The organism is Actinoplanes hulinensis, from assembly GCF_019429605.1.
In the GTDB taxonomy this organism is placed as follows: domain Bacteria; phylum Actinomycetota; class Actinomycetes; order Mycobacteriales; family Micromonosporaceae; genus Actinoplanes; species Actinoplanes campanulatus.
In genome coordinates, this window is the sequence record NZ_JAHXZI010000021.1 from 115,343 (window position 1) to 172,066 (window position 56,724).

The following is a 56,724-nucleotide window of genomic DNA, read 5'->3' on the forward strand; positions in this document are numbered from 1 at the left end:
GGCAGGTGGCCACCCGGGAACTGCCCGACCCGGAGCGTCTGGACGCCGCGACGTGGTGCTACTCGATCCGGCTGATCGTGGACGACCCGTCCGACCTGACCCATCTACAGCTCGGCTGGGCGGTGGCCGGGCTGCTGGCCGAGGCGGGGGCGTTCGCGGTGCTGGACGTGTACACGCACACCTGGCACCCGGGTGACGAGGTCGCCGGTCTGGACGCGCACCGGCCGTTCGTCGTCCAGCGGGATGTCGGGCTGGTCGCGGAGACCGACAGCCGTCCCGGATTCGGGCATCCGGTGCACACCCGAGGCATGATCAAATTCGGTCGCCCGGATCTGATCGCCGGAGTCCCGTCAGAGCGGATCGAGCAGACCGCCATGATCCTCAACCACCTGGCCCGGATGCTGGCCGAGGGCCACGCTTTCGAGATCGGCCAGCTCTTCCGAGTCGACGGCGAGCGAACCTTGCAGGTAACCCCTTACGAGGGCGACCCCGACGTAGGCCTGATCGGCGACGGCCTACTACTGATCGACATCTAACGACATCCACATCCCAACCACCCCCACTCCCACTCCCCCCGCGCCTTGCACCCCGCGCCCCGCACCCCGCACCCCGCGCCCCGCGTTTCGCACCGCGCCCCGCACCCCGCGTTTCGCACCCCGCGCCCCGCGTTTCGCACCGCGCCCCGCACCCCGCGTTTCGCACCCCGCACCCCGCACCTCGCGCCCCGCGTTTCGCGCCCCGCGCCCCGCGCCCCGCACCTCGCGTCCCGCGTCCCGCACCTCGCGTCCCGCGTCCCGCGCCTCGCGCCCCGCGTTTCGCGGCGATCTTGGACGTTTGTCCGCTGCTATCGGTGGGGGAACGTCCAAGATTGCTACGAGAGGCGCGATCCGCACTGGCACAGCTCACGCTGCCCCAACCACGACGACCTTGAACGCTCACCCACCGAAAGCGGTGGACAAACGTCCAAGATCAGACGGTGCACAGCGCCAAGATCGAGACAAGGTGTGCGGTCCGCCCTGCGACAGCTCCCACTTCCCAACCACGGCAACCTTGGACGCCCACCCACCGAAAGCGGTGAACGAAAGCCCAAGGTTGGGACGAGTGGTGGGGTGCACCCCCGCTACGGCTCATGCTTCACCAACTACGGCGACCTTGGACGCTCGCCCACCGATAACGGTAGGCGGACGCCCAAGATCCGGACGAGTGGTGGGGTACACCCCCGCAACGGCTCATACTTCACCAACTACGGCGACCTTGGACGCTCGCCCACCGATAACGGTAGGCGGACGCCCAAGATCCGGACGAGTGGTGGGGTACACCCCCGCAACGGCTCATACTTCACCAACTACGGCGACCTTGGACGCTCGCCCACCGATAACGGTAGGCGGACGCCCAAGATCTGGACGAGGCATGGAAACAGGCGCGAGGGCCAGTACGGGCGCAAGGGCGAGACGCAAGGACGAGACGCGGCGGCGGGTGACGGGTTGAGTGCGATGGGCGCGGCGAAGCGGGAGACATCGCGAGTCGAGTGGGGTTGCGCGGCGGGTGGGATGGAGGAAGGGATGGCGGTGCGCGTTACTCGTACCGGGGATGGGGTTTTATCCATCGGTGGAGCAGGACCGCGGCGAGCAGGCCCGCGCCGCCCACCGTGATCGCGGCGGCCGTCAGGGAGGCGACCGCGGTGACCGCACCTATCAGGAGGGGGCCGCCGCCCTGGCCGATGTCGGAGCAGAGACGCCAAGCGCCGAGGAACTCGGCGCGCCCGGCCGCGGGGGACGCGTCCGCGCCGAGCGTCATGACCAGGCCCGCGCTGAGACCGTTGCCGAGGCCCATGAGCAGCGCCGCCGCGGTGAGGCCGAATGCGCCCGTGGCCAGCGGCAGCAGGGCGTGTGCCGCACCGAGCAGGGCCATCGCGGGGACCGCGGCCCACCGCCGGCCGAAGCGGTCCATGAGTTTGCCGGCCGGATAGAACAGCAGCATGTCGATGCCGCCGGAGACGCCGTAGATCAGGCCGATGGTGGCCGGGTCGAGGCCGAGCGACACGCCCCACAGCGGGACGATGGTCTGGCGGGAGGCCCGCAGCGCGCCGACCAGCAGCACGCCGACGCCGAGGGTGCGCAGGGTGTGCTGGTTGGCGCGGATGACCGCCCACAGTCCGGGGCGTTCGGTCCCGGCCGGTACGGCGCGGTCGTGCGGGACCGGTGGCGACACGATGAGTACGACGTTGGCCAGGGCGACTCCGGTGATGGCGACCAGGTACGCCCCGTCGAGCCCGGCCAGGTGCATGGCGGCGGCACCGAGGAACGGGCCGGTGAACGTGCCGATCCGGCCGACGCCGCCGAGGGTGGACATGGCGCGGGCGCGCAGTTCGGGGCGGACCGCCTCGGTGAGGTAGGCGTGGCGGGACAGCGCCCACGCCGAACCGCACACTCCCAGGAGGGCGACCGCTGCTCCTAGGAGCAGCACGTTCGGGGCGAGCATGCAGCAGATCAGGGCGGGGATGGCGAACCCGGCGGCGGTGAGCATGGTGCGCCGCTCCCCCACCCGGGAGATCAGCACGCCGGCCGGCAGGGAACCGCTGATCTGGCCCAGGCCGAGCAGTCCGGCGACGATCGCGGCGACCGCGGGGGACGCGCCGAGGCCGGTGGCGGTCAGCACGATCACCGGCGCGACCGCCCCGATGCCGGTGGAGTAGACCGCCGACGGCAGGTAGACGGTCGGTCCGAGCTGGCGCAGCGTCTGGCCCTGGGCGGCGGCGGTCTCGGTCACCCGGGAACGGTAGCCCGCCCCCGGACACCGCCATGCGCGACACTTCCTAACATTTACAACCATGAAGCACTGGCGAAGCAATCTCGCCCTCGCGCTGTCGGCCCTCAGTCTGCTGATCGTTCTCGGTCAGTGCGCCTCGGACTTCGCCTCGGACTTCAACACCGGTCTCCAGTCCGAACCGGAACTCGCCACCGCCTCCCAGGTGGAGGCCGTCGCCCACGTCACGCTGCCGCCGGGGACGGTCCTGCTGTCCGCCGTCTACAGCAACGGGCTAAAGACGCGCCTGGTCGCGAAGTTCCGGATGCCGCGCGCCGCGCTCGACGGGTTCGTGGCGTCCGGGAAGTTCACCACCCAGCCGGTCGACGGCCTGCGACCGGTGACCGGCAAGGACAACCTCGGCGGTGGCAACCTGTGGAAACCGGAGGAGTCGATCAAGGTCGCCGGCATCGACGAGTCCGAGGCGCCCGGACCCGAGGGCACCTACCGCAGCGTCCTGTTCGGCCTCGACGACCCGGACAGCGTCCTGGTCCACCTGGCCGCGACCAAGAACTGAGGACCGCAACCAAGAACTGAGGGCCGCGACCAAGAACTGAGGGCCGCGACCAAAGGCTCAGGGCCGCAGCAAAGGACTCAGGGCCGCAGCAAAGGACTCAGGGTCGCATCAAAGGGCTCAGGGCCGCGACAAAGGGCTCAGGGCCGCGACAACAAGCGAAAACGCTCCATAAAGGGCGTCCTATCCGCGCACCCAGCCCTGCCGGGTCGCCTCCACCCCGGCCTGGAACCGGCTGCTCACACCGAGCCGCCGGGTCAGCACCATCATGGTCCGCTGCACGCTGCGGGTGGATATCGCCAGCTTGCGGCCGGCCGACTCGTCGGTGTGGCCCTCGGCGAGCAGCTCGATCAGGCCGCGTTCCTGGGTGGTGAGGCCGTCCTGGTCCCGGGCGGCCACCTCGCCGAACGGCCGGCCCGACGCCCAGATCTGTTCGAAGAGGGCGATCAGCCCGGCCACGACGCCCGGTGTGCTGATCTCCAGCGCCCCGGCTCGCGGGCCGGCGGGGTCGATCGGCACGAGGGCGGTCCGCTGGTCGACGATGACCAGACGCATCGGCAGCTGCGCGGCCAACTGCGCCACATCTGCCCGGCACTCTGAAGCATCGCTCGATACACCGTCTCGTCCCAGGTGGACAAACCCAGTTACCCGCACCAAGGCCATCTGGCTCTACAAGGGCGACGGCAACGGCAGCTTCGAATTCGGCGAGCAGAAGGAGATCTGGGCCGGCTGGGGCGTCTTCGACCTGATCGTCTGACCCACCCCCACGCGCCACAAGCCGCCACCCGCTCACATCGAGCGGGTGACGGCAGCGTCGTGCCGGAGGGCGCCGATAACCGGTTGAGCCCGATGCGACGATGGCGCCATGCAGAAGATCCCCACGCTGTTCCAGCGTGACCCGCAGGACCGTAAGCGCGTGCTGCCCGAGGCCAACCCCGTCTGCCAGTGGGTTCTCGACGGCGAGGGGATCGCCACCCGGAAGTACGACGGCACCTGTGTGCTGCTCGACGCCGACGGCACGTGGTGGGCGCGCCGCGAGGTCCGCCCGAGCCGGACCCGCCCGCCGGGTTACCGGCCGGTGATGACCGACGAGGTCACCGGCAGGACGGTGGGCTGGGAGCCGATCGCCCAGTCGGCCTACGCGAGATATCACGCCGAGGCCGCCGCGTCGTTCACCGGCGATCCGGGCACCTACGAGCTGATCGGCGAGAAGATCAACGGCAACCCCGAGGGGGTACGCGGACACGCGCTCGTGGCGCACGCGAAGGCCGACCGGCTGGACGTGCCCCGCGACCTGGACGGGCTGCGCACCTGGCTGCTGGCGCACCCGAAGTTCGAGGGCATCGTCTGGCATCACCCGGACGGCCGCCGAGCCAAGATCAAGTACCGCGATTTCGCATAGGCCCGAAAGATCAGGCGAGGATCTGTTCGCGCAGGATGTCGGCGTGCCCGCAGTGCTGCGCGAGCTCCCGCAGCACGTGCAGGTAGATCCAGCGCAGCGGCAGCGGCCCGCGCCGGTTGCCGGTCACCACGTCGTCCAGCAGATGCGCCGCGGTCGCCTTCCGGGAGGCCTCGCAGGTCTCCCGGTAGGCCGCCCGCACACTGTCGACGGTGTCCTCCTCGGTCAGGATGAACGACTCGTCCGGTGTCGCCGGGATCCCGATCTCGTCCCGGGACCGTCCGGTGATCGCCTCGTCGAACCACACCTTCTCGACGAACGTGGCGTGCTTGACCAGCCCGAGCAGCGTGGTCCGGGACGGCACCAGGCTGCGCCGGGCCTGCTCCTCGGTGAGACCGTCGAGGCAGTCGTGCAGCGCCGCCCGGTGTTCGTCGAGGAAGAACTCCCACTGCTCGCGCAGCGGCCTGCCGATCACGTCGTCCATCGAAGACATACGCTCACGCTATCCGGCGGATCGCCAGGTACGAGAGCCAGCCCAGGCCGATGATGAAGCCCAGCGTGATGAGCCGGTAGAGGACCACCGCGGCGATGGCGATCCCGGTGGTCATGCCGCCGGCGATCAGGCCGAGGATGAGAGCGCCGTCGATGATGCCGAGCCCGCCGGGAACGATCGGCAGGCTGCCGGCGGCCATCCCGGCGCAGAACGCCAGCAGCAGCTGTCCGGTGCTGATCGTGCCGCCACCGACCGCGACGCAGCACAGCCACAGGCAGAGCGCGTCGAGCAGCCAGTTGAGCAGGGCGAAGATGATCGCCGCGGCGCCATGGCCGGGGGTGAGCCTGGCGACCCGCAGCTGTTCGAGGAAGTCCTGGACGCGGTCCCGGCCGTGGTCGGCGGGCCGCTGGCGCAGCCGGTTCACCACGGTGAGCAGCGCGGCCAGGCGACCCGGGTGCCGGGCCAGCCGGCGCACCCCGAGGGTGGCCAGGACGACGGCAACGGCCAGGGCGGCCAGCGTGTGCCAGTCGGCGGTGTCGCCGGCGGTGGCCGTGCTGAACAGGGTGATCGCGGCGAGGGCGGCCGCGGAGAGGATGCCGGAGAGGGCGATGCACCAGGAGGCGATCGCCGGTGAGGCCCCGAAACGGCGCATCTGCCGGTAGTTGAGGGCCGTGGAGAAGGCCGGGCCGCCGGGCAGGCTCACGCTGAGCGAGTGGGCGGCGTAGGCGAGCGCGACGTGCCGCCGCAACGGCACCCGGACGCCGGCGGAGCGCAGCAGGCGGCGCTGCATCCGGGCGTAGGCCTGCATGGCGGCGGTCTCGGCGAGCAGCGCGGCGGCCAGCCAGCCGAGGTGCGGGGCGCGCAGGTGGGCGAGCGCGCCGAGCAGCGATTGCCAGCCGAGGACCAGTTCGGTGCCGAGGATCGCGACGACCACGGCGACGACTGTCCAGCCGGCGCCGCGCCGTTTGGTCGGCTCCTCGACGAGGGTGGTCATTCCTGCATCCGGCCTCTAGTAAACATCTGTTGACTTAAAAACCGTACCGGCGTACGGCATAGGGGTCAACAGCCGTTTTCGTCACAGGAGCAGGGTGGCTAAGCTGGCGTAACTGACCGGAAGGACCGCTGTGACCACAGGGGAGACCGCGACGCCGCCACGGCGCCGGGACGCCGCGAAGACCCGGCGGCTGCTACTCGACGCGGCGATCCAGCGGTTCACCCGGGACGGGTATGCGGCCACCACCGTCCGCGACATCGCCGACGACGCGGGTGTCAACGTGGCGCTGATCAGCCGCTACTTCCGGTCCAAGGAGGGCCTTTTCGAGGCCTGCCTCACCAGTAGCGTCGACGAGCTGCGGCGCAACACCGGGGAGACCCCCCTCAGCCGTACGCCGGAGGCGATCGCCCGGCAGATCGCCGGCCCGTGCGCGGACGGTCTGCCCTACCACCTCGCGCTGCTGCTGCGTTCGTCCGGCGACGAGGGAGCCGACCGGATCCGGCTCGGGCTGCTCCAGTCCTACAGCGAGCGGCTGGCCGCGGTGGCCGGCTGGTCACCCGGCTCCCCCGAAGGCGACGACCTGCTGTTGCGCGCCCAGGTGGTGCTGGCCGCCGCGGCCGGGATCGCGCTCCTGCGTACCAAGACCGGCCTGGGGCCGTTGGCCCAGGCCACCGAGGAGGACCTCGTCCCGCCGCTGCGCGACCTGGTCGAGGCCCTCCTGAAGAACGACTGACGAAGAAGCGACCGGCCGGCTCTCAGTGCTGTCTCGAGCGCCGTGAGACAGCACTTTGGGCCAGCCGTGAAGATCCGTCAGGCGCGGCGCCGGGACGACGGCACGAGCAGGGACGCCAGCACGGCCAGCGCCGCGACCGCCGCGCAGATCCAGAAGCCCTTGGTGAAGGCGGCGTCCGACGGGATGCCCCGTGGCCCGGTCTCGGAGGCGATCACCGCGGCGATCACGGCCGTGCCGATGCTGCTGCCGACCGACCGGGCGATCGCGTTGACGCTTGTCGCCTCGCCGGTGTTGGCCGCCGGGACGGCCGCGATGATGGCGTTCGACATCGACGCGAAGGACAGCCCGATGCCCATGCCGGTGAGGCAGCCGGACGCCAGGATCTGCCAGATCCCGCCGTGCCCGACAGCAGGCAGCGCGAAGGCGGCGACCACCGCGACGGCGCCGACCACCAGCGGGATCTTCGGGCCGTACTTCCGGTCCAGGAAGCCGGCGAGCGGGCCGAAGACCAGCATCATGAGGGTGGTCGGCAGCAGGTAGAAGCCCGCCTCGGAGACCGTCTTGCCGAAGCCGTAGCCGAGGGCGGTGGGCAGCTGGAGCAGGATCGGGATCAGCAGGAAGCTGCCGAACATCGCGAAGCCCAGGATCAGCGCCACCAGGTCGGCGGTCCACACACCCCGCTTGGTGAGCAGCCGCATGTTGATCAGCGGCTCCGCCATGCGCAGCTCGACCAGGACGAACACCACGAGCGCGACCAGGCCGAAGCCGAGCAGACCGAGCGTCTTGGCGGAGGTCCAGCCCCAGTCGTCGCCGTCGCTGATGGCCAGCAGGATCGAGACCAGCGAGACGGACAGGATGCCCGCGCCGACCAGGTCGAGCCGGCCCGGGGTGCGGCTGGTCGATTCGGGCACGCCGAAGATCGCGCCGACCAGCGCGATCATGACGATGACCAGGGGGAACCAGAACAGCCAGTGCCAGGACAGGTGGTCGACGATCGGGCCGGCCGCGACGATGCCGACGCCCGCGCCGATGCCGAAGATCGCGGAGAGGCCGCCGACGGTCACGCTGACCTTCTCCGGAGGCAGCACGTCCCGGACGATGCCGATGGAGAGCGGCATGATCGCGCCGGCCGCGCCCTGCAGGGTCCGGGCCACGATGAGCACGGTGAGGCTGGGCGCGAGCGCGGCGAGCAGGGTGCCGGCGGCGAGCAGCACCAGGACCGCGAGCAGGACCTTACGCTTGCCGACCATGTCACCCAGCCGGCCCAGGATCGGGGTCAGGACCGAGGCGGAGAGCAGGTACGCCGTCAGGATCCAGCTGATCTCCCCGGTGTCCACCTGGAACTCCCGGGCGATCACCGGCAGCGCCGGCGCGACCAGCGACTGGAGCACGGCGAAGGCGAGCCCGCCCAGCGACAGGAAGAGCACCACGAGCGTGGTGTTCGCGTGCCTTCCCGGAGCGGCGCCGGACTTGACCGGCTCGGCGATGGTTTGCGTCATCAGATCCCCGGAGAAAGAAGTAAACATTCGCTGACTTACCCAAGTTAGGGTCCACCCGAAGTCAGGTCAACGGACGTTTACATCACACGCGCCTCCCGGGCGCTCACGTAGGCGTGCGAGATCTAGGGCTTTGAAAGGAAGATCTCGTCGATCGCGCCGTGGAACTGGTCGTTGTCGCCGTGCGCGCTCTTGCCGCCGACGTTGAGGGACATGGCGTTGTCGACGCGCAGCGTCGTGGGGATGCGGACGGCGGCGTGCGGCGAGCCGTCGACGAACAGGATCAGATCGGTACGGGTCCGACGGCACTCGAGCCGATGCCAGGTCCCGTCGGCCACCCCGATCGGCGCTACGGCCACGTGGATGACGCGGGAGTCCTCGCCGCGCATGACGCAGCTCGGCTGCCCGGGGCGGCCGTCGATCTGGAGTTTGTACTGGCTGCCCTCGGCCGAGTAGCCCTTCTGGAGCACGTTCTGCCCGTCCGTGGTGTGCCGCGCGGCCAGCCGGACGGTGGCGCCGTAGCTGAACGGCGCGTCACCCGGGTTGAGGTCCGGGCGGCTGAGCGTGCGCAGAATGAGCCGCCGGCACGGCTCCCGCTCGCACGGCGGCGGGAACTGCACCGCCCGGCCGGCGTCGTGCGGAACGCTGCGGGGGCGGGCCCGGTTGCCGCCGAACGGGGTCAGATGGTGGCCGAACCGGGAGGCGTCGTCCCACGGCCGCGGACCGTCGAAGTCGTAGCGGGCCAGCATCAGCGGAGGCGGCGCCGGCGGTGACGCGGGGGTGACCCAGACGGCCGGCGCGGGGCCGGACGGGCGGAAGACGATCGCGGCGGCGAGTACGGCGACCGGCAGCAGCGCCAGCAGGGCGATCACCGCGGCTCGGCGGCGGGTCAGCGGTGAGGGCACATACCGTCAAACGCATCCGCAGGCCAGGGGTGGCGGTCACGGGTCATCCTGAGGTGGTGCGATTCATCCTCAACGTGCTGTGGTTCATCTTCGGCAGCGGCTTCCTCCTGGCCCTCGGCTACGGGCTGGCCGCGCTCGTCTGCTTCCTGCTGATCGTCACGATCCCGTTCGGGGTGGCCGCGCTGCGGCTCGCCGTCTACGCGATGTGGCCGTTCGGGCGGACCGTGGTCAGCGGCCCGGGCGCGGGCGTCGCCTCCGGGCTCGCCAACATCCTCTGGGTGGTGCTGGCCGGCTGGTGGCTGGCGCTCACCCACCTGATCGCCGGTGTCGCGCAGTGCGTCACGATCATCGGCATCCCGTTCGGGATCGCGAACTTCAAGCTGGTGCCGGTGGCGTTCTGGCCGCTGGGCCGGGAGATCGTGGATCTGGACTGACCCACGACCACCCGGCCATCGACGGCTCCGGTGACTACAGCGGCCCGGTGGGCAGCTCCCGGCGCACCAGCTTGCCGGTCGGGTTGCGCGGCAGGTCGTCGACGAAGACCACGTCCCGGGGCACCTTGTAGCGGGCCAGGTTGGCGCGGACGAACTCGCGGATCTCCTGCGGGTCCCGGGCGGAGTCCTCGGTCGGGACGATGAAGGCGCGCAGCCGGGTGCCGAAGTCCGGGTCGTCGACGCCGATGACCGCGGCGTCCATCACGTCGGCCCGTTCGGCGAGCAGGTTCTCCACCTCGAGCGGGTAGACGTTCTCCCCACCCGAGATGATCATGTCGTCCTCGCGGCCGTCGATGTAGAGCAGACCGTCGGCGTCGAAGTGCCCCTGGTCGCCGGTGGCCATGAAGCCGTCGATGATCTGCTTGTTCTGGCCGTCGGTGTAGCCCTCGAACGGGATGCCGGTACGGACGAAGACCCGGCCCTTCGTGTCGGCCGCGGTGATCCGCTTGTCCTCGCCGTCGTAGAGCGCCACCTGAACCGTCACCGGCGGCCGGCCCACCGTCCCGGGCGATTTACGCAGCTCGTGCGGCTGGGCCACGGACGCGACGGCCACCTCGGTGGAACCGTAGACGTTGTAGAGCACGTCGCCGAAGACGTCCTGGAAGCGGACGCACACGTCGGGCGGCAGGGCCGATCCGGCCAGGAAGACGGTCTTCAGCGAGGACGTGTCGTACTTGGCGATCACGTCCGGGCCGAGGGCGAGAATCCGGTTCAGCATGGTCGGGACGGCCACCAGCATGTGCGCCCGGTGCTCGGCGATCGCGGCGAGGATCTGCTCGGCCCCCAGGCGGCGCAGCAGCACGGCATGGTTGGCCAGCGACAGCCCCACCGTCCAGGCGCCGAACCCGGTGGCGTGGAACAGCGGGGACGCGATCACCGCGGTGCCCTGACGGGGGAAGTCGATCCGGTCCGCGATGACGGCGCTGGCCAGCGGCGACACCTTGGTACGCGGGGCGCCCTTGGGCAGTCCGGTGGTGCCGCTGGTGAGGATGATGAACCCGCCCGGCTTCTCCGGGATCGGCTGCGGGATCGTGATGGGCTCGGCGGCCGTGAACTCCTCCACGCTGAGCAGCCCCGGCGGCCGGTCGTAGCCGTCGTCCTCCCAGGTCAGGTAGCGGGGGATGTCGTCCGGCAGGGCATCGACGGCGTCGGCGAACTCGCTGTCGTACATCAGGAAGCGGACGTTCTCCCGCTTGATCACCTCAGCGAGCTGAGAGGCGGCGAGACCGGTGTTGAGCATCGCCAGCCGCAGGCCGGCACGGGCCGTGCCGGTGATCGCCAGCGCCAGCCCACGGTGGTCCCGGGCCAGCACCCCGATGATCGACTTCTCCGGCAGGCGCACCTTGCGCAGCGCGTGCGCGAGGGCGTTGGAGCGCTGGAAGAACTGGAGGTAGGTCCAGGTGCCGCGCTCGTCGGTGAGCGCCGGCAGGTCGGGGAACTCGGTCGCGGCCTTCTCGGTGAGGGCCGCCTGCGGCCCGATCTTCGCGTTGTTGCCGGCGGCCTTGATCAGCCGATCCGGGCGCAGAAGGTTGACGATGCCTATCTGGTGCATCCGCAGAACCGCGTGCAGCGTGCTCAACTATCAGCCCTTCCATATGGGGGTTCGGTTCTCGGCGTACGCGCGGATGCCCTCGACGGCGTCCGCGGACCCGATCACCTCGCCGGCGATGTCGGAGAGACGGTCGAAGGCCTCCGCGGCGCCCCAGTCGCGGTGTTCGTCGACGATGCGTTTCGAGAGCAGTACAGCCAGGGGCGCGTTGGCCGCGATGTCGTGGGCCAGTTCCAGGGCGGTGTCGAGCGCCTTGCCCGGTGACGTGACGCGGTTGATCAAGCCCAGGTCGTGCAGCCGGCGGGCGGGCATCGGCTCGCCGGTGAGGGCCAGTTCCAGGGCGGTGCTGCGGGGCAGGCTCCGGGCGAGCCGGAGCACCCCGCCGGCGGCGGCGACCAGGCCGCGCTTGACCTCGGGGATGCCGAACGCGGCGTCCTCCGCGGCGACGATCAGGTCGGCGGCGAGGGCGAGCTCGCACCCGCCGGCCAGGGCCGCCCCCTCGACCGCGGCGATCAGCGGTTTGGCGGGCGGTCGCGCGGTGATGCCGAGCAGTCCACGGCCCTCGGTGACCGGGTACTCGCCACGGGCGGCGGCCTTGAGATCCATGCCGGCGCTGAACACGGTGTCCGAGCCGGTCAGGACCGCGACCCGGGCCCGCGGGTCGGCCTCGAACGCGTCGACGGCCTTCTCCAGGGCACGGGCGGTGGTCAGGTCGATGGCGTTGCGGACGGCGGGCCGGTTCAGTTTCCAGACGGTCACCGGGCCGTGCCACTCGACGATCAGCGGCGGCGGAGGCGGTGGCGGCAGCTCATGCCGGCCACGGTCGGTCACGGTGAAGCCGGCGCCGTCCACCTCCAGCTTCCAGAATTCCGACATTTCTAAAATGTCGGAAGTGCGGAGGACGACGCGATCTCCCGACGGGGTGAGCGCAGTGATGATCATGGCGGCTGGCGAGCCGTCCCGCTCGTACGGGACGGTGTACGCCTCCACGACCGCCGGCCCACGGTAGGAACTCAGCGCGCGACGGGCCGGTGGCCGCGGCAACCGGGGGTCGGCGTCGATGTCGGCGAAGGCGGAGACCGGCGGCCGGGCGGACAGGACGGTCGCCGCGTGCTTGGTGAGGTACCAGCCCAGGGCGGTGGCCAGCCCGTAGCTGTCCGGTTCGGCACGCAGCAGCGGCACCAGGTTGGCGACCGCGTGACTGGTGTAGTTGTTGCCCGGCCCGCCCGCGAAGGTCAGCCCGCCGGTCACGGTGAGCGGCCGCCCCGGGTCGTCGATCGGCAGCCCCAGCTCGCCCGCGGCGATCTGCACCGCGGACGGGAAGCAGGCGTACAGGTCGATGTGCTTGACGTCGTCGACGGTGAGCCCGCTGTGCCCGAGAACGGCGTCGCCGATCGCCCTGATGGCGGGTGAGGTGGCCAGGTCGGCGCGCTCGGTGACGTACCACTCCTCGGTGGCGTGCGCCCCGGCGTGCACGAAGATCCAGTCGTCCTGGCTGATCCCGGCGGCCCGCGCCGCCGCCGCACTGCACACGACGATGCCGGTCCCCTGGTTGACCTGGAGGTTCGCGGTCAGCAGCTTGGGGTAGGGCGCGGAGATCATCCGGTTGGCGGCGGCCGGGGTGGCCAGTTCCCCGGCAGTGTGCGGGACGCCCTGCCAGGCCGCCGGGTTGGTGGCGGCGACCTCCGAACAGCTCGCCCAGAGCCGGGTGATCCGGTCCAGGTGCTCCTCCGGCGTGTTGCCGAGGCGCCCGCGGACGGCGGATTCGATCAGCGCGTAGAGGTAGACCGGCGCGACCAGGCCGGCGGCCGTCTCGGCGTCGTTGTTGGCCGGGGCGTCGCTGCCCAGTGTGCGGGTGGGCGCCGTGCCGTCCGGCTGGGCGGGCCAGTCCAGGGCGCGGCCGGAGCGTTCGGCGGCGGCCGCGGTGGCGGCCGATTCGGCGCCGCCGACCAGGGCTACCGAGGCGCGTCCGGCGGCGATCTCGGCGGCCGCGTCGTTGAGCAGCCGCAGCGAGCCGTCGCCGCCGAAGATGGTGGTCTGCACGGTCTGCGCGGGTGTCGCGCCGACCGCCGCGGCGATCAGCGCGGCCCCGTCCGGGTACTGCCAGGACACGCTGGCCACGTAGCCGACGTAGTCCGCCCGCGCGAGCAGATCGGCCTCGGCGACCTGCCGCAGCGCGCGCACGGCCAGCGACACCGGGTCCCCGCCGCCAGGCTCGGTGGACTTCTCGGAGAGCTGGCCGGCGCCGACGATCACCGGTGTCCACGCGTCGACATCCTGGCCGGTCCGCTCGTACCGGATCGGATCGGGCTTTTCGTGGGCTTGTCTCGCGGTCGTGACGGCACGCGGCCGTGACGCGCTCGCCGCCGGAGCCAATCGGCCCAGCTCGGTGAGGCTCTTGCGCATGGCGTCGGCCAGGTTCCGGGCGACCATCGGCCCGACCGGCCCGTCCGCCGGCCCGCCCTCGACACCGCCGTCGAAGCGGACCAGCGCACCGGCCTCGGACGGCGCCACCGACAGGTAGAAGCCGACCTCGATGCCCATCGGCGCGGTGCCCTCGAACCAGACGGCCCGGCCCTCGACGACCCCGGTGACCGTCCAGCGGACCTCGCTCGGCACGCCCATCAGCCTGATCCGCTGCCGGAAGCGCACCCCTTCGGTGAACTCGGCGGGCGGCGCGTCGATCCATCCGGTGTGCTGGAGCACCCAGCCGGGCATCCGGGCCGGGTCGGCGAGCACCGCGAACACCTGGTCGGGGCGGGCCGCCACCTCGACCGCGACGCTGGACGGGTAGGCGAAGACCCGGGGTGGTTCGATCGCCGGTGGAGTGTCCGGCTCGGGCCGGCGGCGGCTCAGGGCCGTGGTCGCGGCCGCCCGTGCGACAGCGAACATCCGGGCCAGGTTTCCAGCGGGCATCGACGCTCCCCTAACAGTCCGACCTGACGGTAAAGGGGTGACCTGGGTCACGGCAAGAGCAAGTGGATCACTGAGAACAAGCTGTATGGACGCAACTAACCGTCAAGCCGTACGGTAAATCCGTGAAACGGACGCAGGCGCAGCGCAGTGCCGACACCAGGGCGAAGGTCCTGGAGGCCACCGTGCAGTGCCTGGTCGAGCGCGGCTACGCGGAGACCACCACCGCCGAGGTCCTGGCCCGCGCCGACGTGCCCCGGGGCACGCTGCTGCACCACTTCCCGACCAAGGTCGACCTGCTCGTCGGCGCGGTGCACCACGTGACCGGCCGCCGGGTGGAGTCGCTGACCGCCGAGCTCGCCGCGATCCCACCGGAGGCGGACCGTCTCGACGCGCTGATCGACATCATCTGGCGGCACTTCTCCTCCCCGCTGTTCTGGGCGGCGCTCGAGTTGTGGAACGCCTGCCGCACCGACACCGAGTTGCGCGCCGCGCTGCTCCCGGTGGAGAAGGAGATCTTCGCGGTTCTGCACGACCGGGCCCGCGATCTGCTCAGCGAGAGCTCGCCCGGTGATCCCCGCGTGCCGACCGTGGTCGAGTTCAGTTACGAGGTCCTCACCGGACTCGCCCTGACCGGCATCGTCAGCGGCGATCTTGGCCGCCGTGAGCTGCTCATCCGCCGCTGGAAACGGGCGGCCGCCATCCTGCTCGGCCACCGTGACCCGTCCACCCTCGTGGAACGTGCCCGCTCAAAGGAGAGTTGATGTTCGACACCCCGGAACGCCTCGCCCTCGCCGACTCCATGAAGCAGTTCGCCGCCCGGGAGATCCTCCCGAATCTGGCCGACTGGGAGCGGGCCGGTGAGATCCCCCGCGACGTGCACGCCCGCCTCGCCAAGGCCGGCCTGTACGGCGTCGGCTTCGGAGAGGAGGTCGGCGGCGACGGCGGCGACACGGTCGACACGGTCGTCGCCACCGAGGCGTTCCTGGAGGCCGGCGGATCGTCCGGCGCGCACGCCTCGCTGTTCACGCACGGGATCGCGCTGCCGCACATCATCGCGTCCGGCGACAGCGGCCTGATCGACCGGTTCGTCCGCCCGACCCTGGCCGGGGAGAAGGTCAGCGCGCTCGGCATCACCGAGCCGGAGGCCGGGTCGGACGTCGGCTCGCTGCGCACCACGGCGGTCCGTGACGGCGACGCGTACGTGGTGAACGGCGCCAAGATGTTCATCACCTCCGGGGTCCGGGCCGACTTCGTGACCACCGCCGTGCGCACCGGCGGCCCCGGCGCGTCCGGCATCAGCATGCTGGTGATCGAGAAGGGCACACCCGGTTTCACGGTGTCCCGCAAGCTCGACAAGATGGGCTGGCTCTGCTCGGACACCGCCGAGCTGTCCTTCACCGACTGCCGGGTGCCGGCCGCCAACCTGGTCGGCCCGGAGAACTTCGGGTTCGCGCTGATCGGCCAGGCCTTCGTGTCCGAGCGCATCATCGCGGCGGTGCACGCCTACTCGGTGGCGCAGCGCTGCCTCGACCTGACGCTGGAGTACGCGCGGGCCCGCGAGACGTTCGGCCGTCCGCTGATCAGCCGCCAGGTGGTCCGGCACAAGCTGGTCCAGATGCGGCAGCGGATCGACGTGGCCCGCCAGTACACCCGGTGGCTGGCCGAACGGCACGCCGCCGGTGAGCCGATGATCGGCGAGGTCTGCCTGGCCAAGAACACCGCGGTGGAGGCCTGCAAGTACGTGGTGGACGAGGCCGTCCAGCTGCACGGCGGCATGGGCTACATGCGCGAGTCCGAGGTGGAGCGGCACTACCGGGACACCCGAATTCTGGGCATCGGCGCCGGGGCCAGCGAGATCATGACGGATCTGGCCGCGAAGATGTTCGGCTACCAGTGAGGTGATCCAGTTCGAGCACCGGCCGGGGATCCTCGACCTGTCGTGGGGGCATCCCCGGCCGGACCTGCTGCCGGTCCGAGCCTGGGCGGAATCGGGCGCGAACCTGGACTGGCGAGCCCTCACCTACGGGTCCTCGGCCGGGCCGGATCGGCTGCTGGAGTGGCTCGGCGATCCGGGCCGCGCCTTCGTGACCGGCGGGGCCTCGCACGCCCTGGCCCTGGTGACGCAGGTGCTCGCCCGGCCGGGCGACGTGGTGCTGGTCGACTCCCCCACCTATCACCTGGCGTTCCCGATCCTCGCCGACCGGGGACTGCGAATCGTCCAGGGCGGGCCGGTCCACCAGGTGCGACCGAAACTGATCTACCTGGTGCCGACGTTCGGCAATCCCACCGGGGCCAGCCTCCCAGAAGAGAGGCGCGCCGAGCTGATCGAGGCGGCCCGGGAGGTCGGGGCGACGATCGTGGAGGACGACACCTACCGGGAGCTGTCCTACGACGGACCGGCCCCGGAGTCACTGTGGTCGATGGCCGGCGGTGACCCGGTTGTCCGGCTCGGGTCGTTCGCCAAGACGGTCGCGCCCGGTCTGCGGCTCGGCTGGATCAACGCCGAGCCGGAGATCATCGCGCGGCTGACCGGGCTCGGCTACGTGCACAGCGGCGGCGGGGTCAACCACACGACGGCCGTCACGATGGGTGCTTTCTGCGCGGGCGGGGGCTTCGAGCGGCACGTGGCGGGATTGCGCGCGAGTTATCGTACGCAAAGGAATGCCCTGGTAGACGCCCTGCGTAAGCATCTCCCCCAGCTTGATGTGCCGTCACCCGCCGGGGGTTGGTTCGTCTGGCTGCGGCTGCCCGCCGGGGTGACCGCCGAGGCGCTGCTGCCGGTCGCCGAGGAGCGTGGCGTCTCGTTCGTGCCGGGGCCCCGGTTCTGGGCCGGCGGCAGCGGCGGCGCGGACCGGATCCGGCTCAGTTTCTCGCTCCTGCCGCCCGCCGATCTCGAGGTCGCGGCGGCGCGGCTGGGCGAGGCCGTTGCCGTGATCGCCCACAACCGATAGACCTGCGTGCATGACTGATACGGACTGGGTGCCGGCCGGCATCGACACGAGCCGGCCGAGCACCGCCCGGGTGTACGACTACTTCCTCGGCGGCACCCACCATCTGCCGGTGGACCGCGAGCTGGCCGGCCAGATCGAGGCGATGACGCCGGACATCGGCGAGACGATGCGGGCCAACCGGGTGTTCCTGCGGCGGGCGGTGCGGTTCCTGACCGGCGCCGGGGTGCGGCAGTTCCTGGACATCGGCTCGGGCATCCCGACGGCGGGCAACGTGCACGAGATCGCGCAGGCCGAGGCGCCCGGGTCGGCGGTGGTCTACGTGGATGTGGACCCGGTGGCGGTGGAGCACAGCCGGGCGATCCTGGCGGGCGTGGAACGTACCGGGGTGATCTGCGCCGACGCCCGGGACACCGGCCTGATCCTGACCGAAACCGCCAGGTCGGGCCTGATCGATTTCGGGCGGCCGGTGGCCGTGCTGCTGGCCGGGGTGCTGCACTTCGTGCCGGACGCCGACGACCCGGCCGGGCTGGTCGGCGCGCTGCGTGACGCGGTCGGGCCGGGCAGTTTCCTGGTGATCTCGCACGCCACCTCGGACGGGCAGCCGCCCGAGGTGCTCGAGGCGCAGCGGCTGTCGGCGCGGACCGGCACCGGGATCGTGCTGCGGCCGCACGCCGAGATCGCCGCCTTGTTCGAGGGTTTCCCGCTGGTCGAGCCGGGTCTGGTGCACCTGCCGCTGTGGCGTCCCGAGCCGGGCGAGCCGGTGGAGAACCCGGAACGGTACGGCGCCTACGCCGGGGTCGGGGCGGCCTGAACCAGCGCGTCGAGGAGCTTCTCGATGGTCCCCGGGAAGGCCGAGTCGTACATCGACGGGAGATGCTCGCGAACCAGGTGCACGTTCGGGTACCCGTCGGCGGGCAGTGAGGTGTAGACCCGGGACCACGCCTCCTGCTCGGCCGTCTCCTGCCCCGCGGTGAGCTCGGCCGCGTCGACCGCCGCCACGGCGAGCACGGTGTCGACGAAGTCGCGGTAGTGCCGGACCGCGTCGGCCGGGGCGAACCCGGCGCTCAGCATGATCCCGATGCCGGTGTCGACGACCCGCATCTCGTGCGGGCCGGCGGTGACCCGGATGGCCCGCAGGTGGGCGAGCCTCGGGTGCTGCCGCATCGAGCGGCGCAGCGAGTGGGCGAGGTCGCGCAGCGAGTCGACCCAGTGGTCGCGGGGGACGAAATCGGCGAAGGCGTCACCGATCAGCCGGTCCGCGACGGCGAGCAGCAGCGCGTCCAGGTCCCGGAAGTACCGGTACACCGCCGTCGGGTCGGCGCCCAACTCGGCGCCGAGGCGGCGGACGCTGAGACGATCGCCACTCGGCGACTCGATGAGCCGCAGCGCCGCATCGACGATCAGGTCCTCGGTCAGCACCACTCCGCTGCGGGTCTTGCGCCGACGGGCTCCGACACTGCGTACGCGCTCCACTCCTGGCACGTCACCACCTTAGGGTGTTCTTATGTCAACGCATTGACATAAGAGTGGGGACATCGGCATCCTCGGTTCACGAGATCTCCACCGGTTCACGAGCCGGGCGGTCTCGAGAGTTGGAAGGGACTCCCCATGGCGGCCACACCCCCCGCTTACGATCAGGACATCCGTACCGACGAGCAGCGCATCCGCCGGGCGCTGGACGGTGCGGTCCGCACCCCCTTCTGGCTGGAAGACCCCGGCCGGCCGGCTCCCGAGCCGGCGCTCAACGGCTCGACCGAGGCAGACCTGCTGGTCATCGGCGGCGGCTACTGCGGACTGTGGACCGCGCTGATCGCCAAGGAGGCCGACCCGTCCCGGGAGGTCGTGCTCGTCGAGGGCAACGAGATCGCGTGGGCGGCCAGCGGGCGCAACGGCGGCTTCGTCGAGGCCAGCCTCACCCACGGCACCGAGAACGGGCGCCGGCACTTCGCCGACGAACTGCCGATCCTGGACAGTCTGGCCGCGGAGAACTTCGCGGCCTTCGAGGAGACCCTGGTCCGGCACGGCATCGACGCCGAGTTCGTGAAAGAGGGCGTGCTGGCCGTCGCCACCGAGCCGCACCAGGTCGAGGAGCTGCGCGCGGCGACCACCGCGGCGACCACCTTCTACGACCGGGAGGGGCTGGCCGGGCTGGTGCGCTCCCCGCTCCACCGGGCCGGGCTCATGCAGCACGAGGGCGCCGCACTGGTGCACCCGGCCAAGCTGGCCTGGGGCCTCAAGGCGGCCTGCCTGCGGCTCGGCGTGCGGGTCTTCGAGAACACCCCGGTCACCGACATCAAGGACGAGGGCGCCACGATCCGGGCGGCGACCTGGGCCGGCAGTGTCCGGGCCGGCAAGGTGGCGCTGGCCACCAACGGCTTCCCGTCGCTGCTCAAGCGCAACCGCCTGCTGACCGTGCCGGTCTACGACTACGCGCTGATGACCGAGCCGCTCACCGGCGCCCAGGTGGAGGAGATCGGCTGGACCCGGCGGTTCGGCATCTCGGACGCCTCACGGCAGTTCCACTACTACCGGATGACCTCGGACAACCGGATCCTGTGGGGCGGCTACGACGTCGTCTACCACAGGGGCGGCACGATCCGGCCCGAGCACGACCAGAACCCGGAGACCTTCGCCCGGCTCGCCGACCACTTCCTGCGGACGTTCCCGCAGCTCGGCGACATCCGGTTCAGCCACGCCTGGGGCGGCATGATCGACATGTGCACCCAGCTGGCCGCGTTCCAGGGCCGGGCGATGGGCGGCAAGGTGGCCTACAGCAGCGGCTTCACCGGTCTCGGCGTGGCCGCCACCCGGTACGGCGCGACCGTGATGCTGGACCTGCTCGACGGTCGCGACACCGCTCGTACCCGGCTGAAGATGGCCCGCCGCAAGCCGCTGCCGGTGCCGCCGGAGCCGGTGCTCTACCCGGCCGTGCAGATCATCCGGAACGCGATCGCCCGCGCCGACCGCAGCGGCCGGGACGGCTTCATCCTGAAGGCGGCCAACGCCGTCGGCTTCTCGTTCGACTCCTGACGGCTGACGGGCCGGTCCGAAAGCGGGCCGGCCCTCACGCCCGGTAGCCGGGCTCCACCTCGCGCACGCAGTGCTCGGCCTCTCCGGCGGGGACCCCGAGCGCCAGCAGCCCCGCCATCACCTCGCCCGGTTTGGCGCCGCCGTCGACGACGCTCATCCCACCGGAGCCGCGAACCAGATGAATCCGGTAGCGCGCCCCGGTCCACTCCACACGTACCGCGGTGACCGGACCCTCAGCTGGATCGTCCATGCCGATCATCCTAGGCACCCATTTCTGATCTCTTGCACCGAGTCACCCGTTGTGAACAGTGGGTGAAGGTGGGCCGAACGGCTCGATTGCGGCGACGATCATCCGTCCACGCTGGCCCCGCAGGCCTACGCATCCATGCTGATGCATTGCCGGACGCCGAGATCAACACCCCAAGCCCTCCGGGGAGCCGATCTTTGTCGTCACACCTGCCGCATCACGCCCAGCCGCGCCGATCGGGCCGGGTCGTTCCCACCGCCGTCGCGACGGTCCTGCTGATCCTCGGTGCCGCCACCTTCGTGATCCTCACCAGAGGCCACGACGACCCCGAGCCGGGTCTCGAGATCCCCGGCCTGAACCCCGCGGCCCCCGCGGTGCCACCCTCGATACCGCCCGGCAAGCTGATCGAGAAGGCGAAGGAACCGAACGGCAGCGACTTCGTCCGGCCCGGCGACACGCTGAGCGTGACGATCCGCGCCACCGACCACGCCTTCCTGTCGGCCGGTTGCGGCTCCTGGTCCACTTCACAACCATTTCCTGTACGCCTACGCGCGGCCCTGGCGGCGCGGTCGCGATCATCTGCCACTCCGGGCCGTAGCGCCCGCGTCCGGGCGTGAGTGGTGGGTCACGGTCATCCCTCAGTCGTACAGCAGAGCGGTGAGCAGGCCGCGCAGCGTACGGTCGAAAAGGTCCGGACGCCGCGCCCCGGGATCAGCGAAAGCCGCGACGAGATGGGGATAGACCGTCAGGTCGAGCCCGGTGAAGGCGGGCGGCGGCGCGGCGCTCTCGGTGCGGGCGAAGAGCGTCACCACGCCGGTCATCATGGCCAGCGCCTCGAACTTGGCGGCCGACCCGCACGGCACCGGCGTCAGCGCCCCGAGACAGTGGTCGAACCAGGCCAGGGCCTCCGGCCCGATCCCGGTCGGGCGGTGCAGCAGATCGATCACCCAGGGATGCCCGCGGTAGAGGGCCAGCTGCCGCCCGGCCAGGACGATCAGCGAGTCCACCGGCTCCCCGGCGGGCTCCGGAAAAGGCCGTAGCCCGGCCACCACCCGGTCGGTCATCAGGTCGAGCAGGTCGTCGCGGGACGACAGGTAGCGGTAGAGCGACCCGGCGCCGGTGTTCAGCGCGGTGGCCACCGCGCGCATCGAGACGGCCGCCAGGCCCTCGGCATCGGCCAGGGCGATCGCGGCTTCGACGATCTCGTCCCGGCTGTGGGTGGGCTGGGGCCCGCGGGCGCCGCGGGCCGGGCGGATCCAGATGGGGGATGCGTCGCTCACCCGCACCACTGTAAACTGCGAACGACGTTCGCGGTTTCTCCTCCAGCTAAGGCAGGGTCAGATGGTTCAGATCCACTCCACCGGCAACGGGCCGGGCATCGTGGTCGTCCATGGCGGCGGGGTCACCGCCGGCATCTACCGGCGACTGGCCGGAAAGCTGGCCGACCGGTTCACCGTGCACCTCTACGACCGGCGGGGGCGCGGCGACGCACCGGCCCGGTCCCTGCCCTACGACGTCCAGGAGGACGTCGACGACCTGCTCACCGCGCTGCGGCAGACCGGCTCGCACAACGTCCTCGGACACAGCGGCGGTGGCATCGTCGCCCTGCTGGCCGCACAGCAGGGCGAGGTCGAGCGGCTGGCCCTCTACGACGGGGTGGTCCCGGTCGGCGACCTCTTCCCGACCGCCTGGCTCGACCCGGCCCGGGAGGCGGCACGAGCCGGCGACATCGCCCGCGCGCTCGCCCTGACCAGCGCCGGGATCAACACGCACAGTGCGGCCAGCCGGCTGCCGCTCGCCGTGCAGACGGCGATCTGCCGGCTGTTCATGCGCACCCCGATCGGCCGCGAGATGGGCGAGCTGCTGCCGACGACGCTGGACGAGGTCGACGGCATCCGGGCCTTCACCGGGCCGGCCGAGCAGTGGGCCGGGATCGACTGCGAGGTGCTGCTGGCCTGCGGCGCGAACGGACCGTCCTACTATCCGCGGCTCAACGAGGCGCTGGCCGCGGTGCTGCCGCACGCCCGCACCCTGCTGGTGCCGCGCGCCGCGCACGACGCCGTCAACCGGGCGCCCGCCCGGGTGGTCGAGCCGCTCGCGGAGTTCTTCGCCGCACCCGCCCGGGTGAGCTGACCTTCTTTCCGGGCGGCGGCCTTTTCAGGGCAGCGGCCTTTTCAGGGCAGCGGCAACCTTTTAGGGCAGCCGCAACCTTTTAGGGCAGCCGCAACCTTTTAGGGCGGCGGCCGGCCCGCCGGGGGCTGATCTCAGTTAGGGGCGGCGGCCAGCCAGTCGTCGCCCACGCAGCCCTCGTCGTAGTCCCACCAGCCGTCGCGGGCGCCGGCGCGCAGCACCCGCTGGACGGCGGCCAGATCGGCGTCCGGCGGCACGTCCAGGGCGGCCAGGTGGTATTGACGGATGCCCTCACCGGTCACCCCGAACGGCTCGAACGCGTCCAGCACCCGCTGCACCGAACCGCGCAACGGGCCGCTGCCGAACGGGACGACCCGGATCGTGCAGCGCCCGGACCACTCCACCTGCTCGGTGGCCCAGTGGACGCCGTCCTCGTCCCGCCGCACCCGGATCAGATCACCGTTGGCGACACCCCGGACGAACCAGGGCGCGTTGCTGAGCCGGACCACGTCGTCGCCGACCGGTTCGGCCCAGAGACTCTCGACCGAAACGGGCGGCCAGTCGTCGCTCGTCCTCGGCAGGTCGAAGTGGACTTTGACCGCGTCCACGACGGTCACCAAGCGGCTTTCGTCATGCCGGACCCCCTTGCCGCCGCACCCCACAGCCGCGCGGAGACGTAGTCTCCCAGAAGATCGACCGGACCATCACAGGCCCACCTCCCGCAGACCGGTGGCGGCACGGACCCGGTAACCGCAGCGGTCCAGGGCCTGCCGGATCCGCGCGGCGCCGACCGGATTGGCGGAGTGCACGCTGATCAGGTCGATCTCGATCGGCCGTCCCTCGAAGGCGGCCCGCTCCAGCACCTCGACGACCGGCCAGACGGTGTCCTCGCCGCCGAGATCGTGGTCCAGCCACAGCTCGTCGATCCGCCGGCCCCGGTGGGCCTCCAGCAGCGCCACCCCCTCGGCGCTGGTCCGGGCCACCTCGGCGGGCCGCCCGTCGGCGAACGACCGCAGATCGTCGACCAGGATCACCAGACGCTGCGCGGCACGCCATTCGGCACGGGTGATCGCGTACTCCACCTCGCCCTCGCCGGAGCCCGGGATCGGCGGACAGTCCGGGAAGAAGGTCCGCACGTACCGCAGCCCGCACTTCTCCATCACCCGCCGGGAGCCGGAGTTCACCGTCATGGTCTGCGCGATGATCCGCTCCTGACCGGACGTCGCGAAGCCGTGCCGCAGCAGCGCGACGGCGCCCTCCGTGGCCAGGCCCCGCCCCCAGTACCTTCGCAGCAGCCGGTAGCCCAGCTCGGCCTCCCCCGGCCGCTCCGCCGGCGGCAGCATCATCACGCCGACGAACTCGCCGGTCTTCCCGGTCGCCAGCCAGTAGCCCAGCCCGTCCACCCGCCGGCCCAGCTCCATGCGCTGCGCGTGATAGCCGGCCACCTCCGCACGGGTGCGGGCCCGGCCTTCGATGTAGCGCAGCACCTCGGGATCGGCGTCGAGCTCCACCTCGTACTCGAGATGCTCATCGGTCAGCGGGATCAGCACCATCCGCTCGGTGTACAGCGTCGGTTGCGGCATCCGCCCACGATCACACAGCAACCGCCGCCACGCGACGACGTTTCAGGCCTCCGGGTCCTCGCCCACCAGGCCGTCGATCGACTCCCGGATCAGGTCGACGTGCCCGAGGTGCCGTGCGTACTCCTCGATCATGTCGATCAGCACCCGGCGCAGATTCGGCGAACGCCCGTCCGGCCAGGTGAACGGAATGGTCCCGTCGAGGCCACCGGCGTCCAGGGCGGCGGCCAGGTGGGCGCGCGACCGTTCCACCGACTCCCGCCAGAGCGTGTAGAGCGTCTCCGGGCTGTCGCCGGCCGCGGTTCGCCACTCCCAGTCCGGGTCGGCGTCGAAGTCGACGTCACGCCACAGGTCCGCGGGCGACCGGTCCAGGCGTACCGAGAAATAGACGTCCTCGACCAGGGCGAGATGCTTCAGCAGGCCGCCGATCGTCATGCTGCTCGCGCCCACGGTCGCCCGCAGCCCCGGCGCATCGAGCCCGCCGGTCTTCCAGGCGAAGAGGCGGCGCTGCCGTTCCAACGAACCGATCAGCGTCTCGGTCTCGGTGCCCGCGGCCGGCGGCCCGAGCGGGATGGTCTCCGTCATGGCCGCACGCTATTCTCCATTCCGGACGTTCTACTTCCGGATTTTAGGGGTACGCCGATGCTGAGCCCGACCGCACGGGCGCTGATGGCCTACGAGGCCGTCCAGGGCGCTCCCGGGATCACCGCGGACCGGATCGCCGAACGGCTCGGCATCTCCGACCGGGCGGCCCGGCGCTACATCGCCATCCTGCGCGAGGCCGGGCTCCCGATCGAGTCCGTCCGCGGGCCCTACGGCGGATACAAGGTCGGTCGCGGCGCCCGGCCGGCCCCACTGATCTTTTCGCAGGCGGAGGCGCTCGGCCTGGTCATGGCGGTCCTCGACGGCCACCATGCGGCCGGTGACACGGCCGATCCGGTCGGCAGCGCCCTCGGCAAGATCGTCCGGGTGCTGCCGGAGAGCCTCGGCGCGCAGGTCGAGGCGGTCCGGCGAACAGCCGCACCGGCGCCCGATCGCGGCGCCGCGCGGCCCGACCTCGAGATCACCAGCGGGCTGGTGCGGGCGTGCGCCCAGAATCTCCGGGTACGGGTGGGCTACCGCACCGAGGCCGGTTCGGAGTGGACGGCCGAAGTGGACCCGTGGGCCATCGTGGTACGGCACGGCCGGTGGTATCTGCTGTGCCACTCCCATGCGGCGGGCGCGCGACGGGCGTACCGCATCGACCGGGTCACCGCCGTGGAGGTCCTGCCCACTGGATTCCGGCCGCCCGCCGAACTGGACCCGGTGGCCGTCCTCGACGCGCACCTGGCCGTCGGCTGGGAATTCCGCGCCGAGATCCTGATCGAGGCCCCGATGGCCGACATCCCCACCTGGCTGAGCCCCGCCCTGGGCGCGCTGACCCCCGGCCCGGAGCCGGACACCACCACCCTGACCGGCAGCACCAGCAACCCCGATTGGTACGCCCAGCAGCTCACCGTCATCCCCGCCGACTACCGCATCCTCGACAGCCCGGAGATCCGCGACGCCGCCCGCCGCATCGCGGAACGCCTGCTCGCGGCCGCGCGACCGAAAAGTGTCGGGGGTGCCGCGTAGGGTCCGCGCCAGACCGGTCCCCGCTCTGAATCGAGGAACCATGGCCGTTCTCGAATTGGCCCGCTTCACCATCGCCGAGGGTGCCGAGGAGCAACTGATCGCCGAGCGCCCCGCCATGCTGGCGGCGTTACGCCGCGGTTTTCCCGGCTGCCTGGCCGCCTACCTGAGCAGGGAGGAGGACGGCGGCTGGCTGGACGTCCTGGTCTGGCGCTCACGGGAGGAGGCGGAGGCGTCGGCCCGCGAGATCGCCTCGATCCCCGAGTGCGCCGCCTGGTTCCGGCACATCACCGAGTCCGGCGGCATCCGCCACGCCGAGGTCGTCTCCGCCTGGCCCCCACCCGCCTGACCCGGCCTACCGGGCAGCCCGCCCGGCAGGCGCCGGCCACTGCGGAGGCTCAGCTCCGCCCTGCCGTCCCGACTCCCACTCGTCCCCCGAGTCTCCTTCCCCGCGCGCCCCAGACCCTGGGGCCGCGCCCCACCACCCGGGCTCCCGCCCGACAGCCGCACCCACCTGCCCACCAGCCTCCCGCTCGACGGCCGCGCCCCCACGCACCCCGGACCCGGAAGCCGCACCCCACCGCCCGGGCTCCCGCCCAACAGCCGCACCCACCTGCCCACCAGCCTCCCGCTCGACAGCCGCGCCCCCACGCACCCCGGACCCGGAAGCCGCACCCCACCGCCCGGGCTCCCGCCCAACAGCCGCACCCACCTGCCCACCAGGCTCCCGCTCAGCCGCGCCCCACCACCCGGGCTCCCGGCCGGCAGCCGCACCCGCCTGCTCACCAGCCTCCCGCTCGACGGCTGCGGGTCCGCGACCTCGTGTCTCGGGGACTGCGGTTCTGCCCCGCTGGGGTGGGGTCGGCTGGCGACCCGCAGCCTGCCGTCCATGCGAAGGACGAGGGGCGGGGACGGCAGTTTCACGCCGCCGCGGAGAGCTAGTGCCGGAATCCTTGCGCCGCGCGCCCGGGTCCGCAGGCGCGCGGCTGGAGTCCCTGGTCCGCGGGACGGCGCTCTCGCTGCGCGGGACGGCGCTCTCGCTGCGCGGGACGGGAAACTCGCTCCGCCGGCCCGGATTCTCACTCTGCTGGCCGGGATACTCGCTCGACGGATCCAAGTCGAGGAGGCCGGCGCCGCGGCGGTGGGACAGGCGTGGGTCGGAGACCGGGGCCTGGGGGTCGGCGAGGCGCCCGCTGAACCAGGCGGTGAAACCGGCCAGCGCCAGGGCGGCGGCTTCGAGGGCGAGGAGACCGCCGTCGGCGGAGCGGTCGTGGCCCCGGACCCGCATCAGGGTGAGGACCGCGAAGACGATCAGCACACCGACATCGAGGAGAAGGGCGAGGAAGAAGATCCGGGCGGCGGCTGGGTCCGAGGCACCGAAAGCATCGACCGCGGCGGCCAGTGCGGCGAGCAGGCCACCGATGAGGCCGGCCACCAGGTTCCAGAAGGCGACCGTTCCGATCAGAGGGGGCGCGCCGAGCGTGGTGGCCAGGTCGAAGACGAACGCCATCCAGAACAGCCCGAGCGGGAACATCAGCAGTAGCGGCTGCACGCCTGACCCGGCGAGCCGGAGCCGGCTCTGGGTGTGGCGTCTCCCTGTCATGCGCGCCTCTGTCACGCGGACCCCCTCCGCCCGGGCCGTGACCGGGCTGCGGCCGTGGCGGCCGGAGATCCGTATCTCCGGCCGAGAAATGGACCTTCCTCAGCCTGTGCGGGATTCGACCGGACCGGACCCTCCCTTGCGGGTGATTCGGGCTGCGGGCGGTAAAACCCCACGAGCCGGGCGGTGGGCGCTCCAGGTGGGAGAGCAGCTGTGGGGCGGCCTGTAGGCCAAATTCTCCCAAAAGCCGCGACTCGACCGTCCGATGATCACCCGGCCGTGGCATGCCGAGATCCGCAACCGGCGGGAGGCGAAGCGCCCGGACGCCAGAAACGGCCGGAAGGCGGAAGGCCAAACGGAAGACGCGAGCCAAAGAGCCTGTTTCTCGGTTTCGGGGTGGCCACGACGTCAAATCGCGCATTCGGATGGCCGCGGTGTTACCCCGACCCGCCGGCGACCTTGGTCAATTGCAGCTTTCGGGCCGATCTCGATTCCTGGTCACCCCGGCGGTAGATCATCGACCATGATCCATTTCCGCTGGAGGGCCTTGGGTCATCGGATACATCCAGGCGGCAAGACGATCAAGAGCACCAACCGCTCAACAGCCCGGCGGGCACCGCCCCGGGCGCCCCCACACGCAACCCGCAATCTTGGACGATCGACCACCGCAAGCGGTGGCCAGGCATCCAAGATCGCGGAAGCGCTTGGCGGAATAGCGGACACCCCGGCCGGTTCGCCCCCGCGGCCCGCGATCTTGGACGACTGGCCACCGAAATCGGTCGGAAAACGTCCAAGATCGCGGGGCGGCGCCTGCAGCCGCCGCCCAGGCGGTGGAGGCGCGGAAGGCGCGAGGGGGAAGGCGCGAGGGAGGAAGGCGCGAGGGAGGAAGGCGCGAGGGAGGAAGGCGCGAGGGAGGAAGGCGCGAGGGGGGAAGGCTCATGTGGGGGTGGGGTGGGCCGATGGGACCCCGGTCGGGAGCCAGCCGGGGGAGGTGACGCGTGGGCAGGCGCAATTCCCTGGGGACCGGGCAACGGTCGCGACGGCAGTCGCTGCGGGCATCCACCGTGTACGGCGCGGTGCCCGCGGTGCTGGCCGGGGCCTACGCGATCGGCACCTGGAACGACGGCGGCCGTGGGCCGATGCTGCTGCTGGCGGCCGTGATGACCGGGTTCGCGCTGGCCGGCTGGGCGCTGGCCGGGCGGATCGCGCGGACCCGCTGGTGGATCGTGATCCAGACGGCGGCGGCGATCGTCAACCTGGCGGGTGCCGCGGCTCTCGGGCTGTTGGACGGTGGGGTGGCCGGGCCGCTGGGCACGTTCGTGCCGTTGTCGGTGGTGCTGCTGGCGATCGTCGTGCCGCCACGGGCGTTTCTGCTGCCCGCCGCGGCCGGTGCTCTCGCGTACGCCTCGCTCGTGATTTTCGGTGAGACGCCGCCGGCGGCGGGTTATCCGCTGGTCCATGCGCTGGGTTTCGCCTGTGTGGCGGTGTTGTGCCTGCGGCATTCGGCGGTGCTGGCGTCGCTGCGGCGGCGGCTGGCCGACAGTTCCCGCACCGATCCGCTGACCGGCTGCCTGAACCGGCGCGGCTTCGACGAGCGGGCGGCCGCCGCGCTGACCGAGGCGGAGCGCACCGGTCGACCGCTCACCGTGATCCTGCTCGACCTGGACCGTTTCAAGGAGGTCAACGACACGCTCGGCCACCGGGCCGGCGACGAGTTGCTGGCCTGGACGGGGCAGGAGCTGCGCGCCGAGTTGCGGGCGCACGACGTGGTGGGCCGGCAGGGCGGTGACGAGTTCGCGGTGCTGCTGCCGAACACCGGCGCGGAGGCCGCGGCCCTGGTGGTGGACCGGCTCCGGGAGCGGCTTCGGACGTGCGCGCCGGCCAGCCTGGGTCACGCCACCTTCCCGGCCGACGCCACCGGTCTGACCGGCCTGGTGCATGTCGCCGACCAGCGGCTCTACCGGGACAAGGCGTCCCGGGACCGGTGTGCGCCGAGTGCCGAGGCGGTGGCGGGGGCGCGTACCGGCGTCCGGTCGGCGAGCCCGGCCCGGTCGGTGGCGGCGCTGGAGCGCCGTCGCCATTCGATCGCCGATCCGGGCTGGATGTCGATCACTCAGACCTGTGTGGCGATGCTCTACATCGCCCTGTTCGCGAACGACCACCCGCATCGTGCCGGCATGGTGGCGCTCTCGGTGTGGGGTTTCCTGACCGGGCTCGCCGTGGTGGCCCGCGCCGACTGGCTGAGCCGGTCGCGGCTGGCCCGGCCGCTGATGCTGGCGTTCGCGGCGAGTTCCTTCCTGAGCTGCGCGGCGGTCGCCACCCTGGACGGCGGTGTGGATCAGCCGCTCGGTGTCGGCGTGCTGCTGTCGATCCCGTTGCTGGTGCTGGGGATGCGCCCGGAGGTGACGGCGCCGATCGCGGTCGTGGCGGGGGGCGTGTGGATGCTGGTCGGCGTGCTCGTCGGCGATCCGGGCGGGTGGTATCTGGCGATTCAGCTGCTGGGCACGGCGACGGCCGCGGTGGCGTGTGCGGTGCAGGGCCGGGCGGCGGCCCGGCAGCGGCGGATGCTCACCAGGTTGTCCCGGGTGGATGTGCTGACCGAGGTGCTGAACCGGCGCGGCTTCGACGAGCGGTTCGCCGCGGAGGTGGCCGACGCCCGCCGGACCGGCCGGGGCGCCGCGCTCATGGTCCTGGACCTGGACGATTTCAAGACGGTCAACGACACGCAGGGGCACGCGGCTGGTGATCAGCTGCTGCGCTGGGTGGCCCTCACGCTGCGGGCCGACGTCGACGCGGTCGGCCGGCTGGGTGGTGACGAGTTCGTGGCCCTCGTGGATGACGGCACGGACCCGTTCGCCGTGGCCGACCGGCTGCGGACGCGGCTGGCCGCCCGGACCGGCGCCAGCATCGGCGTCGCCGTCCTCGACGTGGACGGCGACGACTTCGACTCGCTCTATGCGGTCGCCGACGCGCGCCTCTACCAGCAGAAGAAGCCGCGGAAGAGGTACGCCCACCGCTGAGCACCGCAACCGTCCCGCACCCCGCGACGACCGGAGCGGTCACCCGTCCCGATCACAGAATGGTTTTCCTCGATCGGAACGGATGCCTCTCATGAAGCGTGTTCTCGTCCTGCTCGCCGCGGTGTCGTCGCTGGTGGTGGCCCAGCCCGGGGTGGCGCTGGCCGCCGCCGGGAGCGCCCGGTCGTACGCGTTCATGAGCCAGTCCAACGGCGACCGCCTGATCGCCCGCTGGAATCCGTGTGCCGGCCCCATCGACTACCGGGTGAACCTGTCCCGCGCGCCGAAGAACTCGCTGCCCGAGGTGAAGACCGCGTTCGCCCGGGTCGGCGCGGCCACCGGGCTGACCTTCCGGTACGCCGGGACGACCTCGGCGATCCCGCAGGCGAAGAAGGGGTTCAACGGGAAGTACCCGGCCGGCACCGAGATCGTCATCGCCTGGGCCACCCCCGGGAAGCACAGCACCTGGCTGCCGGCCCGCTCCCGGTCGCTGGGCATGGGCGGCGGCTCGTGGCAGACCGCCTACACGTCGTCCGGCGGTAGCGCGCTGATGATGGTCCAGGGCGCCGTGGTGCTCAACGCGACCGGTCTGAAGGGGATGTCCCGCGGTTTCGGGGCGCACCGCGGCGGCACCACCGGGGCGGTGCTGATGCACGAGATCGGGCACGCGATCGGCCTGGCCCACCCGAAGCAGGACGACCGCAGCCAGATCATGTACCACACGGTGACGTCGAAGAAGGCGGTCTGGGGCGCCGGCGACCTGGCCGGCCTGCGCAAGGTCGGGAAGTCGGCCGGCTGCCTGGTCACCCAGAAGCGGAGCTGAGCCAGGCCTCCACGTCGGCGGCGGTGCGCGGCATCGCCGCCGACAGGTTCTCGTGACCGTCCCCGGTGACCAGTACGTTGTCCTCGATCCGGACACCGATGCCGCGGAACTCCGCGGGCGCGAGCAGGTCGTCGGCCTTGAAGTAGAGACCGGGCTCGACGGTGAGGATCATGCCGGGCCGCAGTTCGCCGCCCACGTAGTCCTCGCGGCGCAGCTGGGCGCAGTCGTGCACGTCCATGCCGAGGTGGTGTGAGGTGCCGTGGACCATCCAGCGGCGGTGCCAGCCGCCGGCCTCCGGGTCCAGCGTCTGGTCGACGGTCACCCCGGCGGGCAGCAGACCCCACCCGTGTACGCGTTCGGCGATCACCCGGGTGGCGGCCGCGTGGATGTCCCGGAACCGGTTGCCCGGCCGGACGGCGGCCAGCCCGGCCTCCTGCGCGTCGAGGACGGCCTGGTAGATCTCCCGCTGCGGGCCGCTGAACCGGCCGCCGGCCGGCAGGGTGCGGGTGATGTCGGCGGTGAACAGCGAGTCCAGCTCGACGCCGGCGTCGATCAGGATCAGGTCGTCCGGGCGGACCTCTCCGGTGTTGCGGATCCAGTGGATGGTGTTGGCGTGGTCGCCGGCCGCGCAGATCGAGTCGTACCCGATGCCGTTGCCCTGGTGGCGGGCGTGCAGGCCGAAGATCCCCTCGATCCAGCGCTCGCCGTGGCCGTTGGCGATCGCCTCGGGCAGGGCCGCGATGATCGCCTCGAAGCCGCGGTGGGTGGCGGCGATCGCGGCGCGCATCTCACCGATCTCCCATTCGTCCTTGACCAGCCGCATCTCGGACAGGTGCCGGTCCAGTTCGTCGTCGGCGCCGGGCAGGACGGCCGGGCCGTCCACCCGTAGTTTGTCGATGAGCCGTGCCACCGCCGGGTCGGCCGACCGGACCACCCGCAGCCGGGCCGGGTCGGCGTCCTTGGCGAGCGCGTCCGGGAGGGCGTCGAGGTGGGCCGCGGCGATGCCGTAGCGGGACTCGATCTCCTCGATGGTGGGCCGCGGGCCGACCCAGAACTCGCCGTACCGCATGTCGGCGTAGAACTCGCTGCTGTCGCGCGGGGCGAGCGGCCGGAAGTAGAGGGTGGCCCGCCCGTCGTCGAGGACGAGCACGCTGTCCGGCTCGGCGGCCGCGCCCAGCCCGGTGAGGTGGGCGAAGGCGGTGTGCGGCCGGTACGGGTAGTCGGTGTCGTTGCTGCGCACCTTGGGCCCACCGGCCGGGATGACCAGCCGCTCGCCGGGGAATTCCCCGGCCAGTGCGGCGCGGCGCCCGGCCGCCCGGTCGGCGACGTCGGCCCGGGGTGCCGGGGTGGTTTCGCGGGGCGCCCACCCGGAGGCGATGAACGCGCGGAAAGCTTCGGCCGTCATGGGTCGAAATAGTGCCATGCGCCGCTGTTATCGCGGGGGTTTGCCAATTGTGAACAAGTGATTACCGTCGATACATGCGGGCCTTCTTCGTGACACTCCTGCTGGTCATGGCCGGTGTGGTGGCTCCGGCGCAACCCGCCGCGGCCGCCGTTCCGGCGTTCACCGACGCGTACGGCCGGGAAATCGTGCTCCGCGGCTTCAACGTCTCCGGCAGCACCAAGCTGTACGAGAACGGCCTGCTGCCGTTCCGTGACACCGCCGCCGCGGCCGCCGCGGCCACCGCGATGCGCGACCTCACCGGCGCCAACGCGATCCGCTTCCTGATCAGCTGGGAGGGCGTGCAGCCGGCCCGGGACCGGATCGACACCGCCTACCTGGCCCGGGCCGCCGCGCAGATGCGGGAGTTCACCGACCGCGGCATCCGGGTGCTGATCGACTACCACCAGGACCTCTGGTCGGCGCACCTGTTCGACCCGGACAGCTGGTACACCGGTGACGGCGCCCCGAAGTGGGTGATCGACGCCGGGACCTATCCGGACGAGTCGTGCGGCATCTGCATCCTGTGGGGGCAGAACATGCTCACCAACGGCGCGGTCCGGGCTGCCGCCCACGACTTCTGGCACAACCGTTACGGGGTGCAGGACGCCTATCTGGCGCAGGCGCGGGCCGCTCTCACCTACTTCCGCGCCAACCTGGACCACACCATGGTCCTGGGCGTCGACCCGTTCAACGAGCCGTTCGACGGCGGCCTCGACGGCGCGTCCGGCGCTACCTGGGAGGCGACCCTGCTGATGCCGTTCTACCAGCGGTTCCGTGCCGTGATGGACGAGACCGGCTGGGCCGCGCGGCCGCTGTACGCCGAGCCGCTGGTGTTCTGGAACACCCAGTTCGGTGAGGCGGGCGGGTTCACCACGATCCCGCCGCTCGGGCCGCGGTACGTGTTCAACAGCCACTACTACGACGGCGGCCGGATGACGCTGGACCCGACCGCGGCCGGCGACGGGACGTACAGCGCCGCCATGAACCGGATCCGGGACCGGGCGACCGCGCTGGGCGCCCCGCCGTTCGTGTCCGAGTTCGGCAACGCGCTCTCCGGAACGGGCAGCAGTGGCCGTACCCCGTGGATGGTCCGGGCCATGTATCAGGGCCTCGACTCCCGGCTGTCCGGCGCCTCGTTCTGGAACAGCACGACGGGATCCGGGCCGGCGCTGTCGGCGACGCAGTGGCACTGGGACGTCTACAGCGGTCGGCACAGCGAGGCGATGAACGGCAACCCCGACAAGATTCAGACCACCGGGGACGCCTGGAACGGCGAAGACCATTCGGTGTACGCGAACGGAGCACTCCGATTGGACCGGCGGGTGCTGGACCGCCTCTTCCCCAGTGCCGTGGCCGGGAGCACGATCGCGTTCGCCTACGAGGACCTGGCCCGTGACGGGTACGCGGGCGCCGGCCGTCAGCAGGCGTGGCTGACCGTCCCGTCCCGGCTGCCCACGATCGCCGGGCTGGTGGCGGGCCGCCAGTACGGCGTACTGGTGTGGCGTGGCCCGTCCGCCCCGCTCGGCGCGCCGACCGAGTTGCACCTGCCCGGCTCGTTCCCGTCGGCCCGCACCGTGGTGGTCTCCGACCTGGGCACCCGGAGCGGGCTGACGGCGAGCGGCCCGATCGCCGTCGCCACCGAGGCCGGCGCGACGACGGCCCGGCGGCTGCTGCTCGACGGGGACGGCTCGGTGCACGTGGCGCTCGTCGTCAACGCGTCCGACACGGCCTCGATCCCGGCCGCCACCCTGACGGCGGCGCGGGCCGAACTCCTCGGCTGGGCCGCCGGTATCCGGGTCTAACGGACCAGCGTCACCAGCCCGGAGTCCAGGTCGTAGCGGGCGCCGACCACCAGGGTCGCCCCGCTCTCCACCGCCTCGTGGACGATCTCGCTCTGCTCGACGATCGCCTCGGCCTGGGCGCGCACGTTGGCCCGGACCGCCTTCTCGACCCCGTCCGGGTCGTCCACATAGGGCGCGACGATCGGGCGCAGCGCGTCCACGACGGCCGCGATGTGGCCGGGGACCTCGGCGCCGGTGCGGATCGCGTTCAGGGTGGCCGAGATCGCCCCGCAGCGCTCGTGCCCGAGCACCATGATCACCGGCGGGACGAACTCCTCCACCGCGTACTCGATGCTGCCGAGCAGGATGTCGTCGACCAGGTTGCCGGCGACCCGGTTGTCGAAGAGGTCACCGATCCCCTGGTCGAAGAGGATCTCCGGGGTGAGCCGGGAGTCCGCGCAGCCCAGGATGACGGCGAACGGATGCTGCCCGGCGGCGACCTCGCGCACCCGGGCGGGACTCTGGCGAGGGTGCCGGGCGCGCCCGGCGGCGAAACGCCGGTTTCCGGCCAGCATCGACGCCAGCGGATCCGACGAGGGGTGGGTGTCCGCCGAGGCGGCGTGCGGGAGCGCCATCGATCCGGCGATGGCGCCACCGGCGGTGAACAGGGTGCGACGGTGGAGCGTAAGCATCAGACGTCTCCTGACTCGCGAGAGGGACGCCGGTCATCGTGCTCCCGCGAGCAGCCCCCGCCAAGCCTCCGTCGCGATCAGGACACGTCGATCTGATGATGGCCCAAAAGACAGATCAAATATTTTCGTACGGCTACGCGCACCCGCCGTACCGGACCCGCAAGCCGCTGCCGGGTCCGGACCATGCCGCGCCCGCCGGGCGTGAGTGGGTGGTCCAGCCGAAAAGATCAGATCTCGAAGATCATGCAGCTGGACGTGGCGTGGGCGATGAGACGGCCGGCCGCGTCGGTGATGCGGGCCTCGGCGAGCGCGGTCCGCCGGCCGCGCTGGAGCACCGTCCCGGCGCAGGTGAGCTTGCCGGACGCGATGGTGGCCGGGCGCAGGAACTTCACGTTGAGATCCATGCTGGTGTAGCCGACCCCGGCCGGGAGGGTGCTGTGCACCGAGCAGGCGGCCGCGGTGTCGAGGAGCGTCGACAGGATCCCGCCGTGCACACTGCCGAGCGGGTTGTAGTGGAACTCCCGCGGCTCCAGCGTGAGGGTCACGGCGCCCTCCTCGACCTGCATGCCCTCGCCGTCGATGAGGTGCATGACCGGCGGCGGCGGGAGCTCACCGGTGGCCATGGCCCGCAGGATCTCCAGCCCGCTGCGCCGGCCCAGCAGGTGCGCGTGCTCCGCGGGGTCGGTCCAGCCGAACGTACGGGTACGGGTGGCATCCTGAGTCTGCGTCATGGATGCAGGCTGGCAGAGGCTTGCTGCGTCTGTCAACGAGACTTAGCCTGTCTCACATGACTGCGCCCTCCCCGCTGGACTGGTCGTTCGACAACTGCACCATCGAGCGGGCGATGGGCGTGCTCGGCGAGAAGTGGACCCTCGTGGTGCTGCGCGAGATCTTCACCGGGGTCCGCCGGTTCGAGGACATGCGCACCCGCACCGGCATCCCCCGCCAGGTGCTCACCAACCGGCTGGCCGGCCTGGTGGAGAACGGGGTGCTCCGGCGCGAGCCCTACCAGGAGCCGGGCGCCCGGGTCCGGCACGAGTACCGGCTCACCCCCAAGGGCTTCGACCTCTACCCGGTGCTGATCGCCCTGGCCGAGTGGGGCAACCGCTACCTGGCCGACCCGGAGGGCCCGCCGATCCGCTACGCCCACCGCGACTGCGGCGCCGACCTGCACCTGGAGGCGTACTGCACGGACGGCCACCACCTCACCGACCACCGCGAGATCCAGCCCCGCCCGGGCCCGGGCGCCCGGTTACGCCCGTGACTCCAGCCAGGCCTCGTGGGCCCGGGTGGCCGAGGCCCACAGGATCGCCCGGTCCTCGGCGGGCAGGGTGATGCCGAACACCTCGTCCAGGGCGCCGAAGTAGTCGTCCTCCGTGGCCAGTGGAGTGTGGACCGGCTCGGCCTCGGTCCGGGTCAGGGTGCGGGCGCGCAGCACGTCGAAGCCGGTGGCGTCGCGCCGGCAGACCGCCGGGGTGCGGACGAAACCGGACTCCGGCGAGGTGGACAGTTCCTCGTGCTTCGCCCGGAACTCCGACATCCGGGCCGGTTCCGCGCGGAAGTCCATGCCGAGGAAGCTGCCGCGCGGATCGTGGTCGAACCGCCAGCCGCCCGGCTCGGCCTCCGACGGGCGCAGCGCGTACCGGAACGGGCCGTCCGCGTGCTCGCCCGCGATCAGCGGAAGCGGGCCGTGCAGGCCGTCGCCCATGCCCAGGTCGACCAGCCAGACGCCGTCCGGGCAGGTGTCCGACGGCAGGCCGGAGACGGTGAGCACCAGGTGGTTGGCGGAGGCCCCGGCGGGCAGCGTCTTGTTGCCCTGCACGCCGCCGACATGCCGGGTGACCTGGTAGCCGAGCGCCCGCAGCAGCGCCGAGAACGCCCCGTTGAGGTGGAAGCAGTACCCGCCGCGACCGGCCACGATCCGGGCCGCCGACTCGGCCGGGCAGACCGTGGTGGGCCGCCCGATGTGGATCTCCAGGCACTCGTAGGGCACCCGCTCGGCGTGCGCCCGGTGCAGGGCGTCGAGCGCCGCCACGCCCGGCTCGTGACCGGCCAGCTCGGGCAGGCCCAGCCGGGCCAGGTAACCGGGTACGTCGATGCTGTCAGGCATGCCGACACGTTAGCCGCTTACGATCCGCGGGTGACGACCACCGACACCGCCCGGCGCCGCCCGCTCATCACGTTGCTGGTCGTCTGCCAGAGCACGATCGGGCTGATCTTCGGCGGGATCGGGCTGTTCCTGCCGCTGATCCGTTCCGACCTGGGGCTGAGCTTCACCGAGGCGGGCACCCTGGCCGCCGCGAGCAACCTCACCTACGCCCTGATGCAGGTGCCGTCCGGATACCTGGCCGACCGGTTCACCCCGCGCCGGCTGTTCCTCATCGGGCTGCTCGGCCTGAACGTCCTGTCGGCCCTGTTCGCGGTGCTCGACACGTACCCCCTGCTGTTGATCGACCAGGCGCTGGCCGGCTTCTTCCGCGCCCTGGTCTTCACCCCCGGCATGCTGCTGATGACCCAGTTGTTCCCGCCGGGCCGGCGGGCCACCGCCATGGGCCTGTACGTGGTCGGCGGCTTCTCCTCGAACGTGCTGCTCAGCGCCGTCGGGCCGCTGCTGGTCGGGCCGCTCGGCTGGCGGCTGCTGTTCCTGCTGTTCTCCGGGTTCGGGCTGCTGGCCCTGATGCTGTACCGGTTCCTCGCCGGGGCGGCGCCGCGGCGGGAACCCGGCGACCCGGTCCGGTTCGCCGACCTGCCGGGGCTGATCCGGCAGCGGATCATCCAGCTCACCGGGGTCATCCAGTTCACCCGGCTCGCCGTGGCGCAGGGCTTCACGTTCTGGCTGCCCACCTATCTGGTGGTCGACCGCGGGCAGTCGCTGGCCACCGCCGGCCTGGTCGCCGCGCTGGCCTCGGCGATCAGCGCGCCGGTCAACTACCTGGGTGGCTACCTGTCCGACCGGATCAACCGGCCGCTGCTGGTGATCGGCGGTTCGCTGACCGTCCTGACCGTCGGCCTGACACTGCTCACCTACGTGCCCGGCATGCTCGGGCTGCTCGGCGTGGTAGCGCTGATCTCGATGGCGATCCAGGTCTACTTCGGGCCGCTGTTCGCCCTGCCGTTGCAGGTGCTCGGGTCCAGCGGCGCCGGGCTGATCAGCGGTTTCGGCAACTTCTGCGCCAACCTGGGCAGCTTCGCCTTCGTGTACGCGCTGGGCGCCGTCAAGGACGCCACCGGCTCGTTCCGGGCCGGGTTCCTGAGTCTTGCCGCGCTCTGCGTGGTGGCCCTGATCGCGACCCGGCTCACCCGGCCGCTGCTTCGAAGAGCCGGCTAGGCACGGCGGCGGCCAGGGCGGCGTACCCGCGCGGGTTCAGGTGCAGGTGGTCGCCGGCGTCGAAGACCGGGAGCAGCCGCCAGGGCGCGACCGGATCGCGTACCGCCGCGTCGAAGTCCACCCAGCCGTCGAACAGGCCGGCCCGGATCGCGGCGTTCACCTGCTGGCGGGCGGACTCCCGTACGCCCGCCTTGTCGTCGTAGATGTTGCCGCCGAAAGGCGTGAGCGTGGCGCCGAAGATCCGCAGGCCGCACGCCTGCGCGCGCAGCGCGATCTGCTGGTAGGCGCCGATCAGCCCGGCCACGACGCGGCGTTGCGCCAGCTCGGTGGCGGCCGTCATGCCCAGGTCGTTGACGCCTTCGAAGACGAGCAGCCACCGGGCGCCGCTGACCGTCAGCACGTCGCGGTCCAGCCGGGCCAGGGCGTTCGGGCCGAGGCCGTCGCACAGCACCCGGTTGCCGCGGGCCGCCTGGTTGAGCACCGCGAGGCCGGGGCGGCGCAGCCGGATGAGCAGTTGGTCGGGCCAGCGGTCGTTGCCGTTGAGGGTGGAGCCGCGGCCGTCGCTCAGCGCGTCGCCGAGCACGACCAGCCCGGCCGCGCCGGTCGCGGTGACCTCGACCGCGCTGAGCAGGTACCAGTGGTTGACCGGCACGGCCCCCGGCAGCTCCGGGTCCGCGAGCCGGTCCCCCTCGATCAGCCACGAGGTGGTACGCGAACCCGGATGCGAGGTGAGCGCCGACCCGTCCTGCCCGTCCCGCAGGTGGACGGTGACCGTCAGGTTCTGCGCCGCGACGACCGGCAGATCGACCGGGTCGGAGATCATCTGCGCGCCCGGCGGCACGGTCACCTCGTCCCGGCCGCCGAACGTCAGCCGCCGCGAACTGCCCGGCTGGATGCCCGGCGCCCCGGCCCGGCCGTCCCGCGGCAGAGCCACGGCGGCCGCGCTGATCGGCAGGTCGGTCGTGCCGAACGCGTTGGAGAACCGGACCCGCAGCCGCCGCCCGCCCAGGGACAGGCGCACGGTCTGGCGCAGGGTGGCGTTCACCAGCATGGCGCGGTCGCCGGTGAACGGCTCCGGCGGCAGGTCGTACGGTTCGGTGATCTGTGGAGCGGCGGTCCAGGTGTGGGTCCAGCGGGGGCGTGGGGGCGGGTGGGGATCGAACAGAAGCAGCGGGGAGGCGGCTCCCAGCAGGGTGCGTCGCCGCAGGGGCACATCCCGAAACGTATAGCCGTGGATCTATACAGTCAATGGGCTCACGATGCGTTTGGGAGCGCTCCAAGATAAGCTTCCGCCATGCTGATGGCCCTGCTGCTCGACATCGCGAACATCGTCGGCGGGCTACTGCTCGCCATTCCCCTGCTCGGCCGCTTCCCGGTCGTCGCCAGGGTCACCGCGCGGATCGCCCCGTGGCGCTGGCTGGTCGGGATCGTCGCCCTGGTAGCGGGCGGCTACTTCCTCATCGTGCACCTGGTCTCCGGGCCGCACCTGTTCCACTTCGAGGTGGTCGGGATCGCGGTCGGCGTCCTGCTCGCCTGGGAGCGCCTGACCGGCCGCAAGCCACTTGTCCCGGCCGCACCGGTCACCACCCCGGCCGCCCCCTCCCCCACCTCGGAGCCCGCGCCGGTCGCGGTCGCTCCGGCCGATCTCGCCGGCCCGGCGCTGCTGGTCGCGGTCTTCGGCATCATCGCGATCATCGTGGGCTTGCAGGGCCTCTTCACCCCCAACTGATCTTGTACGCGTGACGCCGCCCCCAACCCCATCGGCCCATTCCGCCCCACCCCGCGGTCTCCCTGCCACTCCCGCCTTTGCCGCGCCCGCCGCTCCCGCCTTTGCCGCGCCCGCCACTCCCGCCTTTGCCGCGCCCGCCACTCCCGCCTTTGCCACTCCCGCCTTTGCCACGCCCGCCACTCCCGCCTTTGCCACGCCCGCCGGGTTGAGCTCGGTGGCCCCGCGGGACCGCTCAGCCCTCCTGCGGCCGCTTACGCCGAGTGGGCGGTTGCGCTTTGGCTTCCCAGGCACGCGCACCGTTGACCCACGGCCGTAACGCCCGCCACGCCGGTTGGGTGGTTGCACTTGACGCCGGTCGCACCACGGGAACCCGCCGAGGAGTCACTCACCGCGATGATGGCAGCGGGTGCGCGGTAGATAGGTGCTGTTCTGGAGTCTCCTTCTCGATTGCCGCGGGGGTGGATGTCAAGTCGCCTGTTCGCGTGTTTCTCGCCTTCGCCGCGAGGTTCGGCCGGTCACCGTCGGCCGCGCGAGTCATCCGCAGCCATCGATGTAGATCTTGGGTGATCGTCACCGAACACGCGATCTTGCGCCATGGTGGCCAGCCGGATGTATCCGATCACCCAAGGTCTTCCAGCGAAAATAGATCATGGGCGATGATTGACCGCTGGGCAACAACCAGGAATCAAGATCGGCCCGACAGCCACCATCACCCAAGATCGCCGGTGCCGGGGTGACGCCGCAGCCATCCGAATGCGCGACTCGACATCGCGGCCACCCACAACCGAGAACAGGCTCTCCGGCTACCTCGACCCTCCACAAGAACCGGTAAACCGAGTTCCCCGCTCACGCGGAGTGCCGGCCAGCCGGGCCTTTGGAGGTGAGCGCACACGAAAGCCGCCACGTGAGCGGCCGTCGCGGCGATAGGCCAAGTAGGCGACCACAACACCGCCACCGTGCGCGCACACCCTTGTGTAAGTGCGACCACCCACCCCGGGCGACCGGCGTGACGGCCGCGGGCGGGCAGCCTCGGTGCCTGGGAAGCAACACCGCAACCACCCACCCAGCGTGACCGGAAGGCGGGCGGCCGTGACCGGCGGGATCTGCGGAGGTTGCAACCCCCCGGCCTGCCCGGACACCGATCTGCGCCCGGCGGGCGCGGCAAGGGCGGGAGTGGGCAGCGGGCTCGCGTGGCTGGGCGGAACGGACCTGAAAAGGGCGGAACGGCGTCACGCGTACCGGAAACGGGGTTGATCTAAAGGCCGGGCGGCAGCTCCTGCTGAGGTGTCTGCGGGGCAGGGCCACCGATGCCCTGGAGCTCGGGCGGCGGCACGAAGCCGGGCGGCCACGGCTTGCCGAACATCGCCCCGCACAGGGTGACGGTCGCCCAGGGCACCCACGGGCCGCGCAGCATGATCGGGTAGGAGCCCTCGAAGTGGAGGGCCACCGAGTACTGCATCGGGCTCGGCTCGATCATCAGCAGGTGCTCGAGCTCGTAGCTGGACCACTGCTCGATCATCAGCAGCACCCGCCGGTTCGTGACGATCGCCGGGAACCGGCCCCAGGGCCGCCACTGCGGGCGGGACGCCTCCTCGGCCTTGCGCCGCTGGTTCGCGTGGTAGGCGGCGCCGGCGGCCATCGCGGCGGCGGTGAACAGCAGGCCACCGGAGGCGAAGGTGCCGCCCGAGTACGAGTAGTCGGCGCCGCAGTAGAGGCTCACGTCCACGGGCAGCGTGCCGTACTGTTCCTCGCCCGGCCGGCACATGATCGTCGGCTGCACCGGCTGGACCGGCCGGCCCGCGCTCAGGTGCTCGATCATCCCGACCATCGACTTCCACCCGGCGGCGATCTGCTCCGCCTCCTGCTGCTGAATCTCCCGGAATCCAGGCATTGCATCCCCCTTGCTCGGTCGCCAGCCTGGCAGGTACAGAGTGGCCTGAACAGGGGCAGACCACGTCCGAGTGCCGAAACTGTCCGTTGTGGGTCTTCGGTGTGGACGATGTCCTGAGTGCACATCGCTTGATCGGGTACTGACGGACAGAACATCCGTCGATAGCGTGGGACCGTGTCTGACGAGCGGGAACGGTTCAGGGAGGATCGGCGCGGCGCCGCCGACCGGGAGCGGGCTCTGGCCCGGGGCGGCGAGAAGCGCGGCGAGGGACGACCGGTTCCGGTGCACCGGCCGGGCCAGATCGAGTTCTTTCCGGCGGTCGACCCCGAAGAGGCGTGGAACCGGCTGAACCCGGAGGTCCGCGGTGTTCTCGCCCGGCGGGCCGGGCAGCCGCTGGAGCGCTGGGCACGGGTCGACGACGGCCTGGTCACCGCCATGCTGCTGGGCGACCGGGCGCTGGTGAAGGCCGCCCCGAACGGGCGTAGCCACGAGTTCACCGAGCTGATCCTCGTGAGCCCGGAGACCGCCCTTGTGAAGGAGGTCAACGAAACCTCCGGAGGCCGTCCCGGCAGTAGGAGCGGCGGAGTGGAGCGGATGCCCGGCTCCCCCGTACTGGACCGGATGTCCCAGGAACTGCGGGACTTCCTCGGCCACCTGCCCGAGCAGGCGCAACGGCTGATGCAGAAACCGTTCCGGGACGCGGCCGAACCACCCCGCGGCGAGCGGGAGATCTTCCAGTGGGAGACGGCCACCCAGCGCGACTGGAAGGTGTTCGGCTATCTGCACGACGACCGGTGGGCGACGGTCGTGGCCGGTTCCGGGGTGCTGCGCGGCGAGGCGGCCACCTGGCGGCTGAACTGCCGCCGGTTCCGGGTCCGCAAGTGACCGGGCGGTTCCGGGATCTGCACGGGCACGACCCCTATCGGGTGCTCGGCGTGGCTCCGACCGCGTCCCGGCAGGAGATCAGCCGGGCCCGGCGGGACCGCCAGCGTGAGGCGCACCCGGACGGCGGGGCGGGTGACGGCGACCGGGCCAAGCTGATCAACACGGCGGCGGACATCCTGCTCGACGACGCACTGCGGCGGGAGTACGACAACTCGCGCGTCCCGGGGCCGCCGCCGCCCACGTACACGTCGCCGTACCACTATCACGTGCCGCCGCCGTCCGGTGGCGGCGCGCTCAAGGCCCTGCTGATCACCCTCGCCGTCGTGACCCTCGTATGCTTCGTCGGCTGCCTGCTCGGGCTCATGGGGTCCGGCCGCTGAAACTGTCCGGTTGACGCCACTCATCCAACGATGACGGCGAATGAGGGGAGCCTGGGTCGTCATGGACGTACTTGTGGTGGGTGGCGGCATCGCCGGCCTGGCCACGGCCCGGGCGCTGCGCCGCCGGGACGTGCCGGTCACCGTCGCCGAGCGCGGCGACACCGATGCCGGCGGCCTGGCGATCAACCTGCCCGGTAACGCCGTGACCGCTTTCGCCGCCCTCGGCCTCGCCGACGGTCTCCAGAAGCTCGGCCGTACCACCCACCGGAGGGAGTACCGCTCGGCCCGCGACCGGCTGCTCTTCGCCGTCGACGAGGACGCGTTCTGGGGCCCGGAGGCCCGGCCCCGCTGCGTGCGGCGCTCCGATCTGCTCGCCCTGCTGGCGGACGGCCTGGACGCCCCGGTCCGGCGGCCACTCACGGTGACCGCGGTCCGGCCGGTGCCCGGCGGCGCCGAGGCGACCTTCGGTGACGGCGCCCGCCAGACCTTCGGCCTCGTCGCCGGCGCCGACGGCGTCCACTCGGTCGTCCGCGCCACCGCGATGCCGGCCGGCGCCACCGGCACGCAGACCGCCCTGCTCAGCGCCGCGAGCTGGCGTTTCATGGCGCCCAACCCGGGCGTCGACTGCTGGACGGTCTGGTCCGGCAGGGGTGGCGCGTTCCTGCTGATCCCGGTCGACGACGACACCGTCTACGGGTACGCCTCAGCCACCGGCGGCGGCAAGGTGAGCGCCGACGCGTCCTGGCTCCAGGACACTTTCGGTGACTATCCGGCCCCGGTCCGCCGGGTTCTGGACGGGCTGACCGATCTCTACCACTCCCCGGTCGAGGAGGTCCGCACCGGCACGTGGGCCTCCGGCAACTGCGTGCTGGTCGGCGACGCGGCCCACGCCACCGCTCCCGTCTGGGCGCAGGGCGCGGCCCTGGCCGTCGAGGACGGTCTGGTCCTGGCCGACCTGCTCGCCGACGGCGACTGGGACGGCGCGGGCGCCCGCTACGAACAGCTGCGCCGGGAGCGGGTCACCCACGTACAGGCCGCCACCGACCGCTTCTCCCGGGCCGCCGCCCTGCCGGTCTGGCTACGTGACCGGCTGCTCCCCCGGATCGGCCCGCGCACCTACCGCACCACCTACGACCCGCTCCGCCACCCGTTCCCCACCCCTTAGATCAAACCCCGTTTCCAGTACGGGGTGGAGCGTCCCCAACCGCATCCAGCACGTCCCGTAGCGCACCGCGGGCCCCGTGCGTGGTCCCGCCCGCGAGGCGCCGCCGGGCGAAGATCGGTGGTCCAGCCGGCTCTCAGCCGGCCGTGGTGAGGTAACCCGCGGTGAGTGCGGCGACGACCAGCGGCACCGCGATCCGCCACGCCCCGTCCTGGCAGAGCCAGCGCAATCCGGCCGCGATCACCATGAGCACGATGAGGCCGACGGCCGACGCGACGCCGAGCACCGGGACGGCCAGTCCGGCGGCCACACCGATGCTGCCGGCGATGAGCAGGGCGGAGAACTTCCGGTACTCCCCCAGCGAGACTCCGAAGTGGTATGCCGCGGCGAGCTGCTCCTCGCGCGCGGCGGCGAGGCGGGCCAGGCCCTGGACGCCGAAGAAGACGATGACGATGCCGGCGAGCACGGTGTTCACGAGGTCACTCCGAACGGACGGCGACAAACTGCACAGGCACGTGCAGGTTAGGCCGGGCGTCAGACGGGACGCAACGGGTTGTGACGCGGCTCGCGGGCCCGGCGGATCGCCTCCTCGGCGGCCGCCGGGGTGAGCCCGGCGGCGACCAGAAGCCCGACCGTGGAGCCGGTGCCGTCATCGGCCCACAGCTCGTCGTTGACCGCCCGCATCATGGCCAGCGTCATGGCCTGGAGCGCGACGCTGAGCACCGGCAGCGGCAGGTGGGTGGCGAACCGGCCCCGCTCCCTGCCCCGGGTCAGCAGCTGATAGCTCTGTTCGGCGATCGGGTGGAGCAGGTCGCGCAGCCCGGCCATGCCGAGGCCGGTCTCGGCCAGGGAGATCAGCAGGCGGTACTGCTCGCCGGCCGCCCACACGGTGAGGGCGAAGTCGGCGAGCGCCACCTCCGGTTCGAGGGCGGCCCGGTCGGTGACCGCGAGCGCGTCCAGCAGGTCGGTCGCGCAGCGGTCGGCGAGCCCGGCCAGCAGGGCGTCCCGGTTGGGGAAGTGGGCGTAGACGGTGCGGCGGACCACGCCGGCGGCCTGGGCCAGGTCGTCCATACTGGCCGCGGGCTGGCGGGCGAGCAGTGTCCGGGCCGCCCGCAGGATCCGGTCCCGGTTCTCCTCGGCGTCGCGCCGCCGGCCTCTCTCACTCACCGCCGGACTATCGCACATCGACTCTTGACGTTCCCGCTGTGAGCGCTAACACTCTGGCAACACCCCCGTTACGTTGCTGTCCTCAGCAAGGAGAGACATGCACTCGAGGCTTCTGTTAGCGCCCCTTGCCGGCCTGGCGCTGCTGGCCGGGACCCTGGTCGCCCCCGCACCCGCGGCCGCCGCCACCGACGGCCTGGTCCTCTGGTACAGGCTGGACGAATCCACCGGGACGGTCGCCACCGACTCGTCCGGCAACGGCCGGGACGGCGCCGTGCTCGGCGCCCCGGCCTGGTCCGGCGACCAGGGACTGGGCCTCAACGGCACCGACACCTACATCAAGGCGCCCGACCACCTGCTGCGCGATATGGACTCGATCAGCGTCTCCTTCGACGTCAAGATCGACAGTGCCCAGCCGGCGCCCTACTTCCTCTATGGCTTCGGCAACACCGACACCACGACCGGGTACGGCAACGGCTACCTGTTCGCCACCGGCAACTCGTTCCGGAACGCGATCTCGCTGGGCAACTGGTCCGGCGAGCAGAACACCCGGCCCGCGACCGGCCACAACCTGGCCCGGAACGCCTGGAAGACGGTCACCTACACGCAGACCGGGACGACCGGAACGCTCTACGAGGACGGCGTCGCGGTGGCCACCAACACCGCGATCAGTGTCCTGCCGAGCGCGATCGGCGGCGGTTCGACGACCGCCAACTACTTCGGCCGCTCGGTCTACACCGGCGACCGCTATCTCAAGGGCGGCCTGCGCGACGTGCGGGTCTACGACCGGGCGCTGTCCGCGGCCGAGGTGGAGACCCTGGCCGCGCCCGCCAACACCGAGTCGGTCGCGGCCGACGTGGCCGCTCTTAACCTGGGCGACACCGGCGGGGTCACCGCCGACCTGACCCTGCCGGCGACCGCGCCGAACGGCTCGAAGGTGGCCTGGAGCAGCGACGACTCCGGCGTGATCACCGACGGCGGGCGGATCACCCGCCCGGCCGCCGGGGAGCCGGACGCGCACGCCACGCTCACCGCGACGCTGAGCCGGGGCGGCGCCTCGGCCGTCAAGACGTTCGAGGTGACGGTCAGGGCCGCGTTCGACGACGCGGCCAACGCGGCTGCCGCCGCCGCGGCTCTCGTCGTGCACGACATCGACGACGTACGTGGAAACCTCGCCCTTCCCTCGAACGCGACCTGGGCCTCCAGCGACCCGGCGGTCGTCTCGGCCACCGGCGAGGTGCACCGCCCCGCCACGGGTTCGGCCGCGAGGACGGTCACGCTGACCGCGACGGTCACCTACGGCACGGCGACGGCGACCCGGGAGTTCACCGCGACGGTTCCGCCGCTGCCGGCCGCGGCGCCGTACGAGGGTTACCTGTTCAGCTACTTCACCGGCGAGGGCTACCCGAACGGGGAGCAGATCTACAACGCGCTGAGCAACGGGAACGACCCGCTGAGCTGGCGCGAGATCAACAACGGCAACCCGGTGCTGACCTCGACGAAGGGCACCACCGGACTGCGCGACCCGTTCATCATCCGCTCGCCGGAGGGCGACAAGTTCTACCAGATCGCCACCGACCTCAAGATCTACGGCAACGGCGACTGGGACGCCTCACAGCGCTCCGGCAGTAAGTCGATCATGGTTTGGGAGTCGACCGACCTGGTCAACTGGACCGACCAGCGGCTGGTGAGGGTCTCCCCGGACACCGCCGGCAACACGTGGGCGCCGGAGGCCTTCTATTCGCGGGAGCTGGGCGCCTACGTCGTGTTCTGGGCATCGAAGCTCTACGCCGAGAACGACCCGAACCACACCGGCAGCACCTACAACAAGATGATGTACGCGACTACGCGTGACTTCCACACGTTCAGCGAGCCGAAGGTGTGGAAGGACCCGGGCTACTCGGTGATCGACTCGACGGTGATCGAGCACGACGGCGTCTACCACCGGATCACCAAGGACGAGCGGAACAACTCGTCGTCCTCGCCGTGCAGCAAGTTCCTGATCCAGGAGAAGTCGACCGATCTGCTCGACACCGACTGGGACTTCCAGGCCGAATGCATCGGCTCGGGGGCGCTCAGCCAGGGCGAGGGCCCGCTGGTGTTCAAGTCGAACACCGAGCAAAAGTGGTACCTGTTCATCGACGAGTACGGCGGCCGCGGTTACGTGCCGTTCTCGACGACCGATCTGGACTCGGGCTTGTGGACCCCGGAGCCCACCTACACCATGCCGTCGCGCCCGCGGCACGGCACGGTCCTGCCGGTGACCAGGGCCGAGTACGACCGGATCTCCGTGAGGTACGAGGAGCCGCCCACCCCGGCGATCGGGCTGCGGCTGCGCTACCAGTTCGACGAGACGAGCGGCACGGTCGCCCGGGACACCTCCGGCAACGACTTCAACGGCACCTACGTCCGCACTCCGGCGTGGGGCGCCGGCGTGCAGGACGGCTCGTTCAAGATGGCCGGGGGCGCCGACTCGCCGTACGTCACCATCCCGAACGGCGTGCTCAAGGGCGCGAGCGCGGCGACCGTCTCGGTGTGGGCCAAGTGGACCGCGTCCACCACGGTCAACCAGTGGATCTACGCCCTCGGGCCGGACAGCAACAGGTACCTGTTCACCGGGCCGCGCAACGGCGGCAACGTCCTCTACTCCGCGATCACCACGGGGAGCTGGTCGGCGGAGTCGAAACTGGCGCACAACGCGGCCCTGCCGGGCGGTGCCTGGCAGCACATCGCGGTGACGATCGACGGGGCGAACGCGGCCATGTACCTCAACGGCACACGCGTCGCCTCCGCGACCGGGGTCACTGTCGAACCCGCTGATCTGTACGACGCGACGAAGGCGTACAGCGGTTACGTGGGGCGGTCGCTCTACTCGGCGGACCCGTACTACGCGGGCGAGGTCGACGACTTCCGGATCTACGACACCGCCCTGTCGCCGTCGGAGATTCTGGAGCTCGCCGGGCGTACCACATCGGTCGGTGATGTTGATCTTGATGCTTTGAAGATCGGCGCGATCATCGACGACGCGGCGTCGACGGTGACGTTGCCGGTCAAGCCCGGAACCGACGTCACCTCGCTGGCCCCGGCCTTCACCCTCGCGCGGGGCAGCACCGCCAGCCCGGCCACGGCCCAGGACTTCAGCGAGCCGGTGACCTACACCGTCACGGCCGCTGACGGGACCTCACGTGCGTGGACGGTCAAGGCGCTGGTCATGAAGTCGCCGATCATCCCCGGGCTGTACGCCGACCCGAACATCTCGGTCTTCGGCGACACGTTCTGGATCCACGCCACCACCGACGGGTTCGCCGGGTGGTCCGGCACCCAATTCCACGCGTTCTCCTCGAAGGACCTGGTCGACTGGACCGACCACGGGGTGATCCTGGACCTCGGGCCGGACGTGACGTGGGCCGACAACAGCGCGTGGGCGCCGACGATCGCCCAGCGGGACGGGAAGTACTACCTCTACTTCTCGGGCGGCATGGCCACCGGCAACACGGCCAAGCACCTGGGCGTGGCGGTGGCCGACTCCCCCGCCGGGCCGTTCACCGACGCGCTCGGCAGGCCGCTGGTCGCGGCCGGCGCCTACAGCGGGCAGATGATCGACCCGGCGGTGTTCACCGACGACGACGGGAAGTCCTACCTGTACTGGGGCAACGGCAACTCGTACCAGGTGCCGCTGAACGACGACATGGTGTCGTTCGACTCCGCCGCGGTCCGGACCTACCGGCCCACGAACTACAACGAGGGCAGCTTCGTCATCAAGCGGGACGGCGTCTACTACTTCATGTGGTCGGAGAACGACACCCGCAGTGCGGACTACCGGGTGGCGTACGCGACCGGTTCGTCCCCGCTCGGACCGTGGAGCGACCGGGTCGGCGTGATCCTGTCGAAGGACGCGTCGCTGGGCATCCTCGGGACCGGCCACCACTCGGTGGTCCGCGTCCCCGGAACCGATCAGTGGTACACCGCCTACCACCGGTTCGCGATGCCGGGCGGCGACGGCACGCACCGGGAGACCACGATCGACCGGCTGGAGTTCACCGCGGACGGGGCGATCAAGCCGGTCGTGCCCACGCTGACGAGCATCGACCCGGTGACCGTCGTGTCGGCCGGGCCGGACGCCGGCGGGGTCGAGGGCAGCGCCGTCACCCTGAGCGGGACGGTCTCCAACGACGCCAACCGGGCGACCTGGACCGCGAGCGCTTCCGGTTGCGTCTTCGCCGATCCACACGCGGCCGCCACGACGGTGACCTGCGCGGACGAGGGGACGTACACGGTCACACTGAGCGCGGGCCGCAGCCGGGACTCGGCGACCGTCACGATCGTCAACGCGGCGCCGGTGGTCACCGTGCCGGCCGGCCGTCCCGCCCCGGACGCGCCCGTCGCCGTGCGGACCGAGGTGGTCAGGACCGTCCCGGTCAGCGACCCGGGCCGGGGCGACGCCCTCACCTGCACCGCGACGTGGGGCGACGGCGCCACGTCGGAGGGCACGGTCGCCGGGGGCGTGTGCACGGTGCGGCACCGGTACACCGCCGCCGGGGTCCACCGGCCGTCGGTCACGGTGCGCGACGACAGCGGCGCCTCGGCCACCGGGGTGTGGCCGTTCGTGACGGTGTACCAGCCGCGGGCCGGGCAGGTGGCAGGCAGCGGCTGGAGCGGGACGACGGACTTCGCGTTCGTGGCCAGGCCCGGTGGTGGGACCGCGTGGATCAGCACCCCCAAGGGCGTCTTCGCGTCGTCGAGCCTCACCCCGGCGCTGATCCTCGGCCCGACCGCCACCTTCTTCGGCAGCGGCGCGGGCTTCAAGATGCAGGTGACCGTGCTGGACGGGAAGCGGGACCGGATCCTGATCCGGATCTGGGACGCCCGTACCGGCAGGCTCGTCCACGAGGTGCGTGACGCTCACCTGGACGGCGGCGGCATCACCGTCTGACGTTCGAGCGGGTCAGGGCCCTGCCCTGACCCGCCCTTCGTTGACATTCAGATTCGCAAATGTTTACGTAAACATCCCGCCGAACCTCGGCTGGCTCTCAGTGCTGTCTCAGCCTCGGGACAGCACTGAGAGCCAGCCGGGCCACACGCTAGGACTGCGATGAGGATTCGAGCGCTTTTCGCGGCCACGGTTCTGGCCGCCGCACCCCTGGCCGTGCCACCGGCGGCCACCGCCGCCGCGGCCACCACGACGATCACCATCGACCCGAGCTACCGGGGACCCGAGTGGGAGGGCTGGGGCACCAGCCTCGCCTGGCTCGCCCACGCCACCGGCGGCTACCCCGACGAGATCCGCGACCGGCTCGCCGACCTGCTCTACGGCGAGGACGGCCTGAACCTCAACATCGCCCGCTACAACATCGGCGGCGGTAACGCCCCGACCGTGCCGTCGTACCTGCGCCCCGGCGGCGACGTGCCGGGCTGGTGGAACGCGCCGGCCACCCACGGTCCCGCCGACAAGGACTGGTGGGACCCGGAGGACCCGGAACACTGGAACTGGGACGCCGACTCGAACCAGCGCTGGTGGGTGGACCGGATCAAGGACCGGGTCACCTCCTGGGAGACGTTCAGCAACTCGCCGCCCTGGTTCCAGACCGTCAGCGGGTACGTCAGCGGCGGCTTCGACGCGAACACCGACCAGATCCGCACCGACACGCTCGACGACTTCGCCACCTACCTGGTCCGGGTCACCGAGCACCTGGAGCGGGCGCACGGCATCACGGTCGACACCATCGAGCCGCTCAACGAGCCGAACACGGACTACTGGCGTACCACTCTCGGGTCTGACGGCCGGCCCACCGGCGGGCGCCAGGAGGGCGCGCACGCCGGACCCGCGTCGCAGGCCGCGGTGATCGAGGCGCTGCGGCGCGCGGCGCCGGACCGCGCGATCGCGGCCCCGGACGAGACCAACCCGGGACGGCTCATCACCGACTGGTACGGCCTGACGCCGGCCGCCCGGGACGCCGTCGACCGGATCAACGTGCACACGTACGGGACCGGGCAGCGGACCGCCGTACGGGACATCGCCAAGGCCGAGCAGCGGCCGCTGTGGATGAGCGAGGTCGAGGGCAGCTGGGGCAAGGACTTCACCAGCATGGACTCGGGCCTCGGGATGGCTCAGCGGATCATCGACGACCTGCGGGAGCTGGAGCCGTCGGCGTGGGTGCTGTGGCAGCCGGTCGAGGACGCCGACAACATGGTGGCCGAGGGCAACCTCCAGTGGGGCAGCATCCACGTTCCGTTCAATTGCGACGGATCGGACACTCTGGAGACGTGCCCGATCCGGACGAACACCAAGTTCGACACGATCCGGAACTTCACCCACTACATCCGGCCCGGCGACCACATGGTCAAGGTCAGCGGCACCCGGAGTGTGGCGGCGCTCAACGCCACCGGCCTCACGGTCGTCCACTCGAATCCGAGCACAGCCGGGGAGAGCGTAACCCTAGATTTGTCAGGATTTAGCATCTCAAATCGGGCATCCATCGTCCCGATCGTGACCAGCGCAAGCGGCAAGCTGGTTCGGGGAACAGCGGTACGAGTGAGTAACCGGAAGGCCACCCTCACCGTGCCGGCCCAGTCGGTCACCACGTTCCTCGTCGACCGGGTCAGCGCCGCCGACAGCGCCCACCTGCGGGCCGACCACGTCTACCGGTTCGAGGGCGTGGCCAGCAAACGGTCGCTGACCCCGTCCGGCGCCGGGCTCGTCATCCGGACCAACGGCGCGGCCGCGGCCGACCAGCTGTGGACGGCGCGCAACGTCGAGGACGAACGCTACGAGCTGATCAACGCGGGCACCGGGCAGCGGCTCGCCGTCCGGGACGGGAAGGCGGTCACCGAAACCGCCGGAACCGTCGACGACGGTGCGCTGTGGACCGTGTCGACCACCGGCGACGGGACGTACACGCTGGTCAACCTGGGTGCCCGGCGGCTCCTCGAGGTCAGCGGGGAGGCCACCGCGGACGGGTCGCCGGTCGGCGTCTGGCAGCCCAGCTCCGGAGCCCACCAGCGGTGGACACTCAAGGACGAGACCGTCGGGCGTACCGAGGTCGCTCTGACCCACACCGTGCCCGGCCGTGTGCCGGACCTGCCCGCCACGGTGACCACCGTCCTGCCCAGCGGCGAGAGCCGCGCCCTGCCGGCCACCTGGACCCTGCCCGCCGCCTCGAAATGGCGGAAGCCGGGCACCGTGATCGTTCGCGGCACGGCCACCGACGCCCTCGGCAAGCCGGTCCCGGCCGTCGCCAGGGTCGCGGTCGACGTGTGGACCGGCACCGAACCGGGACGGGCCAAGGCGTACACCGGCGGCGCCCCGGCCATGCCCGCCACCGTCGTCGCCACCGGACGGCACGGTGGGCGGGCCACCCTGCCGGTGACCTGGGAGCCGGGAACCTTCGAGACGGCCGGTGTGGTGACGGTGGCCGGCACCGCGGCGGTCATCCCCGGCCAGACCCTGCCGGCGACCGCACGGGTCCAGGTCACCGCGCCGTCCGAGGGCCTGGTCGACGGCCTCACGGTGACCGCCTCCTACACCGAGGGCGGCTACTCGACGGCCGGGCTCACCAACGGGAACACCACCGACAAGGCCTGGTCCAACTGGAAGTCGTCGGGGCGCAACCCGGCCGAGACGCTCACCGTCACCCTTCCGGCCGGAGCGTCGGCCGGGCGCGCGGTGCTGCACCTCTACCGGGACAGCGCCTCCGGCGGCGGCATCGCCACCACGGTCCAGGCCGGCACGCCGTCGGCCTCCGGGGCCTGCGAGGTGACCGGGTCACCCGTCGCGGTCACCTCGCTCGCCGTCGACATCCCGCTCACCCCCGGCCGCACCGGCCCGTTCTGCCTGCGACTGACGCCCACGCCCGACGGTTACCTCACCGTCTCCGAGCTCCAGGTGTACGCGAGAGCGCCCGGCCTGGGCACCGAGGCGTCGGTGGCCGCGCTCCTGGTGGACGGCAAACCGGTCCCGAACTTCGACCCGTCGGTGACCTCCTACCGGGTCCCGGTCGGTGTTCGCGCCCGCGCATGCGTGACAGCGACCGCCACCGACCCGTACGCGGTCGTCGTGGTCACCCGCTCCGGCCGCACCCACACCGTCACCACCACCAGTGAGGACGGCGCGAACCACACCACGTACCAGGTGGAACCGATCCGCCGCCGCTGACCGTCCGTGGTGGCCGCACACGCAAGACGTCGCGTGTCCGGCCACCCCGGTCGTATGCCACGCAGGCACCACGGCGGTCGATTTCATCGCCTTCGAGTGGACGGCGACCGTTATCGGCCTGTCCCTGCTCGGGCCTTTCTGCTGGCTGGCGGTTTCGGCCACGTCGCAAGGGCCTGGCCATCGACGCTCGTGTCTTCTAACGTGATCCTGGTTCCAAAAAGGACAGGGGGAGCAGATAGATGAGTCACGACGACGTGACGCCAACCCGGCGTCGATCGTTCCGAGTCATCAGCGCGGCGGCCGTCGCCACCGTACTGACCGTCGCCCCGGCCACCGCCGCGTCGGCGGGCGGTCACGGGCATGGCGACCGGTGCGACAAGAACGCCAACGACACGTACGCCGAGGTGCTCAAGTGCGTGACGGTGGACGGCGTGCTGGACCACCTGAAGGTGTTCCAGAAGATCGCTGACCGGAACGACGACGTGTACTACCCGGGCAGCCGTGCCGCGGGCACCGAGGGGTATGCGAACAGCGTCCGCTACGTGTCGGCGCTGCTTCGCAAGGCCGGTTACAAGGTGACTCTGGACCCGTTCGAGTTCACCTTCAACTACCCGGCGCTGCTCGAGCAGGTCACCCCGGTGAGCGCGGAGTACCCGACCGGCGCCTTCACCAACAGCCAGTCCGGTGAGGTCACCGGCACGGTCATCCCGGTGGACATCAACCTGACCGGCGACCGGGCCACCACCAGTGGCTGCTCGGCCGACGACTTCACCGGCCTGAACTTCACCGGGGCGAACGACATCGCCCTGATCCAGCGCGGTGGCACCACCCCGGAGGGCGCGGCGTGCAGCTTCGCCGTCAAGGCGCAGAACGCGCAGGCCGCCGGCGCGGAGGCCGTGATCCTCTTCAACCAGGGCAACGACCCGACCCGTGAGGGTCTGATCGTCGGCACCCTGGGTGTGGACCACGGCGTCACCATCCCGGTGGTCGGCGCCAGCTTCGCCGACGGTTCGGCGCTGGCCGCGGCCGGCTCGACCGCGCACGTTCGGGTGCTGCCGTCGGAGACCCGGACCGACTACAACGTGATCGCCGACCTGCCCGGCCGGAACAAGAACAACATCGTGTTCGCCGGCTCGCACCTGGACAGCGTGACCGACGGCCCGGGCATCAACGACAACGGCTCCGGCTCGGCCGCGATCCTGGAGACCGCGCTGACCCTGGCCAAGAGCAAGCCGCAGAACAGCCTGCGGTTCGCCTTCTGGGGCGCCGAGGAGGAGGGCCTGATCGGTTCCACGGCGTACGTCGAGGAGCTGCCGCAGGCCGAGAAGGACAAGATCGCGCTGTACCTGAACTACGACATGGTCGGCTCGCCGAACTACATCTTCCAGGTGTACGACGCGGACCAGTCGTCGTTCCCGGCGCCGGTCGTGGTGCCGGAGGGCTCGACCGCGCTCGAGGACCTCTTCGAGTCGTACTACACCTGGAAGGGCCAGCCGTACGACGACGCCGAGTTCTCCGGTCGTTCCGACTACCAGGCGTTCATCGAGGCGGGCATCGCGTCGGGTGGCCTCTTCACCGGCGCCGAGGTCGTCAAGACCGAGCAGCAGGCGGCGATCTGGGGTGGCACGGCGGGCGCGTCGTTCGACCCGAACTACCACCAGCCCGGCGACACGATCGACAACCTGGACCTGAAGGCGCTCGAGATCAACAGCGACCTGATCGCCTTCGCCCAGCTCACCTACGCCTTCTCGACCGAGTCGGTGAACGGTGTGAAGGGTAAGCCGGTCCCCGGTAAGCCGATCAAGCTGCCGGCCCCGGCCGGTCCGCAGGGCACCTTCAACACCGGTGACGGTGGCGACGAGCACGTCCACCACCCGGAGGCGTGACGCACTGAACGAGGAAGGCCCGCCCCGGCATCGGGGCGGGCCTTCCTCCGTTCGGCTGTCAGATGTCGCGGCCGCCCGGCTCGGGCGCCGCGGTCAGGTCCATCAGCTGCTGCTGGACGTGGTTGGTCAGCGCCTCCTGGTAGCTGGTGGCGAGCTGAGCCAGCCGCTCGATCTCGTCGAGCGCGGCGGCCCGCTTCTCCACCAGGCTGTCCATGGCCTCGGTGTGGTTGCGGCGGGCGTCCGACTCGATGGTGGCCGCCTTGATCTGCGCCTCGCTGGTGAGCTGGTCGGCCTTGTCGCGGGCGTTGGTGATCACCGTCTCCGACTCGCGCTGCGCGTCGCGCATGTGCTCGTCGGCGGTCCGCTGAGCCATCATCAGCACCCGCGAGTTGCGGTCGTCGTCGCCGGCGATGGTCGGCATCGCACCGGACGGGGCGGCCTGGCTGCGCGCCCGCTCGAGCTGGGACTGCATGTTCCGCGCGTTCTGCTCGGCGCGGGCCCGGGCCTCCTGGAGCCGCTCCAGCTGGGCGGCCAGGTCGGCGAACTCGTTGTTGAGGACCATGGTCGCGGCCGGGTTGCCGCCGCCCCCGCCCCCGCCGCGGGCGAGCGTGTCCTTCAGGGCGCCGTTCTCCTCCAGGAGGCGGGTCAGCTCGCCCTCCACCTCGTCCAGGAAGGCGTCGACCTCTTCCTCGTCGTATCCGCGCTTCCCGATCGGCGGCTTCTTGAACGCCACGTTGTGAATGTCAGCTGGAGTGAGCGGCATCGTGCTCCTCGGTTCCCCTCGTTTGGGTCGTGCGGCCCGAAATCCTACGCAACGGCCCTGTGCCCCTGCCCTGGGCATGATCAAGCAGGCTGGGGCCCCGCGAAATCCCACCGAGACTACCGGCGCCCGCTGCGGCGCGCACGTCCCGGACGTCCGCATCACACTGGAGTTCGCGGGCGC

Annotated in this window: 51 protein-coding genes and 1 pseudogene (1 of these 52 running past the window's edge); 27 read left to right on the forward strand and 25 right to left on the reverse strand. The window is 71.4% G+C overall.

What is annotated here, in order from left to right:
* Positions 1 to 536, forward strand: the 3' portion of a protein-coding gene (locus KZ829_RS33645; RefSeq protein ID WP_220147872.1) for a hypothetical protein. Its footprint begins 220 nt before the window's first position; only the last 536 of its 756 coding nucleotides appear in the window; its start codon lies beyond the left edge, outside the window; it ends in the stop codon at positions 534 to 536.
* A gap of 1,039 nt (positions 537 to 1,575) precedes the next feature.
* Here the strand turns inward: KZ829_RS33645 and KZ829_RS33650 are convergent.
* Positions 1,576 to 2,769: an MFS transporter gene (locus tag KZ829_RS33650; protein ID WP_220147873.1), complete on the reverse strand. Its 1,194-nt coding sequence runs from the start codon at positions 2,767 to 2,769 to the stop codon at positions 1,576 to 1,578.
* Between the two features lie 61 nt (positions 2,770 to 2,830).
* Between KZ829_RS33650 and KZ829_RS33655 the strand changes: the two genes are divergently transcribed.
* The gene (locus tag KZ829_RS33655) at positions 2,831 to 3,322 is read left to right on the forward strand and encodes a hypothetical protein (RefSeq protein ID WP_220147874.1); all 492 of its coding nucleotides are present in this window, start codon (positions 2,831 to 2,833) and stop codon (positions 3,320 to 3,322) included.
* A gap of 180 nt (positions 3,323 to 3,502) precedes the next feature.
* Here KZ829_RS33655 and KZ829_RS33660 read toward each other — a convergent pair whose 3' ends face one another.
* Entirely contained in the window at positions 3,503 to 3,874 is a 372-nt protein-coding gene (locus tag KZ829_RS33660) for a helix-turn-helix transcriptional regulator (RefSeq protein ID WP_246636707.1), read from the reverse strand.
* Between KZ829_RS33660 and KZ829_RS43510 the strand changes: the two genes are divergently transcribed.
* Positions 3,861 to 4,076, forward strand: coding sequence for a hypothetical protein (locus KZ829_RS43510; RefSeq protein WP_246636708.1), 216 nt, complete (start codon positions 3,861 to 3,863; stop codon positions 4,074 to 4,076). The two genes, KZ829_RS33660 and KZ829_RS43510, sit on opposite strands and share 14 nt — an antisense overlap.
* A gap of 108 nt (positions 4,077 to 4,184) precedes the next feature.
* Positions 4,185 to 4,721, forward strand: coding sequence for a DUF5565 family protein (locus KZ829_RS33665; RefSeq protein ID WP_220147876.1), 537 nt, complete (start codon positions 4,185 to 4,187; stop codon positions 4,719 to 4,721).
* Positions 4,722 to 4,731: 10 nt separating this feature from the next.
* Here the strand turns inward: KZ829_RS33665 and KZ829_RS33670 are convergent, their stop codons facing one another.
* Both KZ829_RS33670 and KZ829_RS33675 read right to left on the reverse strand, forming a co-directional pair.
* On the reverse strand, positions 4,732 to 5,211 hold the full coding sequence (locus tag KZ829_RS33670) for a DinB family protein (RefSeq protein ID WP_372453945.1): 480 nt from the start codon (positions 5,209 to 5,211) through the stop codon (positions 4,732 to 4,734).
* A 4-nt stretch (positions 5,212 to 5,215) separates the two neighbouring features.
* Positions 5,216 to 6,205 (reverse strand): lysylphosphatidylglycerol synthase transmembrane domain-containing protein, encoded by a 990-nt coding sequence (locus tag KZ829_RS33675; protein WP_220147877.1) that lies wholly within the window; start codon positions 6,203 to 6,205, stop codon positions 5,216 to 5,218.
* A 130-nt stretch (positions 6,206 to 6,335) separates the two neighbouring features.
* On the opposite strand from KZ829_RS33675, the gene KZ829_RS33680 reads away from it, so the two are divergent.
* Positions 6,336 to 6,938: a TetR/AcrR family transcriptional regulator gene (locus KZ829_RS33680; protein ID WP_220147878.1), complete on the forward strand. Its 603-nt coding sequence runs from the start codon at positions 6,336 to 6,338 to the stop codon at positions 6,936 to 6,938.
* Positions 6,939 to 7,015: 77 nt separating this feature from the next.
* On the opposite strand, the gene KZ829_RS33685 is transcribed toward KZ829_RS33680, so the two are convergent.
* Together KZ829_RS33685 and KZ829_RS33690 are read right to left on the reverse strand one after the other, a co-directional pair.
* Positions 7,016 to 8,437 carry an MFS transporter gene (locus KZ829_RS33685; protein WP_220147879.1) on the reverse strand — a complete coding sequence of 474 codons (1,422 nt, stop codon included), beginning with the start codon at positions 8,435 to 8,437 and terminating at the stop codon, positions 7,016 to 7,018.
* 122 nt (positions 8,438 to 8,559) lie between these two features.
* Positions 8,560 to 9,339, reverse strand: a complete 780-nt coding sequence (locus tag KZ829_RS33690) for a LamG domain-containing protein (RefSeq protein ID WP_220147880.1) — start codon at positions 9,337 to 9,339, stop codon at positions 8,560 to 8,562.
* A gap of 53 nt (positions 9,340 to 9,392) precedes the next feature.
* On the opposite strand from KZ829_RS33690, the gene KZ829_RS33695 reads away from it, so the two are divergent.
* Positions 9,393 to 9,773: a YccF domain-containing protein gene (locus KZ829_RS33695; protein WP_220147881.1), complete on the forward strand. Its 381-nt coding sequence runs from the start codon at positions 9,393 to 9,395 to the stop codon at positions 9,771 to 9,773.
* Positions 9,774 to 9,807: 34 nt separating this feature from the next.
* On the opposite strand, the gene KZ829_RS33700 is transcribed toward KZ829_RS33695, so the two are convergent.
* A complete protein-coding gene (locus KZ829_RS33700) occupies positions 9,808 to 11,412 on the reverse strand; it encodes an AMP-binding protein (RefSeq protein ID WP_246636709.1) in 1,605 nt (534 codons plus the stop codon).
* A 3-nt stretch (positions 11,413 to 11,415) separates the two neighbouring features.
* Positions 11,416 to 14,298, reverse strand: a complete 2,883-nt coding sequence (locus tag KZ829_RS33705) for a type II toxin-antitoxin system Rv0910 family toxin (protein WP_220147882.1) — start codon at positions 14,296 to 14,298, stop codon at positions 11,416 to 11,418.
* Between the two features lie 122 nt (positions 14,299 to 14,420).
* Here KZ829_RS33705 and KZ829_RS33710 point away from each other — a divergent pair, with 122 nt between their 5' ends.
* From KZ829_RS33710 to KZ829_RS33725, 4 genes are read left to right on the forward strand one after another with little or no spacing between them, the layout of a single operon-like run.
* A complete protein-coding gene (locus KZ829_RS33710) occupies positions 14,421 to 15,059 on the forward strand; it encodes a TetR/AcrR family transcriptional regulator (RefSeq protein ID WP_220147883.1) in 639 nt (212 codons plus the stop codon).
* Positions 15,059 to 16,195 carry an acyl-CoA dehydrogenase family protein gene (locus KZ829_RS33715; protein WP_220147884.1) on the forward strand — a complete coding sequence of 379 codons (1,137 nt, stop codon included), beginning with the start codon at positions 15,059 to 15,061 and terminating at the stop codon, positions 16,193 to 16,195. The genes KZ829_RS33710 and KZ829_RS33715 overlap by 1 nt, the downstream gene beginning before the upstream one ends.
* 1 nt (position 16,196) lies before the next feature.
* Positions 16,197 to 17,249, forward strand: coding sequence for an aminotransferase-like domain-containing protein (locus tag KZ829_RS33720; RefSeq protein WP_220147885.1), 1,053 nt, complete (start codon positions 16,197 to 16,199; stop codon positions 17,247 to 17,249).
* Between the two features lie 10 nt (positions 17,250 to 17,259).
* The gene (locus KZ829_RS33725) at positions 17,260 to 18,060 is read left to right on the forward strand and encodes an SAM-dependent methyltransferase (protein WP_220147886.1); all 801 of its coding nucleotides are present in this window, start codon (positions 17,260 to 17,262) and stop codon (positions 18,058 to 18,060) included.
* Here the strand turns inward: KZ829_RS33725 and KZ829_RS33730 are convergent.
* The gene (locus tag KZ829_RS33730; RefSeq protein ID WP_308285766.1) at positions 18,036 to 18,731 is read right to left on the reverse strand and encodes a TetR/AcrR family transcriptional regulator; all 696 of its coding nucleotides are present in this window, start codon (positions 18,729 to 18,731) and stop codon (positions 18,036 to 18,038) included. The two genes, KZ829_RS33725 and KZ829_RS33730, sit on opposite strands and share 25 nt — an antisense overlap.
* Before the next feature lie 126 nt (positions 18,732 to 18,857).
* Between KZ829_RS33730 and KZ829_RS33735 the strand changes: the two genes are divergently transcribed.
* On the forward strand, positions 18,858 to 20,279 hold the full coding sequence (locus tag KZ829_RS33735; protein ID WP_220147887.1) for an NAD(P)/FAD-dependent oxidoreductase: 1,422 nt from the start codon (positions 18,858 to 18,860) through the stop codon (positions 20,277 to 20,279).
* A 34-nt stretch (positions 20,280 to 20,313) separates the two neighbouring features.
* Here KZ829_RS33735 and KZ829_RS33740 read toward each other — a convergent pair whose 3' ends face one another.
* The gene (locus tag KZ829_RS33740; RefSeq protein WP_220147888.1) at positions 20,314 to 20,529 is read right to left on the reverse strand and encodes a hypothetical protein; all 216 of its coding nucleotides are present in this window, start codon (positions 20,527 to 20,529) and stop codon (positions 20,314 to 20,316) included.
* 194 nt (positions 20,530 to 20,723) lie between these two features.
* Here KZ829_RS33740 and KZ829_RS33745 point away from each other — a divergent pair, with 194 nt between their 5' ends.
* Complete coding sequence (locus KZ829_RS33745; protein WP_220147889.1) at positions 20,724 to 21,143, forward strand: hypothetical protein; 420 nt, start codon at positions 20,724 to 20,726, stop codon at positions 21,141 to 21,143.
* Between the two features lie 21 nt (positions 21,144 to 21,164).
* Here the strand turns inward: KZ829_RS33745 and KZ829_RS33750 are convergent, their stop codons facing one another.
* On the reverse strand, positions 21,165 to 21,806 hold the full coding sequence (locus tag KZ829_RS33750; RefSeq protein WP_308285767.1) for a TetR/AcrR family transcriptional regulator: 642 nt from the start codon (positions 21,804 to 21,806) through the stop codon (positions 21,165 to 21,167).
* A 61-nt stretch (positions 21,807 to 21,867) separates the two neighbouring features.
* Between KZ829_RS33750 and KZ829_RS33755 the strand changes: the two genes are divergently transcribed.
* The gene (locus KZ829_RS33755; protein WP_220147891.1) at positions 21,868 to 22,659 is read left to right on the forward strand and encodes an alpha/beta fold hydrolase; all 792 of its coding nucleotides are present in this window, start codon (positions 21,868 to 21,870) and stop codon (positions 22,657 to 22,659) included.
* Positions 22,660 to 22,790: 131 nt separating this feature from the next.
* Here the strand turns inward: KZ829_RS33755 and KZ829_RS33760 are convergent, their stop codons facing one another.
* The 4 genes and pseudogenes from KZ829_RS33760 to KZ829_RS33770 all read right to left on the reverse strand — a co-directional run bounded on the left by KZ829_RS33760 (position 22,791) and on the right by KZ829_RS33770 (position 24,821).
* Complete coding sequence (locus KZ829_RS33760) at positions 22,791 to 23,264, reverse strand: DUF4265 domain-containing protein (RefSeq protein ID WP_220147892.1); 474 nt, start codon at positions 23,262 to 23,264, stop codon at positions 22,791 to 22,793.
* Positions 23,265 to 23,360: 96 nt separating this feature from the next.
* Entirely contained in the window at positions 23,361 to 23,726 is a 366-nt protein-coding gene (locus tag KZ829_RS43515; RefSeq protein ID WP_308285774.1) for a cyclic-phosphate processing receiver domain-containing protein, read from the reverse strand.
* 81 nt (positions 23,727 to 23,807) lie between these two features.
* A pseudogene (locus KZ829_RS43520) lies at positions 23,808 to 24,239 on the reverse strand (GNAT family N-acetyltransferase); the annotation flags it as partial.
* A gap of 42 nt (positions 24,240 to 24,281) precedes the next feature.
* Positions 24,282 to 24,821, reverse strand: coding sequence for a DinB family protein (locus tag KZ829_RS33770; RefSeq protein WP_220147894.1), 540 nt, complete (start codon positions 24,819 to 24,821; stop codon positions 24,282 to 24,284).
* A 57-nt stretch (positions 24,822 to 24,878) separates the two neighbouring features.
* On the opposite strand from KZ829_RS33770, the gene KZ829_RS33775 reads away from it, so the two are divergent.
* Both KZ829_RS33775 and KZ829_RS33780 read left to right on the forward strand, forming a co-directional pair.
* On the forward strand, positions 24,879 to 25,850 hold the full coding sequence (locus tag KZ829_RS33775) for a helix-turn-helix transcriptional regulator (protein ID WP_220147895.1): 972 nt from the start codon (positions 24,879 to 24,881) through the stop codon (positions 25,848 to 25,850).
* Between the two features lie 40 nt (positions 25,851 to 25,890).
* The gene (locus tag KZ829_RS33780) at positions 25,891 to 26,196 is read left to right on the forward strand and encodes an antibiotic biosynthesis monooxygenase (RefSeq protein ID WP_220147896.1); all 306 of its coding nucleotides are present in this window, start codon (positions 25,891 to 25,893) and stop codon (positions 26,194 to 26,196) included.
* Positions 26,197 to 26,202: 6 nt separating this feature from the next.
* On the opposite strand, the gene KZ829_RS33785 is transcribed toward KZ829_RS33780, so the two are convergent.
* Positions 26,203 to 27,450: a DUF2231 domain-containing protein gene (locus KZ829_RS33785; RefSeq protein ID WP_220147897.1), complete on the reverse strand. Its 1,248-nt coding sequence runs from the start codon at positions 27,448 to 27,450 to the stop codon at positions 26,203 to 26,205.
* Positions 27,451 to 28,445: 995 nt separating this feature from the next.
* On the opposite strand from KZ829_RS33785, the gene KZ829_RS44230 reads away from it, so the two are divergent.
* A complete protein-coding gene (locus KZ829_RS44230; protein WP_220147898.1) occupies positions 28,446 to 30,467 on the forward strand; it encodes a GGDEF domain-containing protein in 2,022 nt (673 codons plus the stop codon).
* 91 nt (positions 30,468 to 30,558) lie between these two features.
* On the forward strand, positions 30,559 to 31,287 hold the full coding sequence (locus KZ829_RS33795) for a matrixin family metalloprotease (protein ID WP_220147899.1): 729 nt from the start codon (positions 30,559 to 30,561) through the stop codon (positions 31,285 to 31,287).
* Here KZ829_RS33795 and KZ829_RS33800 read toward each other — a convergent pair.
* Entirely contained in the window at positions 31,268 to 32,710 is a 1,443-nt protein-coding gene (locus KZ829_RS33800; protein WP_220147900.1) for an aminopeptidase P family protein, read from the reverse strand. The genes KZ829_RS33795 and KZ829_RS33800 overlap by 20 nt on opposite strands.
* Before the next feature lie 56 nt (positions 32,711 to 32,766).
* Between KZ829_RS33800 and KZ829_RS33805 the strand changes: the two genes are divergently transcribed.
* Positions 32,767 to 34,533, forward strand: coding sequence for a cellulase family glycosylhydrolase (locus tag KZ829_RS33805; RefSeq protein ID WP_220147901.1), 1,767 nt, complete (start codon positions 32,767 to 32,769; stop codon positions 34,531 to 34,533).
* Here KZ829_RS33805 and KZ829_RS33810 read toward each other — a convergent pair.
* Complete coding sequence (locus KZ829_RS33810) at positions 34,530 to 35,204, reverse strand: carbonic anhydrase (protein WP_220147902.1); 675 nt, start codon at positions 35,202 to 35,204, stop codon at positions 34,530 to 34,532. The two genes, KZ829_RS33805 and KZ829_RS33810, sit on opposite strands and share 4 nt — an antisense overlap.
* Positions 35,205 to 35,431: 227 nt before the next feature.
* Positions 35,432 to 35,935, reverse strand: coding sequence for a PaaI family thioesterase (locus KZ829_RS33815; protein WP_220147903.1), 504 nt, complete (start codon positions 35,933 to 35,935; stop codon positions 35,432 to 35,434).
* A 56-nt stretch (positions 35,936 to 35,991) separates the two neighbouring features.
* Here KZ829_RS33815 and KZ829_RS33820 point away from each other — a divergent pair, with 56 nt between their 5' ends.
* Positions 35,992 to 36,468: a winged helix-turn-helix transcriptional regulator gene (locus tag KZ829_RS33820; protein ID WP_220147904.1), complete on the forward strand. Its 477-nt coding sequence runs from the start codon at positions 35,992 to 35,994 to the stop codon at positions 36,466 to 36,468.
* Here the strand turns inward: KZ829_RS33820 and KZ829_RS33825 are convergent.
* Positions 36,457 to 37,314: an arylamine N-acetyltransferase family protein gene (locus KZ829_RS33825; RefSeq protein ID WP_220147905.1), complete on the reverse strand. Its 858-nt coding sequence runs from the start codon at positions 37,312 to 37,314 to the stop codon at positions 36,457 to 36,459. The two genes, KZ829_RS33820 and KZ829_RS33825, sit on opposite strands and share 12 nt — an antisense overlap.
* Before the next feature lie 30 nt (positions 37,315 to 37,344).
* Here KZ829_RS33825 and KZ829_RS33830 point away from each other — a divergent pair, with 30 nt between their 5' ends.
* Positions 37,345 to 38,532: an MFS transporter gene (locus KZ829_RS33830; RefSeq protein WP_220147906.1), complete on the forward strand. Its 1,188-nt coding sequence runs from the start codon at positions 37,345 to 37,347 to the stop codon at positions 38,530 to 38,532.
* On the opposite strand, the gene KZ829_RS33835 is transcribed toward KZ829_RS33830, so the two are convergent.
* Positions 38,501 to 39,745, reverse strand: a complete 1,245-nt coding sequence (locus KZ829_RS33835) for an SGNH/GDSL hydrolase family protein (RefSeq protein ID WP_308285768.1) — start codon at positions 39,743 to 39,745, stop codon at positions 38,501 to 38,503. The two genes, KZ829_RS33830 and KZ829_RS33835, sit on opposite strands and share 32 nt — an antisense overlap.
* An 81-nt stretch (positions 39,746 to 39,826) precedes the next feature.
* Here KZ829_RS33835 and KZ829_RS33840 point away from each other — a divergent pair, with 81 nt between their 5' ends.
* The gene (locus KZ829_RS33840; RefSeq protein WP_220147907.1) at positions 39,827 to 40,261 is read left to right on the forward strand and encodes a hypothetical protein; all 435 of its coding nucleotides are present in this window, start codon (positions 39,827 to 39,829) and stop codon (positions 40,259 to 40,261) included.
* A 1,255-nt stretch (positions 40,262 to 41,516) separates the two neighbouring features.
* On the opposite strand, the gene KZ829_RS33845 is transcribed toward KZ829_RS33840, so the two are convergent.
* Complete coding sequence (locus tag KZ829_RS33845; protein ID WP_220147908.1) at positions 41,517 to 42,152, reverse strand: hypothetical protein; 636 nt, start codon at positions 42,150 to 42,152, stop codon at positions 41,517 to 41,519.
* A gap of 174 nt (positions 42,153 to 42,326) precedes the next feature.
* Here KZ829_RS33845 and KZ829_RS33850 point away from each other — a divergent pair, with 174 nt between their 5' ends.
* From KZ829_RS33850 to KZ829_RS33860, 3 genes are all read left to right on the forward strand, one after another.
* Complete coding sequence (locus KZ829_RS33850) at positions 42,327 to 43,037, forward strand: hypothetical protein (RefSeq protein ID WP_220147909.1); 711 nt, start codon at positions 42,327 to 42,329, stop codon at positions 43,035 to 43,037.
* Entirely contained in the window at positions 43,034 to 43,417 is a 384-nt protein-coding gene (locus tag KZ829_RS33855) for a J domain-containing protein (RefSeq protein ID WP_220147910.1), read from the forward strand. Before KZ829_RS33850 ends, KZ829_RS33855 begins: the two co-directional genes overlap by 4 nt.
* A gap of 61 nt (positions 43,418 to 43,478) precedes the next feature.
* The gene (locus KZ829_RS33860; protein ID WP_220147911.1) at positions 43,479 to 44,582 is read left to right on the forward strand and encodes an FAD-dependent oxidoreductase; all 1,104 of its coding nucleotides are present in this window, start codon (positions 43,479 to 43,481) and stop codon (positions 44,580 to 44,582) included.
* A 133-nt stretch (positions 44,583 to 44,715) separates the two neighbouring features.
* Here KZ829_RS33860 and KZ829_RS33865 read toward each other — a convergent pair whose 3' ends face one another.
* Together KZ829_RS33865 and KZ829_RS33870 are read right to left on the reverse strand one after the other, a co-directional pair.
* Complete coding sequence (locus KZ829_RS33865) at positions 44,716 to 45,054, reverse strand: DoxX family protein (protein ID WP_183217980.1); 339 nt, start codon at positions 45,052 to 45,054, stop codon at positions 44,716 to 44,718.
* 59 nt (positions 45,055 to 45,113) lie between these two features.
* Positions 45,114 to 45,746 carry a TetR/AcrR family transcriptional regulator gene (locus KZ829_RS33870; protein WP_308285769.1) on the reverse strand — a complete coding sequence of 211 codons (633 nt, stop codon included), beginning with the start codon at positions 45,744 to 45,746 and terminating at the stop codon, positions 45,114 to 45,116.
* A gap of 97 nt (positions 45,747 to 45,843) precedes the next feature.
* On the opposite strand from KZ829_RS33870, the gene KZ829_RS33875 reads away from it, so the two are divergent.
* The 3 genes from KZ829_RS33875 (at position 45,844) to KZ829_RS33885 (ending at position 55,781) form a co-directional block, all read left to right on the forward strand.
* On the forward strand, positions 45,844 to 50,676 hold the full coding sequence (locus KZ829_RS33875; RefSeq protein WP_220147913.1) for a family 43 glycosylhydrolase: 4,833 nt from the start codon (positions 45,844 to 45,846) through the stop codon (positions 50,674 to 50,676).
* A gap of 159 nt (positions 50,677 to 50,835) precedes the next feature.
* Entirely contained in the window at positions 50,836 to 53,895 is a 3,060-nt protein-coding gene (locus tag KZ829_RS33880; protein WP_220147914.1) for an RICIN domain-containing protein, read from the forward strand.
* A 239-nt stretch (positions 53,896 to 54,134) separates the two neighbouring features.
* Positions 54,135 to 55,781 carry a M28 family metallopeptidase gene (locus KZ829_RS33885; protein WP_220147915.1) on the forward strand — a complete coding sequence of 549 codons (1,647 nt, stop codon included), beginning with the start codon at positions 54,135 to 54,137 and terminating at the stop codon, positions 55,779 to 55,781.
* Positions 55,782 to 55,839: 58 nt separating this feature from the next.
* Here KZ829_RS33885 and KZ829_RS44235 read toward each other — a convergent pair whose 3' ends face one another.
* Positions 55,840 to 56,544 (reverse strand): DivIVA domain-containing protein, encoded by a 705-nt coding sequence (locus KZ829_RS44235; protein WP_183217966.1) that lies wholly within the window; start codon positions 56,542 to 56,544, stop codon positions 55,840 to 55,842.
* Positions 56,545 to 56,724: the final 180 nt, after the last annotated feature.

Bases quoted from the DNA above. Each gene is read 5' to 3' on its own strand.
- KZ829_RS33655 (WP_220147874.1), top strand. From the start codon at position 2,831: ATGAAGCACTGGCGAAGCAATCTCGCCCTCGCGCTGTCGGCCCTCAGT.
- KZ829_RS43510 (WP_246636708.1), top strand. From the start codon at position 3,861: ATGACCAGACGCATCGGCAGCTGCGCGGCCAACTGCGCCACATCTGCC.
- KZ829_RS33660 (WP_246636707.1), bottom strand. From the start codon at position 3,874: ATGCGTCTGGTCATCGTCGACCAGCGGACCGCCCTCGTGCCGATCGAC.
- KZ829_RS33665 (WP_220147876.1), top strand. From the start codon at position 4,185: ATGCAGAAGATCCCCACGCTGTTCCAGCGTGACCCGCAGGACCGTAAG.
- KZ829_RS33670 (WP_372453945.1), bottom strand. From the start codon at position 5,211: ATGTCTTCGATGGACGACGTGATCGGCAGGCCGCTGCGCGAGCAGTGG.
- KZ829_RS33675 (WP_220147877.1), bottom strand. From the start codon at position 6,205: ATGACCACCCTCGTCGAGGAGCCGACCAAACGGCGCGGCGCCGGCTGG.
- KZ829_RS33685 (WP_220147879.1), bottom strand. From the start codon at position 8,437: ATGACGCAAACCATCGCCGAGCCGGTCAAGTCCGGCGCCGCTCCGGGA.
- KZ829_RS33705 (WP_220147882.1), bottom strand. From the start codon at position 14,298: ATGCCCGCTGGAAACCTGGCCCGGATGTTCGCTGTCGCACGGGCGGCC.
- KZ829_RS33715 (WP_220147884.1), top strand. From the start codon at position 15,059: ATGTTCGACACCCCGGAACGCCTCGCCCTCGCCGACTCCATGAAGCAG.
- KZ829_RS33725 (WP_220147886.1), top strand. From the start codon at position 17,260: ATGACTGATACGGACTGGGTGCCGGCCGGCATCGACACGAGCCGGCCG.
- KZ829_RS33735 (WP_220147887.1), top strand. From the start codon at position 18,858: ATGGCGGCCACACCCCCCGCTTACGATCAGGACATCCGTACCGACGAG.
- KZ829_RS33740 (WP_220147888.1), bottom strand. From the start codon at position 20,529: ATGGACGATCCAGCTGAGGGTCCGGTCACCGCGGTACGTGTGGAGTGG.
- KZ829_RS33755 (WP_220147891.1), top strand. From the start codon at position 21,868: ATGGTTCAGATCCACTCCACCGGCAACGGGCCGGGCATCGTGGTCGTC.
- KZ829_RS33770 (WP_220147894.1), bottom strand. From the start codon at position 24,821: ATGACGGAGACCATCCCGCTCGGGCCGCCGGCCGCGGGCACCGAGACC.
- KZ829_RS33775 (WP_220147895.1), top strand. From the start codon at position 24,879: ATGCTGAGCCCGACCGCACGGGCGCTGATGGCCTACGAGGCCGTCCAG.
- KZ829_RS33780 (WP_220147896.1), top strand. From the start codon at position 25,891: ATGGCCGTTCTCGAATTGGCCCGCTTCACCATCGCCGAGGGTGCCGAG.
- KZ829_RS33785 (WP_220147897.1), bottom strand. From the start codon at position 27,450: ATGACAGGGAGACGCCACACCCAGAGCCGGCTCCGGCTCGCCGGGTCA.
- KZ829_RS33795 (WP_220147899.1), top strand. From the start codon at position 30,559: ATGAAGCGTGTTCTCGTCCTGCTCGCCGCGGTGTCGTCGCTGGTGGTG.
- KZ829_RS33800 (WP_220147900.1), bottom strand. From the start codon at position 32,710: ATGGCACTATTTCGACCCATGACGGCCGAAGCTTTCCGCGCGTTCATC.
- KZ829_RS33805 (WP_220147901.1), top strand. From the start codon at position 32,767: ATGCGGGCCTTCTTCGTGACACTCCTGCTGGTCATGGCCGGTGTGGTG.
- KZ829_RS33810 (WP_220147902.1), bottom strand. From the start codon at position 35,204: ATGCTTACGCTCCACCGTCGCACCCTGTTCACCGCCGGTGGCGCCATC.
- KZ829_RS33815 (WP_220147903.1), bottom strand. From the start codon at position 35,935: ATGACGCAGACTCAGGATGCCACCCGTACCCGTACGTTCGGCTGGACC.
- KZ829_RS33820 (WP_220147904.1), top strand. From the start codon at position 35,992: ATGACTGCGCCCTCCCCGCTGGACTGGTCGTTCGACAACTGCACCATC.
- KZ829_RS33825 (WP_220147905.1), bottom strand. From the start codon at position 37,314: ATGCCTGACAGCATCGACGTACCCGGTTACCTGGCCCGGCTGGGCCTG.
- KZ829_RS33840 (WP_220147907.1), top strand. From the start codon at position 39,827: ATGCTGATGGCCCTGCTGCTCGACATCGCGAACATCGTCGGCGGGCTA.
- KZ829_RS33845 (WP_220147908.1), bottom strand. From the start codon at position 42,152: ATGCCTGGATTCCGGGAGATTCAGCAGCAGGAGGCGGAGCAGATCGCC.
- KZ829_RS33860 (WP_220147911.1), top strand. From the start codon at position 43,479: ATGGACGTACTTGTGGTGGGTGGCGGCATCGCCGGCCTGGCCACGGCC.
- KZ829_RS33875 (WP_220147913.1), top strand. From the start codon at position 45,844: ATGCACTCGAGGCTTCTGTTAGCGCCCCTTGCCGGCCTGGCGCTGCTG.
- KZ829_RS33880 (WP_220147914.1), top strand. From the start codon at position 50,836: ATGAGGATTCGAGCGCTTTTCGCGGCCACGGTTCTGGCCGCCGCACCC.
- KZ829_RS33885 (WP_220147915.1), top strand. From the start codon at position 54,135: ATGAGTCACGACGACGTGACGCCAACCCGGCGTCGATCGTTCCGAGTC.
- KZ829_RS44235 (WP_183217966.1), bottom strand. From the start codon at position 56,544: ATGCCGCTCACTCCAGCTGACATTCACAACGTGGCGTTCAAGAAGCCG.